Genomic DNA, 57,074 nt, shown 5'->3' with positions numbered 1-57,074 from the left:
AGTTCTGCTAATTTATCATTTAAATCCATTGCTAGTCACTCCTTATTATTATAGCATTAGGCTACATGAGATTGACTAGAATTATAACATGAAATCGAAAGCTTCTAAAACAACCAACATTTATGTTAAAGTATGAAAATGGAATGAAAACGAAATAATGTAATGAAAGAAGGATTATTGTGACTCAACAATTTATCATAATTATTATACTGATTGCATTGGGTTATACATTAAAGAGGGTTAATTATTTTAAGGCGAACGATAGCCAAGTATTCTCTACCTTAGTATTAAATGTCACATTGCCTTCGCTAGTAATAGTTAATTTGAATGGTGCAGAACTTGATTTATCACTTTCAATTTTACCAATAATGATGATTATTTATGGTATTCTTGCCAAGATTATTGTGGTCTGGCTATTTATAAAATATGATAACCAAATTCGTGGCACGACTGGCATGATGATGGCTTCATTGAATATAGGTTTATTTGCTTATCCGCTCGTTGAAGCAATATGGCCACAAACAGGAATGATATATTTTGGTATGGCTGATATAGGTGGGGCTATTATCATGTTTGGTGTAACATACTTTGTCGGTAGCTATTTTAGTAGCGCCGGCGATAGTTTCGACTTTAAATATTTAGGGAAAAACTTGCTCAAATCGGTGCCACTTATGACTTATATCATAATGTTTATTTTAAATATGCTTGATATTCATTTTCCAGACCCAGTAATTGATTTTTTCTCTGTGTTATCTGGGGCTAATATGCCATTATCAATGATTTTACTAGGTCTGATGTTGAACTTCAGTATTGATAAGAGGTTTTTACCGATTGCACTTAAATATTTAGCTATACACTATGGTTTAGGTATACTTGCTGGTTTATTAGTACATTTCTTTTTACCAGTAGAAGATGAGATGATCAAAACAACTTTACAAGTTGCTTGGTTATTACCTGTTGGTGTAGCTATCATACCTTATTCCATACAATTTAAATATAAAACTTTACCATTGGTAGGTATGGTTACGAATTTAACTATTGTAATTAGTATTGTCATTCTGTACATTTATCAAGCTTTATTTGTTTAAACATAATGAATAATTTAATAACAAAATATAGATTAAGGCTGGGACAAATTGATTGTCACAGCCTTAATCTATAAATGAGTATTTATCTCAGATAAACATTTTGACTTATAACAAATCTAGTCATCTTTGTCTGCGCGGGATGATTATATCTTTTTAAATAAATTACTTTCTACTCCACTTTCTTATATGACTTATTAATTGAAAAAGGGAAGAATGCAGGTACAGTTAAGGTTAATTTAACAATCCTTATATATGCATAAACAAAAAATACTCAGGACATTTCACTAACATCTTGAGTACTTTATCGTAATTGTAAAGTTAATGGCCCACAAAAACATATAAGCTTTAGCTTAAATATTCTTGTGGGCCATAATGTCGAGACATAAAGATACGTCTCGGTTAATTTAGATATTGCAGTCGGGGTATGACAGCGATATCGATTGCGAAAAGATATTTCTACCTAAACGGGCTTACTAATGGTTTACCATTAAACAGGGATAAGTCTAATTGATAAATATAAGTTAACCTTTACCGCCCATAAATGCTGGGTAGTTTGTCATACCACCGTCTACATAGATTGTAGTACCGTGAATGTAGTCAGCTAAATCTGAACATAAGAAACGTGCAACATTTGCAACTTGATCAGCTTCACCAATTTCTTTGGCTGGAATCATTTCTAATGTTTCAGCACGTGTTTCTGGATCAGAGAACTTCTCTCTTGTATGTTCTGTTACGATAGCGCCAGGTGAAATATTATTAATGCGGATGCCGTGTTGAGCGTACTCCATAGACATTGTTTCCATCATTAATTTTAAGCCGCCTTTACTAGCTGCGTAGTTTACATAGTTTGGCCAAGGGATTTTATCGTGTACACTTGATGTGTTAAGAATAATACCTTTTTTATCTTCTTTAAGGAATTGATTAACTGCAGCTTTTGAACCGATAAATGCACCAGTTAAGTTGATATCAATAACTTTTTGCCATTCTTCTAAAGGCATCTCATGAGTTGGAATTGGTTTTTCAAAACCAGCATTATTTATAAGAATATCTAATGTTCCAAATGTATCAACTGCAGCTTTAATTAAATTATTTACATCTTCCTCTTTTGATACATCTGCATGTACTTTAATTGCTTGTCCGCCTGCATCTTCAATTAATTTGATAGATTCAGCTACATCGTCTAATGAACTTTCTGAAAGATAGTTAATAACAACTTTAGCCTTTTCTTTACCAAATTGTTCTACCATTGCTTTACCAATGCCGCTACTACCACCTGTGATAACTACTACTTTGCCTTCTAAATCTGTGAACATATTCAAACTCCTCCTTAATTAATAACAATTTAAAGCATGGTCATATCTCTTAATTATAATTATGCTTTAATATTTCCGAGTACAAAGGCTGCAATAACGATAAGTACAATACCAGCCCAAATACCAATCATCTGACGTTTGTCTTTTTTCTCGCCTAATAGGAAGATGCCGCCGAGTGTAGATACAATAACTAATAATTGTGAAAATGAGAAACTAGTTGCTACACCAACTTTTGGTTGTGAGTAGAACATAAATAAGTTACCGATACCCCATACAACACCTGGAATTAAATTCCATAGTGTACTTTTAACTGATGTTTCATGTTTAGCTGATAGTATTAAACCACCAATAGCCATACCTATAGATTGGAAGAATAAAGCATTCATTCCATCTACGCCAAATATTTGTGCTACTACTACGTAGACAACATAACCAACAGTAGATATTAAAAGGATAGGCATCGCTTTACCAAAGTTTTTGGCATTTTCTGATGCTTCATTTTTACCTTTAATAGATGTTAACGCAATACCAATAACAAGTAATACCATAGCGACAAGGCCTAATGTAACTTGCACACCAGTACTCCATTCACCTAAGAAAATGGCACTAAATAACGTTGTACCAACCAACTGTAATCCTGTTGAAATAGGCATTGTTTTTGATACACCTATAAGACTTACAGATTTTAATTGATAACCTTGACCTAATGCCCAGAAAGCACCAGAAATTAAACCGACAATAATGATAGTAAGATCATCAAATTTGGCATTACCTGTAAGTAATAAGATAATACCGATGATTAATGCACCAAAAGTCGTCCCTCTAATCTGATTATAAGGGCCTCCACCTACAAGAACATTAATTAAAACTACACTACCCCAGAATAACGCAGGTAATAAAGCAATTAATAAATCCATACTTTTACTCACTCTCTCTCTATTTGTTTTTCTCCCCTTAAAACAATCACCAACAATTGTTTACAAACATTCATTCTAAACCAAACTATTATTTTAGTAAAAGTATTAGTTTATAATTTGCAATTTTTTTGTAATTAAATTGCAAAAAGAGAGCAATAGTGGACTATTACTCTCTTTTGTATAATTGAAAAGATTTTATTTTAAATAATATAGTTTAGAGATGTGCAGCCACGTATTTGAATTTTTTATATTCGTAATTAATATAAAAACCTAATTCGTTAAAACGTTCTACTAGTGTGTGATTTTTATTTCTAATCTTGAAATATGTTTTATCAATATCATAATTAGAGAATGCAAAATTTAAGGCGTGCGATAATAAGTCAAATGCGATTCCCATAAATCTATAATCTGTATGAGAAGAGAAATACTTAATTTCAGCATTTTTAGTATCTTCATATATTTGTAAGTATAAGTAGCCTTTTAGAAGGCCTTCAGACATGAAAACAAAAAGTTTATGTTGCTCATCCAATGAATTAACAATTTCGTCAGCGGTCATTACATCATGTTTGAACGTGTGCTCATGTAATTTTTTGAAGGAACGATAGTAAGCTGGATGATAGTCTGTTATGTTTTGGATATTATCAACAGTACCAATGTCCTGTGTTGATATTAAATGATAATCTGTAAAACTATAAGATGACTGAATTGATTTCATAAAAGACGAATAATTTTGCTCGTATGCTTCAAAGGAAAAATTAAAGTTGGCTGTGTCAGGTTTACTTTGCGCCATAGCTTCAAATAAAACTTTAAATGATTCAGTTGTTAATTCTCTATTTTTATCGATGAAAGGACCAATAACCTTGTATTTATTATCTTCATATTTAAATGCGAAGATAAGCATGACGATTTCATTTTGTTCATTGACTTGAGCAAATACACCTGGATCGTCTATAGCTTGTTTTATGGCAGATTCAACATTTTCGTGTGCTTGTGGTAATTTATATAGATAAGATGCGGTATGGTAATCAGCGTTATTAATAAACTTTACAATTTGATCATAGTTATTTAACTGAATAATTTTCATAACAATACCTCCATAGAATGATCGCTTAAGTTAATTATAAGAACTTTTTTGAATAAATGGAAGTTTTGATGTGCTACATACATGTTACAATGTATATTATATTGAATTTGAAAGGGCGAAATTATGAAATCATTAATTATAGCTGAGAAACCTTCAGTAGGTAGAGATATTGCAAATACGCTTAATATCAACGAAAAACGTAATGGTTACTTTGAAAATAATAAATATATTGTTACATGGGCATTAGGTCACTTGGTAACTAATGCAACTCCAGAACAATATGATAAGAGTTATAAAGAATGGAAACTTAATGATTTACCGATCATACCTAATAAAATGAAAACAGTTGTTATTAGTAAGACTAGAAAACAATTTTCGACTGTTCAATCATTGATTAATAATAATAATGTGAAAGATATTATTATTGCAACCGATGCTGGGAGAGAAGGAGAGCTTGTAGCACGTTTGATTTTAGATAAATCACACAATAAAAAGCCAATAAAACGTTTGTGGATTAGTTCAGTAACGCAAAAAGCAATTAGAGACGGTTTTAACAAGCTTCAAGATGGTCTGAAATTCAACAATTTATACTATGCTGCGTTAGCAAGAAGCGAAGCAGATTGGATTGTAGGTATAAATGCAACGAGAGCATTAACTACTAAGTATGATGCGCAATTGTCATTAGGACGTGTTCAAACACCAACAATACAATTAGTCCAAATGCGACAGAATGAGATTAAACAGTTTGAACCGAAGACATACTATACAATGTCAGTTGATGCAGGAGGCTTAACTTTTCAATGTACTAAACCACAGTCACATCCAGATAAAACAGTATTTGAAAGTATAGAAGATAAAATTAAAGGCTACTCTGCTCAAATAACATCAATAACCAAATCACATAAAAAAGCTTATCCACAACAACTATATAGTCTAACTGACCTTCAGCAAGATGCATATAAACGTTTCCACTTAGGTCCTAAAGAAACTTTGAACACGTTACAAGCATTGTATGAACGCCATAAATTGGTTACGTACCCGCGTACGGATTCTAATTATCTAACTGATGATATGGTAGATACTTTAAAAGATAGATTGCAAGCAATTATGGCAACTTCATTAAAAGATGTGGCCAAAAGTCAAATGAGGCAATCATTCTCAGCTAATCAAAAGTTTGTGGATAATAGCAAAGTTTCAGATCATCATGCAATTATTCCAACTGAGGTACGGCCAGACATAGATCAATTAAGCCAGAGAGAATCTAAAATATATATGATGATTGCACAAAGGTATTTAGAAAATCTTATGCCTCCACATGAATTCGAAGCTGTTTCAATAGAATTGAATATTAAGGGCTATGTATTTACTTTTAAAGACAAAGTAACTACTAAATTAGGTTTTAAAGAAATATATGAAGACAAAGACAAAGTAAATTACCAAATGGAGCAACTGCAAAAAGGTGCAAAATTAAATATTAGTAAAGTACAAATAAATCAACATGAAACGACCCCGCCACCATATTTTAATGAAGGAACATTGCTTAAAGCGATGGAAAGTCCTCAAAAATTCTTTGATTTAACTGATAAAAAACATAATCAAACATTAAAAGAAACTGGTGGTATTGGTACAGTGGCTACAAGAGCGGATATTATCGATAAACTCTTTAATATGAACGCGATTGAAACTAGAAATGGCAAAATAAGGATTACATCCAAAGGTAAGCAAATATTAGAATTAGCACCTCAGAAACTAACTTCACCATTATTAACCGCAGAATGGGAAGAAAAGTTAACGCTTATAGAACAAGGTAAATATGATGCAAATAAATTTATAGCTGAAATGAAGTCGTTTACGAACGATGTTGTATCTGAAATTAAAGAGAGTGATCAGAATTATAAACATGATAATTTAACAACAACAGAATGTCCAACATGTGGTAAATTTATGATCAAAGTGAAAACAAAAAATGGTCAAATGTTAGTCTGTCAAGACCCCCAATGTAAGACGAAGAAAAATGTACAAAGAAAGACAAATGCACGTTGTCCAAATTGTCACAAGAAAATGACGCTATTCGGTAGAGGTAAAGAGGCAGTATATCGTTGTGTATGTGGTCATACAGAAACGCAAGCTCAAATGGATAAGCGACATAAAAATAAAAAGTCAGATAAAGTAAATAAAAAAGATTTAAAAAAATATATGAATAATGATGAAGGATTAGAAAATAACCCATTCCAAGACGCATTAAAAGGCCTAAAGTTCTAGATTAATCGAACAAATGGTATGAAAAATATAGTAAGGTTCGTGTTTGCTATTGTAAAAAAGTTCGTTTGGTATTAGAATATGTAGGTATTTTAAAAAAAGGAGAACTAACCGTGAAAAAGTATTTCAAGTTTGATAAACACGAAACAAACTATAAGAGAGAGATACTTGGTGGGCTTACAACTTTCTTGTCTATGGCATATATATTAGCTGTTAACCCTCAAGTACTTAGTTTAGCAGGCGTTGATGGCGTGTCTGAGAATATGAAAATGGACCAAGGTGCAATCTTCGTTGCTACAGCTCTGGCTGCGTTTGTTGGTTCATTATTTATGGGTTTAATAGCAAGATATCCTATCGGACTAGCGCCAGGCATGGGCTTAAATGCGTTCTTTGCATTTACAGTTGTACTAACCATGGGCATTCCATGGCAAATTGGTTTAACAGGTGTTCTATTTTCAGGAATAGTCTTTGCATTTCTAACAATGACTGGACTCAGGGAAATAATTATAAATGCCATACCTTATCAGATGAAGATGGCTGTATCAGCAGGGATTGGTCTTTTTATAACCTTCGTAGGTTTGCAGAGTTCTGGGATAATTGTAAATAACGATTCTACATTAGTAACATTAGGACATATTACTGATGGACCAGTTTTATTAACAATATTTGGTATTATAGCTACTGTTGTATTGTATGCTCTAAGAGTACCCGGAGCTATCTTTATTGGTATGGCACTGACTTCTATTGTAGGTATGATTACAGGGCTTATACATACACCAAGTGCTATTGTAGGGCAAGTACCAAGTATAGAGCCGACTTTTGGCGCAGCATTTGAAGCGTTTAAAGATCCAAGTCAATTATTTACAGTGCAATTCTTAATTGTAATACTAACGTTCTTGTTTATTGATTTCTTTGATACTGCAGGTACACTTGTTGCTGTCGCTACACAAGCAGGCATAATGAAAGATAACAAGCTCCCAAGAGCAGGACGGGCACTGTTCTCAGATTCATTAGCGACAATTGTTGGTGCAATATTTGGTACAACAACAACAACTTCTTATATTGAATCAAGCTCAGGTGTTGCAGTTGGAGCTAGAACAGGATTTGCAAGTGTTGTAACCGGGTTCTGTTTCTTATTAGCGATATTCTTTAGTCCATTAATGGAAGTAGTAACAAGTGCTGTTACCACACCAGCATTAGTCGTAGTCGGCGTGTTGATGGCAGCAAACTTTGCAGAAATAGATTGGAAGAAATTTGAAGTAGCAGTTCCTGCCTTTGTAACAATTATAATGATGCCTTTATCATATTCAATTGCTACAGGTATTGCATGTGGGTTTATTTTCTATCCAATTACGATGCTTATTTCAAAACGTCATAAAGAAGTCCATCCAATTATGTATGCATTAATGATATTATTCATCCTTTATTTTGTATTTGTTCACGGATAATAAAAATATATAGAAGCGCACATTGTCTTTGTCGTATGACCTAGAACAATGTGCGCTTTTAATTTTTATACAGCAAAAATAAAGGTAATGTTAGGCTTGATTTGTAATGATAAATGATAGAAAGAACATGTTCCTTCATTATAATGATACCAAAACTATCTATTATTAATACTTGTTGTTTATTGTACTACTTATTTCGTCTATCTTCCGTATAGATGACTTTAGCGTTCTTATTAGGAACATAAAGTGGTGTAGATAATAAGATGAAGACAAAAAATACCATTAAGAAGAATAAGATCCAATGTACTACCATACCAACAACAGGTACAAAGGCAATAATGTTACCTACAATACCCAATAAAGGGATAAACATCATAGGTTTAATTGCGTTTTGCTTATCTACAATTAAAATCACCATCATTATAAAATAGAGCAACATACTTATCAGCAACGGTTGCCAACCAAAACTAAGAATGATACTGCCTCCAAAGAAGGGAATACCGTAAACTAACTCGCTAATTATCAAAATAATGCTTAATACTAAAAGAGTAGTGCGAATTGCACTTTTCATTTCATTTCACCACCTAACTAAAATCTTTATATCTATCTATTATATAGGAAATAATTAAAATAGAATAACAATAAGAAACTGTAAAATTATAGAAATTTAAATATTACAATAGAAATATTAGGAAATAGGTTGAAGTGAAATACTTAATCAAGTACAATAACAAAGTATGTGTTAGACAAAAGTTTTAAAAACTTTTATAGAAAAGCTTGATAAATCACTGTTTATCATGTATCATATCTAATGTTGGACTTTAAGAACACGCGATGAAGCGAAAGGTTACTGACACACCCGGCCGCTTTGCCATGGCGCTGTGTGAGATAGTTTTCGTGGAGAAGTCTATCACTTAAATGTAGACGAATAAGGAGGGAAAATTATGGCAAAACAAAAAATCAGAATCAGATTAAAAGCTTATGACCATCGAGTAATCGATCAATCAGCAGAAAAAATTGTTGAAACAGCAAAACGTTCTGGTGCAGATGTTTCTGGACCAATTCCGTTACCGACTGAAAGATCAGTTTATACTGTAATTCGTGCCGTGCATAAGTACAAAGATTCACGTGAGCAGTTCGAACAACGTACTCATAAACGTTTAATCGATATTGTTAACCCTACACCAAAAACAGTTGATGCTCTTATGGGCCTAAACTTACCATCTGGCGTAGACATCGAAATCAAATTATAATAGAAAAAATTAGGAGGTGGACTTTCGATGACCAAAGGAATCTTAGGAAGAAAAATCGGGATGACACAAGTTTTCGGAGAAAACGGTGATCTAATTCCTGTAACAGTAGTAGAAGCAAGCCAAAACGTTGTATTACAAAAGAAATCTGAAGAGATCGACGGATACAACGCTATTCAAGTAGGCTACGAAGACAAACAAGCTTACAAAAAAGATAGCAAAAGTAATAAATATGCAAATAAACCAGCTGAAGGCCATGCTAAAAAAGCAGGCACAGCACCTAAGCGCTTCATTCGTGAATTCAGAAACGTTAACGTTGATGAATACGAAGTAGGTCAAGAAGTCTCAGTTGATACATTTGAAGCTGGAGACGTAATTGATGTAACAGGCGTATCTAAAGGTAAAGGTTTCCAAGGTGCCATTAAACGTCATAATCAAGCACGTGGTCCAATGTCACATGGTTCTCATTTCCACAGAGCCCCAGGTTCTGTAGGTATGGCATCAGACGCTTCAAGAGTCTTTAAAGGACAAAAAATGCCTGGACGTATGGGCGGTAACACTGTAACAGTTCAAAACTTAGAAGTAGTTCAAATTGACGCTGAAAACAATGTTATTTTAGTAAAAGGTAATGTACCTGGTCCTAAAAAAGGTTTTGTAGAAATTACAACATCAATTAAAGGTAATAAATAATATAATACGAAAGGAGGAATTGCATAATGGCTAATTATGATGTATTAAAAGTAGATGGATCTAAATCAGGTTCAGTTGAACTAAGCGATGCAGTATTTGCAATCGAACCAAACAACAATGTTCTTTTTGAAGCGATTAACTTACAACGTGCTTCATTACGCCAAGGTACACATGCTGTTAAGAATCGTTCAGCAGTACGTGGTGGTGGACGTAAACCATGGAGACAAAAAGGTACAGGACGTGCGCGTCAAGGTACAATCCGTGCTCCACAATGGCGTGGTGGTGGTGTCGTATTCGGACCAACACCAAGAAGTTACTCATACAAAATGCCTAAGAAAATGCGTCGTTTAGCATTACGCTCAGCATTATCTTTCAAAGTACAAGAAAAAGGTTTAACTGTAGTAGATGCATTAAACTTAGATGCTCCAAAAACAAAAGAGTTCAAAACTGTACTTTCTAATTTAGAACAACCTAAAAAAGTATTAGTAGTTACAGAATCAGAAGATGTAAACGTTGCTTTATCAGCACGTAACATTCCTGGTGTACAAGTTACTACAGCTCAAGGTTTAAACGTTCTAGATATCACAAGCGCTGACAGTGTAGTAATTACAGAAGCAGCTGCTAAAAAAGTTGAGGAGGTGCTCGGATAATGGAAGCAAGAGACGTTCTTAAGCGCCCCGTAATCACTGAAAAATCTTCTGCTGCTATGGCTGAAGATAAATACACATTCGACGTTGATACTCGTGCTAATAAAACACAAGTTAAAATCGCTGTTGAAGAAATCTTTGACGTTAAAGTTGATAATGTAAACATCATTAACTACAAACCAAAGAAAAAACGTATGGGCCGTTACCAAGGCTATACAAACAAGAGACGTGTAGCAATCGTTAAATTAAAAGAAGGATCAATCGATCTATTCAACTAAAAAAAGATTACCAATAAGGAGGTAAACGACAATGGCTCTAAAAAAATATAAGCCAATTACTAATGGTCGTCGTAATATGACTAGTTTAGATTTCGCTGAAATTACGAAAACTACACCTGAAAAGTCATTATTACAACCGCTACCGAAAAAAGCGGGACGAAATAACCAAGGTAAATTGACAGTTCGCCATCATGGTGGAGGACATAAACGTCAATACCGTGTTATTGATTTCAAACGTAATAAAGATGGTATCAACGCTAAAGTTGATTCAATCCAATATGATCCAAACCGTTCAGCTAACATTGCATTATTAGTTTATGCTGATGGTGAGAAACGCTATATCATCGCTCCAAAAAACCTAAAAGTAGGTCAAGTACTTGAAAGCGGTGAAGAAGCAGACATTAAATTAGGTAATGCATTACCATTACAATTCATTCCAGTAGGTACTGTAATCCACAACATCGAGTTAAAACCTGGTAAAGGTGGACAAATTGCTCGTTCAGCTGGTGCTAGTGCGCAAGTACTTGGTAAAGAAGGTAAATATGTATTAATCAGATTAAGATCTGGCGAAGTACGTATGATTCTTTCAACTTGCCGTGCTACAATTGGACAAGTTGGTAACATCCAACATGAACTTGTAAACGTTGGTAAAGCAGGACGTTCTAGATGGAAAGGCATTCGCCCAACAGTTCGTGGTTCTGTAATGAACCCTAACGATCACCCACACGGTGGTGGTGAAGGTCGTGCACCTATCGGTAGACCATCTCCAATGTCACCTTGGGGTAAACCTACGCTTGGTAAGAAAACTCGTCGTGGTAAAAAATCATCTGACAAACTTATCGTTCGTGGACGTAAGAAAAAATAAAAATGACTTATTTGCGTGTGTGGCTTAAAAGCCGCACGCACACAATAAGAAGGGAGGCGCCACTATGGCTCGTAGTATTAAAAAAGGACCTTTCGCTGACGATCATCTAAAGAAAAAAGTTGAGGCTCAAAGCGGAAGCGAGAAAAAACAAGTAATCAAAACTTGGTCACGTCGTTCAACTATATTCCCTGAATTTATCGGACATACATTCGCTGTATATGACGGACGTAAACACGTACCTGTATTCGTAACTGAAGATATGGTTGGTCATAAATTAGGAGAATTCGCACCAACTCGTACATTCAAAGGACACGTTGCAGACGACAAAAAAACTAGAAGATAATTTCTAACAGGTAGAGGAGGAAATTCCAATGGAAGCAAAAGCGGTTGCTAAAACAATAAGAATCGCACCTCGTAAAGTTAGATTAGTATTAGATCTAATAAGAGGCAAAAATGCTGGAGAAGCTATTGCGATTTTAAAATTAAAGAACAAAGCTTCATCACCAGTAGTTGAAAAATTATTAATGTCCGCTTTAGCAAATGCTGAACATAACTACGACATGAACACTGATGAATTAGTAGTTAAAGAAGCTTATGCTAATGAAGGACCAACATTAAAACGTTTCCGTCCACGTGCACAAGGCCGTGCAAGTGCGATCAACAAACGTACAAGCCATATTACAATCGTCGTAAGTGACGGTAAAGAAGAAGCTAAAGAAGCTTAATACATTTTTTAAGGAGGGAACACTTTGGGTCAAAAAATTAATCCAATCGGACTTCGTGTTGGTGTAATCCGTGATTGGGAAGCTAAATGGTATGCAGAAAAAGACTTCGCTTCACTATTACACGAAGATTTAAAAATCCGTAAGTATATTGATAACGCATTAACAGAAGCATCAGTTTCTCACGTTGAAATCGAACGTGCTGCGAATCGTATCAACATCGCTATTCATACTGGTAAACCAGGTATGGTAATCGGTAAAGGCGGTTCAGAAATTGAAAAATTACGTAATAAATTAAATTCATTAACAAACAAAAAAGTACACATCAATGTTATCGAAATCAAAAAAGTTGATTTAGATGCTAAACTTGTTGCAGAAAACATTGCACGTCAATTAGAAAACCGTGCTTCATTCCGTCGTGTACAAAAACAAGCAATTACAAGAGCGATGAAACTTGGTGCTAAAGGTATCAAAACACAAGTTTCAGGTCGTCTAGCTGGAGCTGACATCGCTCGTGCTGAACAATATTCAGAAGGAACTGTTCCACTTCATACTCTACGTGCTGACATTGGTTACGCACATGCAGAAGCAGACACAACTTACGGTAAGTTAGGTGTCAAAGTATGGATCTATCGTGGAGAAGTTCTTCCTACTAAGAACACTAGTGAAGGAGGAAAATAATAATGTTACTACCAAAACGTGTAAAATATCGTCGTCAACATCGTCCTAAAACAACTGGTCGTTCAAAAGGCGGTAATTATGTAACATTTGGTGAGTATGGTTTACAAGCAACTACAACTTCTTGGATCACATCTCGTCAAATCGAATCAGCTCGTATTGCAATGACACGTTATATGAAACGTGGCGGGAAAGTTTGGATTAAAATCTTCCCACATACACCTTACACTAAAAAACCTTTAGAAGTACGTATGGGTGCTGGTAAAGGTGCAGTAGAAGGTTGGATTGCAGTAGCAAAACCAGGTAGAATTTTATTTGAAATCGCAGGCGTTAACGAAGAAGTTGCGCGTGAAGCATTACGTTTAGCAAGTCACAAACTTCCAGTTAAAACTAAGTTTGTAAAACGTGAAGAATTGGGTGGTGAAACAAATGAAAGCTAAGGAAATTAGAGACTTAACCACTTCAGAAATCGAAGAGCAAATCAAATCTTCAAAAGAAGAGCTTTTTAACCTACGCTTTCAGTTAGCTACAGGTCAATTAGAGGAAACTGCACGTATTCGCACAGTAAGAAAAACGATTGCACGTCTAAAAACTGTTGCTCGTGAAAGAGAAATTGAACAAGGTAAAACGAATCAATAATTCAATTGAAAGAGGAGGTTACTAAAGTGAGCGAAAGAAATGATCGTAAAGTTTATGTAGGTAGAGTCGTTTCCGATAAAATGGATAAAACGATAACTGTACTTGTTGAAACATACAAAACACACAAGTTATATGGTAAACGAGTAAAATACTCTAAAAAATACAAAACTCATGATGAAAACAACTCAGCTAAATTAGGGGACACAGTTAAGATACAAGAGACTCGTCCTTTATCAGCAACTAAACGTTTCCGTTTGGTAGAAATTGTTGAAGAATCAGTAATTATTTAATTAAATAGTGAAGATAAAGGAGGTTTAACTCATGATCCAACAAGAAACACGATTAAAAGTAGCAGATAACTCTGGTGCACGTGAAGTTCTTACAATTAAAGTATTAGGTGGATCTGGTCGTAAAACAGCTAATATTGGTGACGTTATCGTAGTAAGTGTTAAAAATGCTACACCAGGTGGCGTTGTCAAAAAAGGTGAAGTAGTAAAAGCTGTTGTTGTACGTACTAAATCAGGCGTACGCCGTAATGATGGTTCATATATCAAGTTCGATGAAAATGCATGTGTTATCATTCGTGATGACAAAGGCCCACGTGGTACTCGTATTTTTGGACCTGTTGCTCGTGAATTACGTGAAGGAAACTTCATGAAAATTGTATCATTAGCTCCAGAAGTACTTTAATAAAAACATTTATAAATATATAAATTTAAGGAGGTGCCACACATGCATATCAAAAAAGGTGACAACGTTAAAGTTATCGCAGGTAAAGACAAAGGTAAAGAAGGTAAAGTTGTTTCAACTGAACCTAAAAAAGACCGTGTCGTTGTGGAAGGTGTCAATATTATCAAAAAGCACCAAAAACCAACTCAATTTAACCCTGAAGGTGGAATCTTAGAAACAGAGGCAGCAATCCATGTTTCTAACGTACAATTATTAGATCCTAAAACGAATGAACCAACTCGCGTAGGTTATAAATTCGAAGATGGTAAAAAAGTTCGTGTAGCTAAAAAATCTGGCGAAGAAATCAAATCTAATAATTAATAACTAATTGAAAGGAGGATCCACTGTGAACCGTTTAAAAGAAAAATATAACTCTGAAGTTACTCAAAACTTAGTGAAACAATTTGACTATAGTTCAGTAATGGAAGTTCCAAAAATAGAAAAAATCGTAGTAAATATGGGTGTCGGTGACGCTGTTCAAAATACTAAAGTATTAGATGACGCTGTAGAAGAATTACAGTCAATCACTGGTCAAAAACCATTAATTACAAAAGCTAAAAAATCAGTAGCAACTTTCCGTTTACGTGAAGGTATGCCTATCGGAGCTAAAGTAACACTTCGTGGAGAAAGAATGTATGACTTTTTAGATAAATTAATCGCTGTATCACTTCCACGTGTACGTGACTTCCGTGGTGTATCAAAAAGTGCATTCGACGGTAGAGGTAACTACACTCTAGGTGTTAAAGAACAATTAATTTTCCCTGAAATCGACTATGATCGCGTAAGTAAAATACGAGGAATGGATATCGTTATCGTAACTACTGCTAACACTGACGAGGAAGCTCGTGAATTGTTAACACAATTCGGTATGCCATTTCAAAAATAATCTCTAAAGGAGGCTAATTAAGTGGCTAAAACTTCAATGGTTGCTAAGCAACAAAAAAAACAAAAGTTCCAAGTACGTGAATATACTCGTTGTGAACGCTGTGGTCGTCCACATTCTGTATATCGTAAATTCAAATTATGCCGTATTTGTTTCCGTGAATTAGCTTATAAAGGCCAAATCCCTGGCGTTCGTAAAGCTAGCTGGTAATAGAAAATAGTCTGAAAGGAGGCAACAATCAATGACAATCAACGATCCAATTGCAGATATGCTAACTCGTGTAAGAAACGCAAACATGGTGCGTCACGATAAATTAGAATTACCTGCTTCTAACATTAAAAAAGAAATTGCTGAAATATTAAAGAGTGAAGGTTTCATTAAAAACGTAGAATACGTTGAAGACGATAAACAAGGGGTAATCCGTTTATTCCTTAAATATGGTCAAAATAATGAGCGTGTTATCACTGGATTAAAACGTATCTCAAAACCTGGTTTACGTGTATATGCTAAAGCTAACGAAGTACCTAAAGTACTTAACGGTTTAGGTATTGCATTAGTTTCTACTTCAGAAGGTGTTATCACTGACAAAGAAGCTAGAAAACGTAACATCGGTGGAGAAATCTTAGGTTACATTTGGTAATAATAAATAATAAGGAGGTGCGATAACATGAGTCGTGTTGGTAAAAAAATTATTGACATCCCTAGCGACGTAACAGTAAGTGTTGAAGGTAACACAGTTACTGTTAAAGGTCCTAAAGGTGAATTATCAAGAACAATGAATGAAAGAATGACATATAAACAAGACGAAAGCACTTTAGAAGTTGTAAGACCAACTGATTCTAAAGAAGATAGAACAGTACATGGTACAACTCGTGCTTTAATCAATAATATGATACAAGGTGTTAAAGAAGGATACCAAAAAACACTTGAACTAGTTGGTGTTGGTTACCGTGCTCAAATGCAAGGTAATGACTTAATCTTAAACGTTGGTTACTCTCACCCAGTTGAAATCAAAGCTGATGATGGTATTACTTTCGGTGTAGAAAAAAATACAACAGTTACAGTTGCTGGTATTTCTAAAGAACAAGTTGGAGCTATCGCTTCAAACATTCGTTCAGTAAGACCTCCAGAACCTTATAAAGGTAAAGGAATTCGTTACCAAGGTGAATACGTTCGCCGTAAAGAAGGTAAAACTGGTAAATAATAAATAACTTTCTATAGAAAGGAGAATTAAGATGATCAGCAAAATTGATAAAAACAAAGTGCGTTTAAAAAGACATTCACGTGTACGTAGTAAATTAGCTGGTACAGCTGAAAAACCACGTTTGAATATCTATCGTTCAAACAAACATATCTATGCACAAGTTATAGATGATGTTAATGGTAAAACAATCGCGCAAGCATCAACACAAGAAAAAGATTTAGCTAATGAATCAGGTTCAAAAGTTGACTTATCAGCTAAAGTTGGCGAAACTGTAGCTAAAAGAGCAAGCGAAAAAGGCGTAAAAACAATTGTATTTGACCGTGGAGGATACTTATACCATGGCCGTGTTAAAGCCTTAGCAGATGCAGCTCGTGAAAATGGTTTAGAATTTTAATTTAAAGGAGGGACATTTACATGGCTCGTAGAGAAGAAGCGAAAGAATTTGAAGAACGCGTTGTTACAATTAACCGTGTTGCGAAAGTTGTAAAAGGTGGTCGTCGTTTCCGTTTCACTGCTTTAGTAGTAGTAGGAGATAAAAACGGTCGCGTTGGTTTCGGTACTGGTAAAGCGCAAGAGGTACCAGAAGCAATCAAAAAAGCAGTAGAAGCAGCTAAAAAAGATTTAGTTGTTGTTCCACGTGTTGAAGGTACTACACCTCACACAGTTACTGGACGTTTCAGTTCAGGCAGTGTATTTATGAAACCAGCTGCACCTGGTACTGGTGTTATTGCAGGTGGCCCTGTTCGTGCAGTATTAGAATTAGCGGGTATCACTGATATCTTAAGTAAATCTTTAGGATCAAATACACCAATTAACATGGTTCGTGCAACAATCAACGGATTAAAAAACCTTAAAAATGCTGAAGACGTTGCGAAATTACGTGGCAAATCAGTAGAAGAATTATACAATTAAGGAGGGAAAATAAGTTATGGCTAAATTACAAATTACCCTCACTCGTAGTGTTATAGGTCGTCCAGAAACACAACGTAAAACTGTTGAAGCTTTAGGTTTGAAAAAAACAAACTCTTCAGTAGTCGTTGAAGATAACCCTGCTATTCGTGGGCAAATCAACAAAGTAAGTCACTTAGTGACAGTAGAAGAAAAATAATTTTAAGGAGGTGCCGAAATGAAATTACATGAGTTAAAACCGGCAGAAGGTTCTCGTAAAGTTCGTAACCGCGTTGGTCGTGGTGCAGCTACTGGTAACGGTAAAACTAGTGGTCGTGGACAAAAAGGTCAAAAAGCACGTTCAGGTGGTAGTGTAAGACCAGGCTTCGAAGGTGGTCAATTACCATTATTCCGTCGCTTACCAAAACGAGGTTTTACTAACATTAACCGTAAAGAATATGCTATTGTTAACTTAGACCAACTTAATAAATTTGAAGATGGTACTGAAGTAACTCCTGCTTTATTAGTAGAATCTGGTGTAGTTAAGAGTGAGAAATCTGGTATTAAAGTACTAGGTAACGGTTCACTTGATAAGAAATTAACTGTTAAAGCTAACAAATTCTCTGCATCTGCAGCAGAAGCTATTGATGCAAAAGGCGGAGCACACGAGGTGATCTAATGTTTGAAACGCTTGTGAATTTCTTTAAAACTAAAGAAGTTCGTAACAAGATCTTTTTTACTCTCGCAATGTTAGTTATTTTTAAAATAGGTACTTATATTCCAGCACCTGGTGTAAATCCAGCTGCTTTTGACAGTCAACAAGGTTCTCAAGGTGTCACTGACTTGTTAAATACATTTGGTGGCGGAGCCTTGAAGAACTTTTCTATCTTTGCCATGGGTATAATGCCTTATATAACTGCATCAATTGTAATGCAGTTATTACAAATGGATATTATTCCGAAGTTTTCAGAGTGGGCAAAACAAGGTGAGGCAGGTAGAAAGAAACTTAATAACGTAACTCGTTATTTTGCGATTGTACTTGCTTTTATCCAATCAATTGGAATGGCGTTCCAATTTAATAATTATCTTAAAGGTCAATTGATCATGGATCAATCAATCTTTAGCTATTTATTAATTGCTGTTGTATTAACAGCTGGTACTGCGTTCCTAATTTGGTTAGGTGAACAAATCACTCAATTCGGTGTTGGTAATGGTATATCCATTATTATCTTCGCAGGTATTTTGTCTTCATTACCTTCATCATTAATACAGTTTTATCAACAGGCCTTCGTTGGTCAAGATGATACTTCTATGGCATGGTTGAAAGTAATTGGATTAATTATTGGCATGATATTATTGACGGTTGGCGCAATATTTGTATTACAAGCTATTCGTAAAATTCCAATTCAATATGCGAAGAAACAATCAACACAACGATTAGGTTCACAAGCAACATATTTACCTTTGAAAGTTAACTCTGCAGGGGTTATTCCAGTTATCTTTGCAATGGCGTTCTTCTTGTTACCAAGAACTTTAACATTGTTCTTCCCTGACGCTAGTTGGGCGCAACGGATATCTGACGTGGCAAATCCATCGAATAACATCGGTATGATTGTATATGTGGTGCTTATTATTGCATTCGCATATTTCTATGCATTTGTCCAAGTCAATCCTGAAAAGATGGCTGATAACCTTAAGAAACAAGGAAGCTATGTCCCAGGTATTAGACCTGGCGAACAAACAAAACTATATATTACTAGAGTTCTCTATCGTTTAACATTTGTAGGATCGATATTCTTAGCTGTAATTGCGATTCTTCCAATTATTGCAACTAAAGTTATGAGTTTACCTCAATCTATTCAGGTTGGTGGTACTAGCTTACTGATTGTAATTGGTGTAGCGATTGAAACAATGAAAAGTCTAGAAGCTCAAGTGAGCCAAAAAGACTATAGAGGCTTTGGTGGTAGATAAATTGTAGGAGGGCACTTATGAATATCATTTTAATGGGTTTACCTGGTGCAGGTAAAGGAACTCAAGCGAGTGAAATTGTTAAGAAATTCCCAATTCCACACATATCTACTGGCGACATGTTCAGAAAAGCGATTAAAGATGAAACTGATTTAGGTAAAGAAGCTAAATCATACATGGATCGTGGAGAATTAGTCCCTGATGAAGTTACTGTGGGTATCGTAAAAGATAGAATATCTGAAGACGATGCAAAAAAAGGATTCTTACTTGACGGCTTTCCTCGTACTATTGAACAAGCTGAAGCATTAAGTAATATTATGCAAGAATTAGATAGAAAAATTGATGCTGTTATCAATATAGAGGTACCTGAAGAAGAATTAATGAACCGCCTTACTGGTCGTAGGATCTGTGAAAAATGCGGAACAACTTATCATCTTGTATTCAATCCTCCAAAAGTTGATGGAATTTGTGATCTTGACGGCGGTAAATTGTATCAACGTGAAGATGACAACCCAGAAACAGTTGCAAATCGTTTAAATGTCAATGTTAAACAATCTAAACCTATCTTAGAATTCTATGATAATAAAAATGTTTTAAAAAACATTGATGGTTCTAGAGATATTAACGTAGTCACTAAAGACGTAATTGATATCTTAGAGAATTTAAAATAAAGTCAACTTTGTACGGTCTATGTAATGCTAAAGGTATAATTAAATAAGAGTGACCATGCGTTAACGTAATTCATTTAATTTTGTTAAACTGATTAACAACACTTATAGACTCGTATGGTTAGAGTTGATTTTTTGACGATAACCAACTATTTCAAAAAGGGGGAAGTTAATTAATGGCTAAACAAGATGTAATTGAATTAGAAGGTACTGTATTAGATACTTTACCGAATGCAATGTTTAAAGTAGAATTAGAAAATGGTCATGAGATATTGGCTCATGTGAGTGGTAAGATCAGAATGAATTATATTCGTATTCTACCTGGCGACAAAGTAACAGTTGAAATGTCTCCGTACGATTTAACGCGCGGAAGAATTACGTATCGTTATAAATAATCGTCACTCCATAATATAGGGAGGTATTAAAATGAAAGTAAGACCATCAGTAAAACCAATTTGCGAAAAATGTAAAGTCATTAAACGTAAAGGTAAAGTAATGGTAATTTGTAGCAATCCAAAACATAAACAAAAACAAGGCTAATAAAGAGAGGTGTAATTAATTATGGCACGTATTGCAGGAGTAGATATTCCACGTGAAAAACGTATTGTTATTTCATTAACTTATGTGTATGGTATCGGTACTACTACAGCAAATAAAATTGCTGAAGAAGCTAACGTATCACCTGAAACACGCGTTAAAGATTTAACTGATGATGAATTAGGTCGTATCCGTGAAGTAGTTGACAACTATAAAGTAGAAGGTGACTTACGTCGTGAGCAGAACTTAAACATTAAACGTTTAATGGAAATCTCATCATACCGTGGTATCCGTCACCGTCGTGGATTACCAGTTCGCGGACAAAAAACGAAAAACAATGCTCGTACTCGTAAAGGCCCAGTTAAAACTGTAGCTAACAAGAAAAAATAATAGGTAAAGGAGGCAAAATTTAAATGGCACGTAAACAAGTATCTCGTAAACGTAGAGTGAAAAAGAATATTGAAAATGGTGTGGCTCACATCCGTTCAACATTCAATAATACAATCGTAACTATTACTGATGAATTTGGTAACGCGTTATCATGGTCATCAGCAGGTGCACTAGGCTTTAAAGGATCAAAAAAATCAACACCATTTGCAGCTCAAATGGCTTCTGAAACTGCTTCAAAAACAGCGATGGAACACGGTTTAAAATCTGTTGAAGTTACTGTAAAAGGCCCAGGTCCTGGTCGTGAATCAGCTATCCGTGCGTTACAATCAGCTGGATTAGAAGTAACTGCAATTCGTGACGTTACTCCAGTACCACATAATGGTTGTCGTCCACCAAAACGTCGTCGCGTATAATTTTATTGTTATTGTCGCAGGTCACTGAGAAATACAGTATATATCAAGTCGACGTAATCAAGGAGGATATTGTAAATGATTGAAATCGAAAAACCTAGAATTGAAACAATTGAAATTAGTGATGATGCTAAATTCGGTAAGTTCGTTGTTGAACCACTAGAACGTGGCTACGGTACTACACTAGGAAACTCCTTACGTCGTATCCTACTATCTTCATTACCAGGTGCAGCCGTTAAGTACATTGAAATCGAAGGCGTGTTACACGAATTTTCAGCAATAGATAATGTCGTTGAAGATGTTTCTACAATTATTATGAACATCAAAAAACTTGCATTAAAAATCTATTCTGAAGAAGACAAAACTTTAGAAATTGATGTTAAAGATGAAGGCGATGTAACTGCAAGTGACATTACTCACGATAGTGATGTTGAAATTTTAAATCCTGAGATTAAAATTGCAACAGTATCAAAAGGTGGACATTTAAAAATCCGTCTAGTTGCTAATAAGGGTAGAGGTTACGCATTAGCAGAACAAAACAAAACTAGTGATTTACCAATTGGTGTAATTCCAGTGGACTCACTTTATTCACCAGTAGAACGTGTTAACTATACTGTAGAAAATACGCGTGTGGGTCAAAGCAGTGATTTTGATAAGTTAACTTTGGATGTTTGGACTAATGGTTCAATCACACCACAAGAATCTGTTTCATTGGCTGCAAAAATCCTAACTGAACATCTGAATATCTTCGTTGGATTAACTGATGAAGCGCAAAATGCTGAAATCATGATTGAAAAAGAAGAAGATCAAAAAGAAAAAGTACTTGAAATGTCTATTGAAGAATTAGACTTATCAGTGCGTTCTTACAACTGTTTAAAACGTGCAGGCATTAACTCTGTTCAAGAATTAGCAGATAAATCTGAAGCAGATATGATGAAAGTACGTAATTTAGGTCGTAAATCTTTAGAAGAAGTTAAATACAAACTCGAAGATTTAGGTCTAGGTTTAAGAAAAGAAGATTAATATAAAGGAGGTTAACTCATGGGTTACAGAAAATTAGGTCGTACTTCTGATCAACGTAAAGCGATGTTACGCGATTTAGCTACTTCACTTATCGTTAGCGAACGCATTGAAACTACAGAAGCGCGTGCAAAAGAATTACGTAGTGTGGTTGAAAAATTAATCACTTTAGGTAAAAAAGGAGATTTAGCTTCTCGTCGTCAAGCTGCTAAAACTTTACGCAATGTTGAAATCTTAAATGATGATGAATCAACTCAAACTGCATTACAAAAATTATTTGGTGAAGTTGCTGAACGTTATACAGAACGTCAAGGCGGTTACACTCGTATTCTTAAAGCAGGTCCTCGTCGCGGCGATGGCGCTGAATCAGTAATTATTGAATTAGTTTAATTTAAATATACGTAACTACTATGTATAAAGCAAATGAGTGCAACGATAATGTTTGCCACATACAAATATTGTCTAGCTCAGAGTACCCCATCAAAACTTAATAAAATTTAAAGCGTGAACTCAAAATATGATGGGGTGCGCGCTTTTTTATTTAGTCCCCCTTAATTCTTTAGAATTTAGGGGGACTTATGCAATTGCGGAGCAATAGCGAACTGAAGAACCTTAATTCTTTAGAATTTAGGGGGACTTATGCAATTGCGGAGCAATAGCGAACTGAAGAACCTTAATTCTTTAGAACAAAAAAGGAATACATTCGATAAGCGAATGCATAAGCAGTAACTGGCAAAACGAAGTTTAGAGAATTGCTATAGACTTATGTATATAGCTACTAATAAAATCAAAAATGAGTAATTTTTTAATGGTAGTATATATTCATATTTTCATGTAAAATAGATAAGGTATATAAAAAATGGACTTACTAAATATTGGAGGCAATCGTTATGGATACGCAAGAGCATATTATTACATTTAATCATGTTTCATTTAAATATAATAGTGATGAACCACTTGCGTTGAATGATGTATCATTCAGTATTCCAAAAGGGAAATGGACTTCTATAGTTGGTCACAATGGTTCAGGGAAATCTACGATTGCTAAATTAATGGTAGGTATTGAAAAGCCATTTGAAGGTAATATTTATTTTAGAAATGAAGCTATCAACCAACAGAACCTTGATTATTTAAGACAACATATTGGTATTGTATTTCAAAATCCAGAGAATCAATTTGTAGGTTCAACTGTTGAATTTGATGTAGCCTTTGGTTTAGAAAATCACAGCATCCCTTATGATGATATGAGAGCGATAGTGCCCAAAGCTTTGAATGATGTAGATATGTTAGATAGAGCGAATTATGAACCTCAATCGCTTTCTGGTGGCCAAAAGCAGCGTGTTGCTATAGCAGGTGTACTTGCATTAAATACTGATATAATTATTTTAGACGAAGCGACATCTATGTTAGACCCTGCTGGTAGAAAAGACTTAATTGATTTAATTCATCGTTTGAAAGAAGACAAAGATGTAACTATTATTTCTATTACACATGATTTATCAGAAGCTGCAGAAGCTGATTACCTCGTTGTATTAAATGAAGGAGAGGTATATCAAACGGGACTACCAAACGCTATCTTCAGTGATGGTGATAAACTAACTCAAATTGGTTTAGACTTACCATTCTCAATAAGAATGCATAATCAATTATTAGGTAGTATTGATTTCATAACATATGAAGGGTTGGTAAAAAAATTATGACTGTTAATTTTAACCAAGTAAGTTATGTTTATCAAAAAGGGACACCATTTGAGCATCAAGCCTTAAATGAAATTGTAACGACTTTTGAACAAGGAAAATATTATGCAATCATTGGGCAAACTGGCTCTGGAAAGTCTACATTGATTCAACATTTTAATGGTCTACTTAAACCAACAGAAGGTTTGCTTCAAATTAATGATGTGGTAATTAGTCATAAGACGAAAGATAAATATTTGAAGAATGTTCGCAAGCGTGTGGGTGTTGTATTCCAATTTCCAGAGTCACAGTTGTTCGAAGATTCAGTAGAACGCGAAATATTATTTGGACCAAAAAATTTTAATATGCCATTAGACGAAGTGAAGGAAAGAGCATTTCGTTTGCTCATAGAATTTGGATTTAATAGAGATATACTACAACAGTCGCCATTTCAAATGTCTGGTGGACAAATGAGGAAAATAGCTCTCACATCAATATTAGCAATGGACCCAGACATTGTTATACTTGATGAACCTACAGCGGGTCTTGATCCTAAAAGTAGAAAACAGATAATGGAAATGATAAAGAAACTCCAAGTTGAACAGCAAAAGACGATCATTCTTGTGACGCATGAAATGAATGATGTGGCAAAGTATGTGGATGAAATAAAAATTATGCAACACGGTCAATTGATAGAATCATGTTCACCTCGAAAGCTATTTAGTGATACGAATTATGTTAATAAAATGCATCTTGATGTACCAGACATTGTAAAATTGCAACGTGATTTAGAAGATAAACATCAATATTATTTCAATAAAATTGCTTTGACAGAAGAAGAATTTGTTGAGATGTATAAGGGGTGGCAACAAGATGAAAGATAAATTTATTATAGGACGCTACCTTCCACTAGATACGATCATACATCGATTAGATCCACGTGCGAAATTAATTTTTGTCTTTGTATTTATTATCTTAATTTTCTTTGCACATTCTTTTGCAACGTATTTATGGTTATTTATTTCAATTGTTGCATTTATGAAACTAGCACAAATTAAATTTTGGTTCTTAGCCAAAGGTTTAACGCCCATTTGGATTTTTCTAATATTTACTTTTTTAATGCATTTATTCTTAACAAAAGGTGGTACAAGGTTATTTGAATTAGGCTTTGTCTCAATTGATATAGATGGTATTTTAGAAGGTATTTATATTGTTTTGCGTCTTATGTTTATTATTATGATTTCAACCATTATGACGTTAAGTACAAGTCCAATTGATTTAACTGATGCTTTTGAAAAGCTACTATCGCCATTGAAATTAGTTAAAATACCTGTACACCAATTAAGTATGATGATGTCTATTGCATTAAGGTTTATCCCCACGTTGATGAATGAGTTAGATAAAATTATATTGGCTCAAAAATCAAGAGGTTCTGAAATTAGTTCTGGTAGTATAATCAATAGAGTGAAGGCATTTGTACCTTTGCTGATTCCTTTATTTATATCTGCATTCCAACGCGCTGAAGATTTGGCAATCGCGATGGAAGTGAGAGGATACGATACGAAGAAGCAACGGACAAATTATCGTAAATTACAGTGGCAAACGAAGGACAGTCTAACGCTGTTAATATTATTGCCACTATCCGTAGTATTATTTGTGTTAAAATTCATGGGAGTGTAGTAAATCATGCGTGTTTTAGTTAATATTTCTTATCAAGGAAGTCAATTTCTAGGTTTTCAAATACAACAAAATGGAAGAACCGTACAACAACAATTCGAAAAGATTTTAAAGCGTATGCATAAGCATGATGTGAGAATACACCCAAGTAGTAGAACAGATAGAGGTGTACATGCAATTGAGCAATATTTTCATTTTGACACTGAGTTAAACATTCCCGAGCAACAATGGCAATATGCGATGAATCGAGCATTACCAGGTGATATATATGTCAATCATGTCAGTTTTGTTAGTGACGATTTTCATTGCAGATATGATTGCGTAGGCAAATCTTACCGTTATAAAATTTATCAATCTAAACACAAGGATCCGTTTCTTAATGGCTTAAAAACACATATCACTGAAACGTTAGATATTGAAAGAATGAATACAGCTGCACAATATTTTATTGGCACACATGATTTTACAGGGTTCTGTTCACAAAAAACAGAAGTTGTTAGCAAAGTAAGAACACTTTACGAAAGTCGTATAGAAAAAACAGAAAATGGCTTTGACTATATTGTCACAGGCTCCGGTTTCCTATATAATATGGTGCGTGTGTTAGTAGCCTTTTTAATTGAAGTAGGCAAAGGAAAACGACAACCAGAAGAAATACCTAAATTATTAGAGGATAAAGATCGTAACAAAGTGCCTTTTACTGCTCCGGCAGAAGGGCTATATTTAGAGAAGATTTATCTAACACCAAGAGAATTAACCACTGATTTTGGTAATGATATAAAATTACATCAAAAAAAATCGATATGAAATTGTTAAATGTCGTTGACAAAATGACAAAAAAATTATACGATTACTAACGGTATTGTTTTATATCACCCACGATAAGCCCCGGAATCTTATTGTGTTACAAGATATAGAAGCACGTAGAAACAAACTATTTAAAAAAATAGATGAAATTTAAGATTTAGTAAGTATAAACTATTAATTTAAGAGACATTTATTCTAGGAGGACAATTATATGCGTCAAACATTTATGGCTAATGAATCAAACATTGAGCGCAAATGGTATGTTATTGATGCTGAAGATAAAACACTTGGTCGTTTATCATCAGAAGTAGCAGCTATTTTACGCGGTAAAAATAAAGTAACTTATACACCACACGTTGATACAGGTGATTATGTAATCATCGTTAACGCTTCAAAAATCCACTTCACTGGTAACAAAGAGCGCGATAAAATGTACTATCGTCACTCAAATCACCCAGGTGGTATCAAATCAGTTTCAGCTGGTGAGTTAAAAGCTAACAACCCAGAACGTTTACTTGAAAACTCAATTAAAGGTATGCTTCCAAGCACACGTTTAGGCGAAAAACAAGGTAAAAAATTATTTGTATATGGTGGCGCTGAACATCCACACGCTGCACAACAACCAGAAAACTACGAGTTACGTGGTTAATTAAAAGGAGGAAATTACATTGGCACAAGTTGAATATAAAGGCACAGGCCGTCGTAAAAACTCAGTAGCACGTGTCCGTTTAGTACCAGGTGAAGGTAACATTACTGTTAACGGCCGTGATGTACGTAGTTATTTACCATTCGAATCATTAATTTTAGACATTAACCAAGCATTTGATGTAACAGAAACTAAAGGTAACTATGATGTATTAGTTAACGTTCATGGTGGAGGATTTACTGGACAAGCTCAAGCAATCCGTCACGGAATTTCACGTGCATTATTAGAAGCTGATCCTGAATACAGAGGTTCTTTAAAACGCGCTGGATTACTTACTCGTGATCCTCGTATGAAAGAACGTAAAAAACCAGGTCTTAAAAAAGCTCGTCGTTCACCACAATTCTCAAAACGTTAATATTGTCGAAGCTGTTGCGAATTCAATTCGCTTACAGATTTGCTACACAAGTTCTATAGCAATTTGTGTTCAATCAAGCAAATGTTTTAAACTTCCCAAGAAATTGGGAAGTTTTTTTGTTTTATTTAATAGTATTTATTTGTATCAAAATGAATGACTAATCATGTAAAGTGTCATAATATAAATAATAATAGGACACAATTTTAAATTTGAGGTATTTATATGAAGATTAACAAACGGAAGACGAATATATATCTGACAATTGTTTTGATCGCATTTATTTTATTTGTCATTATTTTGATTGCAGCTTTTAAAACATATTGTCAATATAAAGAAAATAATTATAAGTACGCTAATATACCTACATTTTATTTACATGGCTATGGTGGAACAGAGAATTCTATAAAATACATGATTAATTCAGCAGTACAAAAAGAAATAACTGAAGAAGTAATCAAAGCAAAAGTTTCTAAAGAGGGAATGGTGACATTCGAGGGAGAATTATCACCTGATGCAAAGAATCCAGTCATTGAGATTATATTAGAAGATAATAGAAATAAAGATTTAAATAAAAATGCGCAATGGATTCAACAAGTTATCATTGCTACGATGAGCCAACATCACTTTGACCAATTTAACTTTGTCGCACATTCTATGGGTAATCAATCTTTCAGCTATTATATGTTGAATTATGGTGATAATCAGAACTTACCCAAACTAAATAAACAAGTAAGTTTAGCAGGTAATTTTAATGGTGAAGTTGACATAGATGGCCTTGATTTAGATGTTAAATTAGATGAAGATGGTAAACCAAATAAAATGCTAAAAGCATATAAAGATTTGTTGCCTATGAAAAAGTCATATCCAGAAACTACAAAAGTGCTAAATATTTATGGTGATATAGAGGATGGCACACATTCTGATAATCGAGTTACCAACGTTTCATCTAAATCACTAAGGTATTTAGTTGATGATAAAGTAAGTAGTTATGAAGAATTTAAAGTAACCGGAAAAAAAGCTGATCATAGTGAACTTCATGATAATACTTATGTCACCGATAAAATGAATCAATTTTTATGGGGTAAATAAATTTTAAAGTACCACCTAATACGTTGATTTAGTAACATTTATACAAGATATTAAATGTTTGTATTCTATATTAAGCAAATGACACTTAGACATCTGATTTATAGATGTGTAAGTGTCATTTATTTATGCTTAAAATTCTCAGTTGCGAGTAATTGAATGATCTGTTTCCTATTATGTTCTCCATAAACATGTGGTTGTATCATAATTTCATCAGCATCGAAGTCAGTCATCATTACTTTTAATTTGGAGATGACTTTACTAGGTGAACCTACTATAACCCGACTATTGTGTTGATTCATTTTTTCAATTTCTCTAGAAGAAAATGATTTCTGTTTTGCGTAGTTCACAGAGGGATAGAATTTTGGTTGATCTAAATAACCAATACGGAGTAACCACAAATGAAACGCATTAGCTAAATCTTGGCGCTGGTATTTATTATCTGCCGTAATTACAAAAGACGTCATGATGACATATGGTTGATGTAAAGGATGATGTGATTTGAATTTAGAACGGTAATAAGTTATTACAGATTTGATTTGATCTTTATCTTGTCCCATATTGGCAATAACGAAAGGTAATCCTCTAATAGCAGCAAGTGATGCACTTTTTTTACTTGTACCCAAAATAAACATATTAGGCTTAGTGTTGATAAGTGGCATCGCGTATAAATCTTTATATTGCTGATTTATATCATTGTCACTGTCACTATTAAAATAAGCTAACAGATCGTCAATTTGATTCTCATAATCAACCGGTATTGTTTTATGTTCATTCAAAGCTTTATTTACATTTTTATAACTCTTAGAATGGCCAGTACCTAAGTTGACTCTACCAGGGTGTCTAGCTTCCATAGTTTTAAATACTTCAGCCACTTTATAAGCACTATAATGTGGCAACATAACACCACCGCTTCCAATTTCAATTGAGTTAGTATTTTCTAATAATGACATCATAATCATTTCAGGTGCACTGGATGCTACTGAATAAACTTGATGATGTTCAGCAACCCAATAACGTGAGTAGTTTAACTTTTCAGCTAATTGAGCTAATTCAACAGCATGATTTATTGCTTGAGTAGCGTTACGGCCTTCAAATATTGGCACATAATCTAAAATACTAAGTTTCAATGTACAATCTCCTAACGTAATAAAACGAAAAAATGTTTTATAAATTAGCAATAGCATAACACGTTATTGAAGTATTAAATAAGCGATTTGATTGATTGATTAAAAGTATCCCTTTAGAATAAAGTCAAACAATGAATGGAGGTAATATAATGAATACAGAAAGAATTGTATTGGCAAAAAGACCTGAAGGGATCCCATCCGATGATGTATTTAGATATGAAACTGTTGAGGTAGACGGACCCAAGCCAGATGAAATTCAAATAGAATCGTTATATATTTCAGTAGATCCATACATGCGTGGTCGTATGGATGATAGTGAATCATATGTAGCCCCATTCGAATTAGACGAACCAATGAATGGTCATGTAGTAGGGAGAGTTATTGAATCAAGTGTAGATGGATTTACAAAAGGTGACATTGTTACTGGTACGTTTCCATGGCAAAAAATAGTGAATATAAAGGCCAAGCATGCTATTAAAGTAAGTCAAACTGACATTCCTTTATATCTGTATCTTAGTGTTTTAGGCATGACCGGACAGACAGCTTATCATGGCTTACTAAAAATAGGACAACCGCAAGAAGGTGAGACTGTTGTAGTATCAGCTGCCTCAGGTGCAGTTGGCTCAGTTGTAGGTCAAATAGCAAAATTAAAAGGCGCTCATGTAGTGGGTATTGCAGGTGGTAGTGAAAAAACCAATTATTTAACTGAAGAACTAGGCTTTGATGCAGGAGTAGACTATCAAGCGAATGATTTTGCTGAACAATTGGCGAAAGCAGTACCGAATGGCGTTGATGTCTATTTTGAAAATGTGGGCGGAACGATTGCGGATGAAGTCATGAAACACCTTAATCAATTTGCTAGGATTCCAGTTTGCGGTGCTATTTCTGGTTATAATAATACAGAAGTCGAATATGGTCCTCGAATACAACCAATTATTATTAAATCACAAGCATTGATGCAAGGGTTTATTGTTGCTAATTATGCAGACGATTTTCCAAATGCTAGTAAAGCACTTGCACAGTGGGTTCAAGAAGATAAAATTAAGACTAAGACATCTGTTAAAAAAGGTTTTGATAGTTTACCAAATGCTTTTAGAAACTTATTTACAGGTGATAATTTCGGCAAACAAGTTGTTCAAGTCTCAGATGATGTTTAATCAAGAAAGGAGTGCGTACGATGAAAGCAATAGGTGCAGATCAAAGTTTTAATCTAGAAGATGGCAATTTATTTTATGAGTTTGCTATTGATACTCCCAAACCTGAACAATATGAATTATTAGTACGTGTTGAAACAATTAGCGTTAACCCTGTAGATACAAAGATCAGAAAGACAGCGGTTGAACAAGCACCAAGAATTTTAGGTTTCGATGCTGTAGGTGTGGTAGAAGCAGTGGGCGATGATGTTAGTCATTTTAACGTTGGAGATGAAGTTTTTTATTCAGGCTCTCCTAAATATCAAGGTTCTAACCAATCTTATCAAATTGTCGATGAGCGTTTAGTAGCGAAAAAGCCTAAAAATATATCTAATGTGGATGCAGCAAGCTTACCACTAACTGGTTTAACAGCTTATGAAACCCTGTTTGATGTATTTAAAATATCTTTTAATCCAGAAGAAAATAAAGGGAAGTCTATTTTAATCATAAATGGTGCTGGTGGTGTAGGAAGCATAGCAACACAAATCGCTAAACACTATGGCTTACATGTTATCACTACAGCATCTCGTGAGGAAACACACCAATGGTCTAAAGATATGGGTGCAGATATTGTATTAAATCATAAGAATGATTTAGCTGAAGAGTTTAAGAAATATGAAATAAGTGAAGTGGATTATATTTTCTGTACCTTTGATACGGATATGTATTATGAAAAAATGATTGAATTAGTAAAACCAAGAGGTACGATTGCAACGATTGTTGCTTTCAAAAATAACCAAGATTTAAACTTGCTTAAACCTAAGAGTATTACATTTACGCATGAATTTATGTCATCAAGACCTATTCACGAAACTGAAGATATGCAAATACATCGTGATTATCTCACTGATATTTCTGAAAAAATAGAAACGGGTATATATAAGCCGACCGTTAATGAAGTGATAGATGGCTTAACTGTTGAAAACTTGTACGACGCACATGTTAAGTTAGAAAATCAAAGTATGATAGGTAAGCTAGTAATTAAACTTTGAAATTAAGATTAACAAAAATGATTAATTAAATAAAATGAATATAAAGCTAAGCGTCTTCTATAGTTCATCATAATATGGTGGATAAGAAGATGCTTTTTATTTTAAATAATATATATTAAATTTATAATATGATTTATTTTATGAATTTTACGAATATATGCAATAAGTTAGGGTATGTAAGTTACATAAAAGTATAGGGAGTGTGTAATTTTGACATGCGTTTAAACAGATTAACGGTTGTATTTTGGGTAGCATTATCAATTTGTACACTGTTTGTTGTATACGGTGCAATATTGCCAAAACAACTAGAAACAGTAACACAAAATATTACAAATTTTATTGCATTAAATTTTGGTTGGTACTACTTATTACTGGTACTTGTCATATTAATTGTATGTGTATATCTATTATTCTCTAGATATTCATCAATAACATTAGGTGAAGATGGAGAGGATCCAGAATTCTCATTGAAATCTTGGTTTGCTATGTTATTTAGTGCTGGTATGGGGATAGGACTAGTCTTTTGGACTACAGCAGAGCCAATTAGTCATGCATTTACGTTAACGCCTTTACATAAAGCAGGTACGCAAACTGCAATTAATGATGCCATGCAATTCTCATTCTTTCATTGGGGTGTCCATGCTTGGGCAGTTTACGGCATAGTTGGACTAGTCTTTGCTTATTTTAATTTTCACAAAGGTTATCCAGGATTAGTAAGTGCGACGTTAACACCGATATTAGGCTCTAAAATGATGAGAGGACCAATAGGTGGTTCGATTGATGTTTTAGCAATTATCGCTACTGTTACAGGTGTAGCAGCAACACTTGGATTCGGCGCATTACAGATTAATGAAGGGTTGAATTTTTTATTTGATATACCTTCAAACTTTACAACTCAGGTCATTATTATTGTTTTAGCAACGATTTTATTCACGTGGTCAGCTTGGTCAGGTATTAATAAAGGAATCAAAACATTGAGTAATATCAATATGATACTCGCTTTTCTAGTACTCATCGTATTATTTTGTGTAGGGCCAACTTTAACTATACTAAATACCTTTACCAATTCACTTGGTGATTACATTGCAAATTTCTTTAATATGAGTTTACGTATTCCACAATCAGGTGGAGAAAAATTCCAATGGTTACAACAATGGACGATTTTTTACTGGGCCTGGTGGATTTCATGGGCTCCATTTGTTGGAATATTTATTGCTCGTGTTTCAAGAGGTAGAACGATTAAAGAATTTATTTTGGGTGTTTTATTTGTACCAGCGCTAGTTTGTTTCTTATTCTTTGCAGTATTTGGAGCCTCTGCTACTTATTTACAGCAACATGGTATTGCAGACATTGCGAAAGAGGCAACGGAGACTGCTACATTTGCAACTTTAGAACATTTCCCACTAGGGTTCTTGTTAAGTATAGTGACATTAATTGTGATTATGATTTTCTTTGTAACTTCAGCAGACTCAGCGACATACGTTTTGGGGATGTTGAGTTCTAAAGGTAGTATTAATCCTAAAGGCATTGTAAAAGTTAGCTGGGGTATCATATTAGCTTTATTTGCAATGATTATGATATACACAGGCGGTACGCAATCTATACAAAACTTATTAATTATTGCTGCTTTACCATTTTCGATTGTCATTATATTTATGATATGGTCACTTTTTAAATCATTAGCGATTGAAAAGCCAAGACCGAGTAATAAGTTGTTCGTATCAGACGACAAACTATTACAATATCGTATTGCAAATCATCCAGAACTAGCTGATCAAGTAACAAAGGACAAACAATAAAATGGACTAAAAAATTTGTTTTGTAATAAAAGTTAAAAATAAAATTCAATAAAAATGTTTCTAAGAATTTTTTTAAGGGTATTAGTTCTGTATGACAAGTACATATTAACAAAGCATAGGAGGTGTCATACGAGGTGAAACGACTAAAGAATTTTATCCTAGGCATATTAATTGTAGTAATCGTTGGATTTTTACTCTTTATGTATATTCAAGATTCTAGAATTAGCCAGTATCAAGACTATTTTAATCAGTTTAACTGGTTTGAACCAACGCTAATTGGTTTAGCAGCGCTACTTATTATTATTGGTCTTATATTAGTATTCAGCTTGTTTAAACCTACGTATAGAAAACCCGGACTATATAAAGATTTCGAAGATGGTCATATTTATGTATCGAGAAAAGCAGTTGAAAAATCTGCATACGATACACTTACGCAATATGATCAAATACGTCAACCAAACGTGATTGCAAAACTTTATAACAAGAAAAAGAAATCGCATATTGCTTTAAAAGCAGATTTCTTTGTTCCTGGTGATGTTCAGGTTAATTCTTTAACTGAAGAGATTAGAAATGACATCAAGCAAAATGTCGAGCATTTTACAGAATTACCAGTATCAAAATTAGAGGTTAATGTTAGAGATCAAAAAACCTCAGGCAAACGTGTGTTGTAAGGGAGGGTTATCATGGCTAACAATAATAACCAAAATGGACAAGATTCTACGCAAGAAATTGTTGAATTTTTCAAAACGTTTAAATGGAGAATCATTGGTTTCTTAGCATTTCTAATCATAGCAATATTATTTTTAACTTTAGGTTTCTGGAGTACAATTTTAATTCTAGTATTATGTTTGATTGGAATTGGAGTTGGGTATACTAAAGACCGTAAGCAAGACTTTTTAAATTTTCTTAATCGATGGAGTTAATCGATTAAATTTTATGAATTCTAATGCAATTAAAAATTTTAAACAAATTATATAAGGTAAAGGAGAATGCAATATGGCAGTAGACAACAATAAAGCTAAACAAGCTTATGATAACCAAACAGGAGTTCAAGAAAAAGAACAAGAAAAAAGACAAGAGGAGCAAAACCAAGAGCCTCAATTCACTAATAAATTATCATTCTCAGATGAAGTAATCGAAAAAATTGCAGGTATTGCTGCACGTGAAGTTAGCGGTATCTTAGAAATGAAAGGCGGATTCGTCGACAATATTTCTAGTTCATTTGGTAGCAACAACAATGTTACACAAGGTGTTAGCGTTGAAGTTGGAGAAAAACAAGCTGCCGTTGATTTAAAAGTAGTATTAGAATATGGTGAATCAGCACCAAAAATCTTCCGTAAAGTAACTGACTTAGTTAAAGAACAAGTTAAATATATTACTGGTCTTGACGTAGTTGAAGTTAACATGCGCGTTGAAGATGTTATGACTAAAAAAGAATGGTCTCAAAAAAATGAAAAAAGCCAATCCTCAAACAATGAGGAAAAAGGTTTACAATAATTAAATACCATCCAATTTAATTAAAAGGTCCAAAACATTAAATGTTTCGGACCTTTTTTATTTATGTATGAAAATTATTAATTTATATACATAAGTATTAACTCAAACATTGCATTTTTAAAAGATAGTGATTTTTATACTCATAATCTTCAACTTTAATAACTCTATATAAAGCTTCTTTGATGTCCTTAAACAAGATACTTACATAGTTGTTATTCTAATATATGCTTCATTTATATTATTACTATTTCATGTTTCTGTACAAAGGATTACTCACTTTAATGTAAGTATAATAATCTGCTTCATCTTCTAATCTCATTGTAGTAACACATTTATAATCGATTTGTGGCGCAAATAATACAGATTTTATTTCTGTAATTCTGTCGTTATTAGTCATTGTTGATGCAATATCTTCTAATTTTTCATACATGATATCACTTATGATTGACCAAATCTGTTGCTCTAATTCATTACTTTGACTAGATTGAGCAATGGTTACAATTAATTCACCAAGATGGTTTTGAATACTAGAATAAAATACTTTGTTGAAAACGGTTTGCGACTGATCTGTAAGAATTAATGATTTTTCATGAAAGTCTGATGTATTATAGCCGGCTTGATTTAAATAAGTTTTATCAATACGCAGTCCTTCAAAATCACGAATATATAATGTATGGATTGAACCGTCTTGATTGAAGGTAGCTATAGAGTTTTGTAAATGTGCTTCTAATGCAATACCGTATTTTACATATAAAGGTAGGGCTATATCAATCAGAGCTTTACTATATTCTGCAATCCATTTGCTACATGCTTCTTCATAACTTTCAATATTGAAAGTATTAGCGTATGTTTTGATTAATGTCATGATAGGTGACTCATTATTATTGCTGTAATGTGCAACTAAGCTAGAAGGAATGAGCGGTATTGTATTATATTCCTTGATATTATAAATATTTTCTCTAAAGAGCGTACCTAACTGTTCGCTCTTTATTGTTTGTTGAGATGGTAAGTCTTGTGGATTATAAAAATGAATACCAGCAACTTCGTCAATCGTATCTGCCTGAATATGGTTAAATAATGGATCATGTTGTTTAATATGGTTTAATATGCGCGTGACCTGTGGCCCGTTATATGTTGTTTGTTCAGATAGAGTACGTATCTCACCTGTAATATGCACATTCGTCGATAATTTAATGTGCGGTTCAATATTTGGGCATTGTGGCATTAATGTTCTAAATGACAGACCAGCATAATAATTTAAATCAAAGTCTAATGGTATAAGCTGTTGCTTATTTAACTCATTCTTATAATCATTTTCTAACACAGCATTATATTGCCAAGGGTGAACCGCCATAACATAATAATCATCAATTTGATCATCAGTTAATAATTTTGCTACAGCTTCGTAAAGGCCTTCAAATAATGTAAATACTGTTTCGTTATAAGGCTTCGCTAATGATTGGACTTTCGCAATATCATGGTGAATTAATATAAATTTCATAGCGATGGCATTTCCAAACTCAGAAGAATAATCAATAGCTGTTTCTGGTGTCATACCTTTACGTAGTTTTGCACCGGGATGTAATGGATGACCTTCAACAACTGCTTGTTCAGACATTAAATAGCTATCCTTTGCATTAATGATTAATTCTAAAAGTGATTCATTATTTTGAGATAATGTAATGGATTGATAACTTAACGAAATAGCCATATTCGCAACACTATTATTCATATCGTCCTTAAATTGATTACTAGCTTCGTTATCAAGGTGAGGCGCTTCTATTAAAATAGCGTTTAAAATTTCATTTGGATGTAATATACGCTCTAAATGATTTTCATATTCAAAATAAAAGGGTCCTTCAACATCGATTCTGTCAAAGGCATGTTGTCCTGAAATAGGTGCATATAAAGTTTTTTTAGCTTCCGGAAACGTTATTTTTAAAATGAAAGGTTGCGTGATTGCAACATCCAAGTTCAAGTTTTGTACCTTGATAATCTCACTGTGATGTCGACTCTGAACTAAATTCTCTCTATGTAAAGAAGTGATTAACCTTTGGGAAATTTTATCTCGACTTTCTAATAATACATCTTCGAAAGCGTTTGACCATCGTATATCTGTCGAACGTAAATACGATAAAGCGTATTGTTCGTCATTAGTGAGTTTTTCAATTGAATTGTTGTCGTTTATTTTGTGATTCATAATGCACCTCTAAAAAAATTATTTTACAAATGTATAAGATATTTGTATAATCCATAATATCGATAATGATAATTATTATCAATTAAAAACAGGAGGAATTTTATGGCAAAGTATTTTTTTCCTAGTTCATTCCTACTGTTCTTAGGGAATTGGATTGGACAAATCACGCTAAATTGGTATGTATTTACTCTATATCATAACGCAATTTATCTAGGACTGATTAATTTTTTCCGACTCGTACCTATTTTACTCATAAGTGTATGGGCTGGAAGTTTAGCTGATAGATGTGACAGAGGAAAATTATTAAGATTAACAATAACCTCCTCATTTTTATTAACAACGATACTATGTATTTTAGTATTTCAAAATCCACAATTACCGATAATTGTATTTTTGTTATATTCTCTAGGTCGTGGCATTATGAGCGCAATAGAAACACCAGTACGTCAGGCAGTATTGCCAGATTTGACACAACGTTTAACAACAACACAAACAGTGTCGTATCACTCATTTATTATAAATATATGTCGTTCGATTGGACCTGCGATAGCTGGTTTTATTATGGCGGTTTATAATGCGCAAATTAGTTTCGGTATACAAGCGCTATGTTATTTCATATCGTTAATACTTTGTTTACCGTTATCATTCAGTCATAACGTACTATCAAAGGCAAATCCTGAAGTAAGTTTTAAGTACGTCATCAATTACTTTAAAGATAATCAAGTAGGGGCCAGAATATTTGTGACATCGTTACTTATTATGGCAACTGGTTTTACTTATACAACACTTTTACCAGTGTTAACAGACAAGACATTCCCTAATCAAGTAACAATATTTGGTAGTGCTATGACTTGTTGTGCAATAGGTGGTATTTTAGCAACAATAGTTTTACCTAATATTTTAGAGAAAGTATCTATGGTCAAAATGTATTACATAAGCTCTGTGCTTTTTGGTGTATCACTATTGTGTACGATTAGTAGCAATACCTATTTATTATTTATTTCATTATTCTTTATTGGTCTGTTCAGCCAATGGGCTAGAACTACAAATAGAATATATTTTCAACATAGAGTAGAACCTGAACACAGGGGGAAAATACTTAGTGTCATTATGATGGATAGAGGTATGATTCCTTTAGGAGCCATGTTGATGAGTTTCTTAGCAGAACTTATTGGTATTATTGAAACCTTTATTATTATGGGGATGAGTACATTTGTCATTGCATTGTTATTCAGTGTAATTACTAGAAGGCAAAGAAAAAATGGAGGCAGTATTGTATGATGCATGAAACATGGCAATTGGCAGATAGAAATGTGCAGTATCGTATTTTCAACGCAATTATTAAAGAGCAAATATTTCCACAAGGTATGTTATTTAATGAATTTGATCACTGCGTTGAAATACAATATAAAGGCCAAGTGTTGCAATTAAATAAAGTTAGAAAAAGTGCTATGGAACGTTATGAATTTTATGGTGTGATTTTCTATATCAAGGGTAAGTCACAAGTAACGATTGAGACTTTAGAACAACTATTAGAAATGCTAGAAGTACATTTTAATATGCCTATTAGTCAACGATTAACAGATGAATTGATTTCTAGTAGGGAAGGTTTCGCACTGACTTATGAACATTTTCAACATAGAAAGTCGTTGATACATGCAACGCTAAAATTTTCAAAAATGCCTGAAACAATCAACTTCTTTTCATGGCTACAGCATATGGTAGGATCAAAGCAAATCAATGATTTGAATTATTCTGAAAGCCTTGTTATTGAAGGGCATCCTACACACCCATTATCTAAGACTAAGCTTCCATTAACACCTGATGAAGTAAGAAAATATGCGCCAGAGTTTGAAAAGCTTATTCCATTAAAAGTTATGCTCATTCATAAAGATAATTGCGTAATTACTTCTATGGAAGATGATGCAAACTATATGATTGATGAAGTTATTCCAGAATATCGTTACAAATTAAAAGGATTTTTAGCACCGCATGATTTAGAGTTGAAAGATTATAGTGTTGTACTTGTACATCCTTGGCAATATGAAAATGTTATTGTTCACAAATTTGCAGACTGGATATTAGAAAAACGATTACTACCTACGCCTTTTGAAGTTGAGTCTAAAGCGACTTTATCATTTAGAACTATGCAACTTGTTCACAAGCCATTTCATATTAAGTTACCAGTCAATATACAAGCAACAAGTGCTATAAGAACTGTGTCGAGTGTGACAACGGTAGACGGACCTAAATTGAGCTATGAATTACAAGACATGTTAGCTATCTATCCACAGTTACAAGTTGCTATGGAACCATTTGGGATACATGCTAAAACTGAACCAGATGATGCAAGGCATTTGGCTTGTATCGTACGACATCAACCTTATATTTCAGATAACGGCACAACGCTAGTAACTGCAAGTTTAGTTAATAAAAATCCTGTCGATAACCAAGTAACCGTAGATAGCTATATCAATTGGGTGAATGATGATTTAACGATAGATGCGATTAAGCAATTTCTATTGCACTATAGTAAAACATTAATCGACCCATTAATTGCTTATATTCAAGATTATGGTATTGCTTTGGAAGCGCACATGCAAAATACAATTGTGAATCTAGGGCCGAATTATCAAATGAAGTTTATCGTTAGAGATTTAGGTGGTTCAAGGATAGATCTAACTACATTAAAACATAAAATTCCTAATATTGATGTTACTAACACGAGTTTAATTGCAGAAAATATTGAAGCGGTCATAGCTAAGTTTCAACATGCAGTTATTCAAAATCAAATTGCAGAACTTATTCACCATTTTGCGCAATATGAATTTGTAAAAGAATCCGAATTATTTGAATTAGTAGGTGAGGTAGTTGAGCACGCAATCGATCTTAATAAACCACATGCTAATAAGCTAAAACAAGTATTGTTCGGTGAAACGATAACAGTAAAAGCGCTCTTACGCATGAGAATGGAAAGTAAAGTAAAACAATATGTGACCATTGATTTGAGGAATCCTATATATAAAGAGGTGTAATAGATGGCTGAAATAAAGATAAATTTGTCCAAAATACAATATAATGCACAAGTATTATTGTCTATTTTTCAACAGAATCATATGCAATTTACACCAGTTATTAAATGCGTAGGTGGCGATAAAAAAATTGTTGAAACGTTAAAACAAATCGGTATAACGCATTTTGCTGATGCACGTATTGACAATATTAACAAAAGTAAAGATCAGCATTTATCTTATATGATGATTAGAACGGCTAGTCAACATGAACTGGTAGATGTTGTTAGATATAGCGACATAAGTATACAGACAGAAATAGTGACAATCCGCAGATTAAATGAAATTGCCCAAAAGCACCAGGTAAAACATCACATATTGCTTATGGTTGATTGGAAGGATTCAAGAGAAGGTATACTGACATATGACATTGTAGATTATATTAATGAAATACTTTCAATGCATCATGTAAGTGTGATTGGATTAGCATTTAATTTTATGTGCTTTCAATCAATTATTCCAACTGAAGAAGATGTATCACTTATTAATCAATTCGTAGAATCAGTTGAATTAGAAACGCATATGAGATTTAAAATAATCTCAGGTGGCAATTCCAGTATGATATCACAAATGCTATATCAAGATATGGGGAGGGTTAATGAGTTACGTGTAGGAGAAACGCTTTTTAGAGGTGTTGAAACAACAACTAATCAACCGATAGCCTCTTTGTATCAAGATGCTATCATTTTAGAAGCGGAGATAGTTGAAATTAAACCACGTATTGATATTTCATCAGGTCAGCAATATTTACAAGCAATCGTTGATATCGGCAACTTAGATACATCTATCGAAGATATTAAACCACATCATCACCAAGTTAAAGTAATAGGGGCAACTAGCGATCATGTAATGATTGATTTGTTAAACCAAGACCATTATCAAATTGGTGATAAAATTCAATTTAGTTTAGGTTATAAGGCTTTGGCACAAAGTATGTATATGACAAACTTAGATAAAAATTATATTCATGATAGCGTTATTGAAAAATTATGCCACAACTTTAATATTCAAAAATCTAATCGTATTTAAACTTCATTAAAAGTTTTAAAAGTTTTTGTTGACACCGATAATCATTATCAATAGAATTGAATATGTAATTATACATATTCTAAGGAGTGAAAACGATGAAACATAATTATAAAATTATGGCTATCCTGTTTTTAACTTTAACCGTAGTAATGTTGTCTGCATGTGGCAGCGTCAGCGATAAAGGTTCTGACAAATCCAGTAAAGGTAATGACGACAAAGATGGCATAACAATTAAGCATGATGGAGGTACGACAAAAATTGCTAAAGACCCTAAACGTGTCGTAGCATTGGAATTCTCATTTGTCGATGCACTTGCAGCATTAGATGTTAAGCCAGTTGGCGTTGCTGATGATGGTAAAAAAGATAGAATTCTTAAACCTATTCGCGAAAAAATTGGGGATTATAAATCAGTAGGTGCACGTAAGCAACCTAACTTAGAAGAAATAAGTAACCAAAAACCAGATGTTATTATCGCAGACAGCAATAGACATAAAGGCATCCAAAAAGATTTAGAAAAAATTGCACCAACAATTATGCTTCCTAGCTTTGATAGTGATTATAAAGACAACTTAGAAGCATTTAAAACAATTGCAAAAGCAGTAGGTAAAGAAGATAAAGGTGAAGATAGATTAAAAGAGCATAATGAGTTAATGGATAAATACAGCAAAGAAATTACAATGGATAAATCACAACCTGTATTAGCATCAGTAGTTGCAAAATCAGGCCTATTAGCACATCCTGAAAATACATATGTTGGAGAGCTTTTAAAAGAGTTAGGTTTTAATAATGCGTTAAATAAAACGAAAACTGATAACTTATCTAAATATCTAAAAGGGCCTTACTTACAATTAAATCCAGAAGTACTTTCTGATATTAACCCTGGTCGTATGTTTATTATGGCTGATAAAGGTGAAAATGATCCAAACCTTAAAAAACAAGAAGAGGATCCAGTTTGGCAAGATTTAGATGCGGTTAAAAATAATCGCGTATCTGTAGTGGATAGAAATACATGGGCACGTGCAAGAGGTATTATATCTTCCGAAGAAATTGCAAAACAACTTGCTGAAATTTCTAAAAATGAGCAAAAAGACTCACAACAAAAGTAGGATGAACGGTAATGATTAAATCACATAGCGTTAACCCAGCTAAATCAAATGAAAAGAAAACTCAAAAACGTACTGCACTCACATTTATTGTGAGTGTATGTGCGCTTTTTGTCATTATATACTTCAATCTTAGTGTTGGAGCTTCACATATTACTTTTCAAGATTTTATAGATTACAGTGTAAAACATATTGATACAAAAGAGACTTTTTTGATACATAATGTCCGTATGCCAAGAATGTTTGCTGGCCTTTTAATAGGGGCTGCACTTGGCGTTGCGGGTTTGTTAATGCAAGCGATGACTCGTAACCCTTTGGCATCACCGCAAATATTTGGTGTTAACTCAGGAGCTTCATTTGTAATTGTATTTATTTCAATGGTTATACCAGCTTTAACTGCGTATTCAACGATATTAGCTTTTATTGGTGCATTTATCGGTGGACTGACAGTGTATACACTGTCAGGTTCGACTAAAGGAATGACTCCTATAAAGCTAGCATTAGCTGGTATGGCTATTCATTTATTCTTTTCTAGTATGACCCAAGGAATTATATTACTAAATGAAGATGCAACTTCAACTGTGATGTTTTGGTTAGTAGGTTCTTTATCAAGTATTCAATGGCCGCAATTCATTGGTGTATTTCCTTGGATAGTAATGGCTTTCATTGGAGCAATTTTTATATCCAAGCAATTAACTATTATGGAATTAGGTGAAGATTTAGCAACATCGCTTGGGCAAAATGTCAAAATTGTACGAATTACAGTTGGACTACTTGTCATTGTTTTAGCTGGTGCATCCGTTTCAATAGCAGGACCAATCGGCTTTGTAGGACTAATTGTGCCACATATTGTAAAACATTATATACGAACAGATTACAGGCTAATGGTACCGTTGACGATGATTATCGGTGCAGATTTATTATTGTTATCTGATGTCTTAAGCCGTTTAATAGCATTTCCGTTTGAATCACCTGTAGGAATTGTTACCTCATTTGTAGGAGCGGTATACTTTCTATTTATTACAGTTAGAGGAGTTGATAGACTATGATCGGGAGATTAACTTTTCGTTATGGTATCGTTGTAATATTAATTCTAATCTCAGCAGTTGCATCATTGTCTATCGGAGCAGTTTGGATTAATCCAGTTGAAGCGATTAAAAGTTTATTTGCACAAGATAACTTTATATTAAATGAATACCGTATACCAAGGATGATTCTCGCAATTATTGTGGGGAGTAGTCTTGCGATTTCTGGTTCACTTATTCAAGGCGTAGTAAGAAATGCACTTGCCTCACCAGATGTTATTGGTATAACTAAAGGTGCAAGTTTATCAGCAGTCTCTATCATTATGCTATTCCCTTCTGCACCACTCTTCATTTTACCGTTTGGATCATTTGCTGGTGCCTTATGTGTAAGTTTGATTTTGACATTATTAATTGCAAAATTTAATGTTAAAGGGTCTAAGTTAGCATTGATAGGTTTAGCGATAGGAGCAATTTGTACAGCGGTAGTGCAATATTTATTAATACGTAATCCACAAGATGCCAATACAGCATTAGTGTGGTTAACAGGTAGTTTGTATGGCCATAGTATGTCTAATGTTTTGGTTATTTTACCTTGGTTTATCGTTGCGTTACCGATTATCTTTTATTACTGTCATCAGCTCGATATTTTAACTTTAGGTGATGATATTGCAATTGCATTAGGTACAAAGGTGAAGAAAATTAAAATGATATTGTTACTATTAGCTGTCATTTTAGCAGGTGCATCTATTTCAGTAGTGGGTGGATTAAGCTTTCTAGGACTTATCTCTCCACATATAGCCAGAAGAATTGTTGGACATAAACACATACATATTACTATTATGTCAGGATTGATAGGAGCGTTAATATTATCAATAAGTGATTGTTTAGCGCGAGGAATACATCCACCTATCGATATTCCTGTGGGTGTTGTTGTTGCAATCGTCGGCGTACCTTACTTTTTATTCTTATTGAGAAAAATTTAATAATAAATTGCAAAAGTAAACGCTTTCATTTAAAGTAGAGTTAGTTCTAAATATTAGGGTTAATTCTACTTTTTTATACCAAAAATAACAACAAATAGACACAATTTATAGATTTACATATTTATACATTATACGTTATAATTATTGGTGTTGTTTTTTTAAGTATATATCAAATAATACACCTAAGGGGTGAATGTAGTGACTCAGTATAATAAATCACAGCGCACACGTGGGCAGCTTAAATTCATTATCATGTCATTAATTGGTATCATTTTATTCTTAATACCAATTACAGTGACAGAAGATGGTGAGAAACAAACAACACTCCCTGTTGCATTTTTAGCAGGATTACTAAAAGATTTAATTGGAAATGCTATGCCGTTGGTTATTGTAATAATCATTACGATATCAGGTATTTTATCTATTTTATGTTCAACAGTATTGAAAAATAAATTTAAACCAGAAGGTCTAATGAACAATGCATTCAATGTAAAGTTTGTCTGGTTGATTTTAAGAATATTAGCAGTAGTGTTTGTTTGGATGACATATTTAAAAGTAGGTACTAGCGTTATTTATTCCGAAGACACAGGTGGACTTGTATTTGAAAGTCTATTACCTACATTAGTAACTGTCTTCTTCTTTGCAGCGTTGTTTTTACCATTACTTATGGAATACGGATTATTAGAATTATTAGGACCGGTTTTCAGACCGATAATGAGACCTTTATTTACATTACCCGGACGGTCAACTGTTGATAATCTAGCATCATTCATTGGTGATGGAACAGTAGGGGTTTTAATCACTAGTAGACAATATCAAGAAGGATTTTATTCAAGAAGAGAAGCGACAGTTATTGCTACTACGTTTAGTGTTGTTTCACTAACATTTGCCATTGTTGTCGCCGAAACTGTACATATGCAAAATCATTTCTTCTATTTTTATTTAACTGTAATCATCTCTTGTCTAGTATGTGCGTTTATATTGCCAAGAATTTGGCCGCTTAGATCTATTAAAGATGAATACTCAAAAGAAGTGTCTGAAGAAATGAGAACAGAGAAGTTACCTGACAATAAAACTGCTCTAGGCCATGGTTTTGATATGGCGACTGAAACAGGTATCAACGCACCAGGATTTAAATCATTTTTTAAATCAGGTTTCAAGACTGTGATAGATATGTGGTTTGTAATTTTACCGGTCGTGATGAGTGTAGGTACGCTTGCAACCATTATAGCAACCTATACACCATTATTTGCGATTATTGGGAAACCATTTTTACCATATTTAGAATTGCTGCAAATCCCTGAAGCAGCTCAAGCATCAGAAACAGTATTAATTGGATTTGCCGATATGTTCTTACCATCAATTTTAATTGAAGGTGTCGGTAACGATATTACATTATTTGTTGTCGGCGCATTGAGCATTACACAATTGATTTACTTATCAGAAGTTGGTGGAGTAATCTTAGGTTCTAAAATACCAGTAAGTATCTTTAAACTCTTTATCATATTCTTAATAAGAACAATTATAGCGTTACCTATTATAGCGTTAATGGCTCACTTATATTTCAATTAAAATATAGGATGCAGAAAATTAAATCTAAAAATCTAGTAAACTCTACTTAGTTGAAAGCAAAAAGAAGCGTCATAGACATTTACTTGTCCATGGCGCTTCCTTTTATTTATACGACATAACAATTATAATCAGTTGAATGATAATTATTAATTACTTAGTACTGATATTACATTTGCTTTGACAACTTTATTACCTAAGACAGGTGATTCTTCACTGCTAGATTTTGATCTTCCTTCATGAGCTTCCTTAAAAGCATCGCTTTGAAGCCATGCTTTAAAATCATTTTCAGTTTCCCACCATGTATTGATATACATTTGGTCGTAATCTTCCTCATCATCAATTAACCAAACTTCTACTTTATGAAAGCCGTCTAGTTCTTGTATTTTCCCGCCCTGAGTAAATTTTGGAGCCATTTTTTCAGCAAATCCTTTTTTTACATCAATTCTGTTCGTAACTACATACATGAAACGCACCTTCTTTCTATAATATATGAACAGTATACCATTGATAATTTATTAATATAATTGAGAACTCTTATTAGTTAGTAGTTTAGAGCATATAACTCTGATTTAGACAATAAGATTAAATTACGAGTAAAATATTGGTACCATGAAAATAGAAAAACTGGTACTTTTAAACATCCAATAATTATAGTAAAATTCAGAAAATTGAATATATTAGTTATTCATTCTAGCTAAAAATTTAATAAATGAGTAAACAAAGGGGTATGTTTATGAAGATTTCAATTGCACAAATGGAACCAATGTTAGGTAGAATTGAAATTAATACAGATTATATTTGTCGTACATTGATAGATGAAAGTCAAAAGAATGTAGATTTAGTACTATTTCCTGAATTAGCTGTATCGGGTTATATACAAAATAGTGACTTATTAAAAAAAGTAGCCATGTCAGCTAGTAGTAAATTTTTAACAAGTATTGCGAAAACATGTAAAAACTATGGAATTGATGCAGTGATTTCATTTCCAGAAATTGAGAATGACAAATACTATATAGCAACTACTTATATAGATGCTACGAAGGGGATTTTAGCAAAATATCGTAAAACACATTTATTTGCTGGTGAACAACTTATTTTTGATAAAGGTAACTATTTTCCAGTTATAAATACCAGATTTGGTAAAGTCGGTCTCATGATATGCTATGATTTGGAATTTCCAGAGGTAGCACGATTATTGAAGTTGAAAGGCTCAGAAATAATTTTGATTTCGACGGCCAACATGTCGCCTTATGAGTTTTATCAGGATATATATTTAGCAAGTAGAGCATTGGAAAATGAACTACCAATAGCAATTGCTAATCAATATGGAATAAACGGACCACACCATTTCTTTGGCCATAGCAGTATAGTGAATCATAAAGGTGAAAATTTATTATATTTAAAAGATGGCCAAACAACACAGAATGCAAATGTTACTTTAAAAAATGATTTAGATAAGGATTTGAGCTTAGACTATGTTAATCAACTCCATCCAAATATATATCAAAAACTAAATGATGCATTTAAGGAGAGAAAATAACATGGATCAGACAAAACTAAAAAAATCTCTAACTTTATATCAAGTTGTTATGTTCGGTTTAGCTTATATGGCACCAATGATTGTTTTTGGTACTTATGGCACACTATATGAAGTTACAAATGGTTATGTCCCTTATGCATATTTATTTGCAACTATTGCAATGCTATTCACAGCTTATAGTTATGGTTTAATGGCAAAAGCTTTCCCTTCTGCTGGCTCTGCTTATACTTTTGTTTCTAAAAGTCTCCATCCGTCTATGGGTTTTATGATTGGTTGGATAATATTATTAGATTATTTATTTTTACCATTAGTTATATGGCTTATTGGGGCAGAATATTTGTCTACTGCTTTTCCAATCATACCAAGTTGGGCATGGATAATTATATTTATAATAATGACGACATTAATTAATATTATAGGAATTAATTCAACTACATTTACGAGTTTATTAATTATGATTTTTCAATTATTAGTGATATCTATTTTTATTATTTTATGTATTTGGCATGTAACACATGGAATGGGGGAAGGAGAGGTTTTGAGTAGCCGTATTTTTAACATAATGGATAACCATATTTCACCAATATTGGCAGGAGCAGCCATAGCATGTTATTCATTCTTAGGGTTTGATGCTGTTACTACATTGGCTGAAGAAACCCAAAATCCTACAAAAACTATTCCTAAGGCAATTATGATTATTACTATTGTAGGTGGTTTTCTATTTGTTACCGTTGCATATATACTTTCAATCACACTTCCGAATTTTAATGTTATTAACAATACTGATTCTGCTGCTTTTGAAATAGCTAAAATTGTAGGCGGTAACTTACTATCTTCATTATTTTTAAGCGGTTTAATATTAGCGCAATTAGCTTCAGGATTATCAGCACAAACTAGCGGAGCAAGACTTCTTTATGCTATGGGGCGTGATGGCGTACTCAGCAAAAAAATATTTGGTTATATTGAAAAGAAAAGGCAAACACCAATTTTCAATTTAATGTTTATAGGCATTATAGGTGTGATTGGTATCTTTATGAATATAAGTACTTCAACTTCATTTATAAATTTTGGTGCATTTATTTCATTTGCGTTTGTTAACTTATCAGTTATTGTTTTTTATTTTGTCAAATTGAAGCAAAGACAAGGAATGAAGCGGATTACTTATTTCGCTATACCATTAATAGGAATGATTTTAGATATATGTTTATTTATAAGTCTAGATAAACATGCATTAATATTAGGTACTGTATGGACGAGTATTGGTTTTATATACCTAATTTATCTTACTAGAGGTTTTTCAAAGTTACCACCAACTTTAGCATTATGAAAATGAAAATTGAACTAAATAAAAGGAGAGTTCATTTTAACTAATGTAGCTTTTACTTAGGTTAGTAAGAATGTATAAAATAAAATGTTGCTGAGACATGGAAGTATATGTGTGCATATCAGAACTATAAATATAATATTTATATAATTAAAAAGTTGATTTGTTAAGATATAGATTTATCTAGTCAACGAAGTGAACTTTCAAACGATGTTTTCATTCGAATTTCAGTACTTATGTTTAAGGATACGAAATAAAACTGATTGTTTTATTTTAAAAGTAAGTTATAAAAATTGTCTGTATTAAATATAGACAAATCAAATACAATGATTGTATTTGATTAAACTGCTAACAAAGCCTTAGGCTTTGTTAGCAGTTTTTTTATGAACATTTTATGAGAGCACTGCCTTATTCCATAGGATTAGGTTAACTTGCTTACCGTAGGAATAGGTTCTAAGGCTAAGCATATTAAAGTAAATACAAATGAGAATTAATATATCACAGAAGTTTAAGATTCGATGGTACAATAAAAAACAAAATAAAATATGAAGTTAAACAGTAGAAAAGAGGTTTGGCGACAGGTTATGAAATCAATGAAATATAGTGAACTTGGTAAAGTTTCTATGGGTACCACGTTAATTTGCGTTGATATTTATCTTAAAAAAATAATTTGGCTAGTGAAAGGACTTATAATGGTCTGAAAGGCTAACATTATTTTGAAAAAGTGATAACGTAAATAGCAATAAAACCCCTACACAATTTAATGCGCAGGGGTTGTCTATATTTTAATGTGAAAATTGTTGTTTTGGTTATTGATGTAAGCTAGTTTATAATTAATTATTTAGTTAATTCGTTATAAACTTTTTGATCATTCTGAGTGTATATAATGTATTCATGGTCATCAGTGTCGATGATAACACGGTTTGTTTTTCCAAAAGTAGATCCAATTCTTGAAACTTTATTTCTATCAAGTTTAGGAACTTCATGAATATTTTGGTCCTGTGAAATATTTTTAATTTCATTTGTTGGAATCTTAATATCTGCAACTCTCCATTGAATTCTTACTTCACTGTTATCTTTTTTTACTGTCATTGCCATATATCGAACACATCCTTTAATTAATTTATAGCTATAGCATACAATAAACTGCAAACGTTTTCAAGTGATTGTGTGATACTTTTTTAAAATAGGTTATACTCATGTTTTTAACGAAAGTATGTTCGCATTTAACGCTTAAATGTGCTAAAATGTAATGCGATAAGGAGTAGTGAAAATGACAGGTAAAACCCACGCATCATGCGGCTTATTAGTCGGAGCTTTAACATTAGAATATTTTCATACTGATTTGTTTACATCTGTTACAGTTATAACGCTTGCAGTTATTTCGAGTTTAATACCTGATATTTGTCACGCACAAAGTAAAATTGGTAGACGATTTAAACTTATTAGTTACTTAATTAGAATACTATTTGGACACAGGACATTTACACATTCACTTTTATTTATAGGTATTATTATCTTTTTACTGTATTTGATTCAAACCCCCAACTATTATTTGAGTAGTATTGTTTTTGGTTTGCTTTCGCATGTTATACTAGATATGTTAACCCCAAGAGGTGTTAAATTATTTTATCCTGTTCCAATAAGTGTAAAATTCCCAGTGGTTTTTAAAACAGGCGGTCTAGTGGACTTGTCTTTAGCCAGTGCGTTATCGATTGGAGCAATTTATGTAATTTTTCAACCGTCTATACATAAGTTATTATTGAATTGGTTATAATTATGGTTGTACTGAGTATCATAATAATATAAAGTACATATAGTGAAATTATATATCCGTAATGCAAATAAGATATATTTTTTATTTAAATATTTGGATATTAAGGAGAGAGAGCATGCTAGATAAGAAAGCTTTAGAAAAGTTTAATCAAGACCATCTCATTGAGTTTGAAAAATTGATGAGCACAAATGAGAGAGAGCAACTATCTGAAAAACTAGATGCACTAAATTTAACGGATATTCAAGATTTATACGAGGAATTATATGTAAATAAAAAAGAAATTGATGATGTTACTTCTATCAATGAAGTAAAGTATGATATAAAAAATGAATTTACAGACGAAGAGATCGAGCAGTATGAAAAAGTTGGACTTGAAGCTATTCGTAAAGGTAAATTTGCAGTACTACTTATGGCCGGTGGGCAAGGTACTCGATTAGGATATAAGGGTCCTAAAGGTTCTTTCGAAATTGAAGGCGTAAGTTTGTTTGAGATTCAGGCTAAACAATTATTAGCATTAAAAGAGCAAACTGGCGAATTCGTTGATTGGTATATCATGACTAGTAAAGTGAATGATCAAGAAACACAGTTATTCTTCGAATCAAATAATTACTTTGGTTATGATAAATCACATGTGCATTTCTTTATGCAAGATAATATTGTAGCTTTATCTGAAGAAGGTAAATTAGTATTAGATGTAGATAATAATATTTTAGAAACACCAAATGGTAATGGTGGTGTGTTTAAAGCACTTAAAAAAGCTGGATATTTACAAGAAATGTTAGATAATGGTGTCGAATACATTTTCTTAAATAACATCGATAATGTACTAGTTAAAGTACTTGATCCATTATTTGCTGGATATACATTCCAAAATAGTATGGATATTACTACAAAATCTATACAACCTAAAGATGGCGAAAGCGTTGGCCGTTTAGTTCATACAAAACATAAAGATACAGTACTTGAATATTCAGAACTAAGTCCAGATGTAGCAAATGAATTTAATAATGCTAATATAGGAATTCATTCTTTCAAACTCTTATTTATTAATAATGTTGTTGACAATGAGTTGCCATACCATTTAGCAATCAAAAAATTAAAACAATTAGACGAGGACTTTGGTGTGATTGAGCAGTCAACTTTGAAATTTGAATTGTTTTATTTTGATATATTCCAATATGCAAATAGCTTTATTACTTTACAAGTTCCGAGGGATGAAGAATTTTCTCCTCTCAAAAATAAAGAAGGTAAAGATAGTGTTGAAACAGCTAGAGCAGATTTAAAACGTATGAATATGATATAAAAAAGGTGGTTACACTGTTGTCTCAATCAATAAAAGCTGATGATAATAAAGTAGTTAAAACATTTAAAGACATTGTACCTTTAACATTCGGTGAAGAAATAGGCAATGCAGTATCCCACGGTGTAGCAGCTTTTATAGCGTTATGTGCGCTACCTTATGCTGCCATCTTAAGTTTTTTAAACTTTGGTATAATGGGTGCTTTTAGTGTTTCCGTTTATGTTATAAGTATATTTTTAATGTTTATTTCATCAACGGTTTATCATTCGATGCCAAATAAATCATCACATAAATTCATTTTGCGCATAATTGACCATAGCATGATTTATGTCGCAATCGCTGGTACATATACTCCAATTTGTTTAGCTTTAGTTGGGGGATGGATTGGTTGGTCAGCAATGATTGTACTGTGGGGAATAACGATTTGGGGTATTTTATACAAATCACTAGCTAAAAATGTTAATCATAAATTAAGTTTAATTATGTATCTTGTAATGGGGTGGATTGGCGTATTGTTCTTACCTAAAATTATTTTTGATACATCCCTTACATTTATGCTATTTATACTGTTTGGTGGTATTGCATACACAATAGGTGCTTGGTTTTACGCACAAAAGGATAGACCATATTTTCATATGATTTGGCACTTCTTTATTGTGATTGCTTCAGTATTCCATTTTATAGCAATTATATATTTTATGTAGCTTTATATATGCCGACAATATCATTAGATATTGTCGGCATTTCTGTGTATTTAGTCATTTTAACAAATAATTAATTATGCAATTAAACAAAAATGTAATAGTAGTATTAATTGGCGTGAGGCATAAAAGTTTGTTTAAAATAAAATAAAGCAAAGATATTGAACTTAGAAATAAATAATGATTAAGTAGAAATAAATATATATTTTAAGAAGGTAAGAGAGTTGAGAATAATACATGAATATAAAATCATTAGGCGTTGTAGTTGCACTTATTTTAATAATGTTTATGTCTGCAATTGAAACATCCATAGTTTCTTTAGCTTTACCAACAATTAAAACGGATTTGAGTGTAGAATCATCCATTTCACTCATATTTGCAGTTTATTTTATTGCTATAGTCATTGCCAACCCAATTGTAGGTGAATTGTTAGAACGCACAAAAATTATTTACATAACTTTATTAGGACTTTTATTATTCACAGTAGGAAGTTTGTTATCTGGACTAAGTGACACTTTCACTCTGTTAATTGTGTCTCGTTTTATTCAAGGATTAGGTGCTGGAGTTATGATGGCATTAAGTCAAATCGTGCCAAAGTTAGCCTTTGAAATTCCATTACGTTATAAAATTATGGGTACGGTAGGAAGCGTTTGGGGGATTTCAAGTATTATTGGTCCAGTGTTAGGGGGAGGGATTTTAGAATTCGCAACTTGGCATTGGTTATTTTTTGTAAATATTCCTATTGCAATAATAGCAATGATACTTGTTATATTTACTTTTCATTTTGAAAATGAAAGCACAACAGCTAAAAATAAGTTAGATATAAAAGGCTTAACTTTATTTTATGCTTTTGTATTTTTCATAATCTTTACAGTTATGAATAAGTCAAACCTATATTTAAATATAGGTTCAATGGTTATAGCAATAGTAGTAGCAATCGTACTATTTAAAAATCAGAAGAGAGTAAAAGCGCCATTTGTACCAGTTAACGAATTTAATAAAATGATTGTTTTAATATTTTTTACTGATTTTGCTTATGCAATTATATTGATGGGATACAATTTATATATGCCAATCTATTTACAAGAAGATATTGGATTATCGCCGTTACAAAGTGGATTTGTTATTTTCCCGATTTCATTTGCGTGGCTAATTTTAAATTTCTCACTGGATAAAATAGAAGCGAAAATGTCGAGAAAAGCATTATACATCAGTGCGTTTACATCATTGATAATTTGTGGGATATTAGTATTTATTGGAACAGAATCTCCAATTTTTATCGGATTGAGCTTATTATTAGCTGGTGTTAGTTTCGGGACCGTTTATACTAAAGATAGTGTGATTACCCAAGAGGAAACATCGCCAGCAAATATGAAACGTATGATGTCGCTCTATACATTAACGAAAAGCTTAGGAAATTCTATAGGATCTACAATTATGGGATACGTGTATGCCTTATCGTTTACTTTTATTAGCGTTCACATACACAACGTCATTATTTTAAGTTTGCTAATACTTGTAACGCTCATTTTATTATGGTTATTCGCATTTAAAGAGAAAACAGTATCAACTGAGTAGCAATGTACATACATTTAGCTGATTTTGATATTATGTGAAAGTTACTACTTAAGATATGTTTTTTGTACAAGATGGGTATAATGATAATATAAATAATGAGTGGGAGTATATCATTTACACATATTGTAGATAAATCGAGAAAGGGAGGACAGTAAGCAATGAAATATATTAGATATTTATTTACAACGCTTATTGTACTTTCTGTATTTATAATATCTGGCGCCATCTTCTTAACATTTCTAGGTTTTGGTTTATTTGGATTAAGTAGGATTTTAATATATTTTCATTTGGCGTACTTTGGTTATAATAAAAGTTTTTACGATAATTTAATTTACTATGGTAGTTATATCGTATTAGGCTATTTTAATTTATTTATTATAGAAAACTTAATGGATTACTTTAGGAAAAAAATACCTGAAAATTCGTATTTTCAAGGAACAACATACCATTTGATTACTTTTACGGTAACGACCTTACTATTTTATTTTATAGTGCATATTCATTATGCATATATCAATATTGATTTCTGGGTGATTGTCCTAATCATTGGTATTTTGTTTATATGTAAGGAAATCTTTTATCCAGATAGCAAAAATCTTAATGATAAGCACAAATAGTATTTTTGTGATACACAGAAGGTAAAAACATTTGCCGAGTAAATATGAATAAAATATGTTGGTGGATATAAGCAATATTAAATTAAAGCAGCTAGTTCATTATTCTTATATGTAAGAATAATTTGAGCTAACTGCTTTTTTATTCTTTATATTAAATTTATACTAAGTATAAACAATTTAAAGCATAGTCAAAGTATATTTGTTAGAATATAAGTGATAATGAAATAAGAGGGGGACGCTTTGTGTTAACGATAGAGCAAGTTAAAGAACTTGTTGGAGAATTAAAAGATCCAATAATTGATGTACCATTAAAAGAAACAGATGGAATTATCGAAGTAAGTATTAAAGAAGAAAAAGAACATGTAAGTGTTAAAGTAGCAATGGCTCAATTAGGTGGCCAACCACAACTAGACTTACAAATGGCAATTGTAGAAGTACTTAAAGAAAATGGTGCGAATACAGTTGGCATTCGATTTGAAGAATTACCATCAGATGTTGTAGAACAATACCGTGGCTCAGGGGAAGAACAAAATCAAACAATAGAAGGTTTGCTTTCAAAAGATAATCCGGTTGAATTTATCGCTATTGCCTCAGGTAAAGGTGGCGTTGGTAAATCGACGGTAGCAGTCAACTTAGCAGTATCTTTAGCAAGAGAAGGTAAAAAAGTTGGACTTGTAGACGCTGACATTTATGGTTTTAGTGTTCCTGATATGATGGGGATTGATGAGAAACCAGGTGTTCAAGGAAAAGAAATCATACCAGTTGAACGTCATGGAGTTAAAGTAATATCTATGGCATTCTTTGTTGAAGAAAACGCACCAGTCATATGGAGAGGTCCAATGCTCGGCAAAATGCTCACAAACTTTTTCGTTGAAGTAAGATGGGGAGATTTAGATTATCTTATTCTAGATTTACCTCCTGGTACGGGAGATATCGCATTAGACGTTCATACTATGTTACCTTCAAGTAAAGAAATTATTGTGACTACACCGCATCCAACAGCAGCGTTTGTTGCTGCAAGGGCTGGAGCAATGGCAAAGCATACTGAACATTCTATTTTAGGTGTAATTGAAAATATGTCTTATTTCCAAAGTAAAGAAACTGGGAATAAAGAATATGTATTTGGTACTGGTGGAGGGGAGAAACTTGCAGAAGAACTCCAAACTGATTTATTAGGACATCTTCCACTAGAACAACCATCATGGAACCCTAAAGACTTTGCACCTTCCATATATCAAACTGATGATAGACTTGGAGAAATATACCAATCGATGGCGCAACAAATTATTAAAAAGACTAGTAAATAAGTGGTTTTTAGTAGTGGATAGAATTTAAATTAAATTCTATCCACTTTTCTATTGCTTTTTTTCTGAACGATGGTAGAATAGTTTCTTGTGACAAACATTTGATTTCACAAGCGTGAATTCAAAAAATAATTAGTTTGAAATTGTTGTTGACTTTTCTAGATAGAATTGATATTATATAAAAGTCGTCAAAAACGGCAAACAAATTATTTAAATTAATTATAAAAAGTGTAAAAAATATACTTGCATTATCAAGAATAATAATTTAATATTGTTACAGTAATGTTAATTAATTATTAAAAAATAATATTTACTTGTTGACAAAACATTAAACGAGATGTTAACATTGTAAAGCAACTATTAATTAAATGAAGAAATGAACATTGAAAACTGAATTGCAATATGTCAACGTTAATTCCGAACACAACATTGAATTGTTGGTTCAAAACAAGTGTTAGAG

General features: G+C 33.0%; 69 protein-coding genes (1 of these 69 running past the window's edge). 60 read left to right on the top strand and 9 right to left on the bottom strand.

Features of this window, described 5'->3' with window-relative positions; all coding sequences use genetic code 11:
* Positions 1-29, bottom strand: partial view of an SE1832 family protein gene (locus ACSUE0_RS11250; RefSeq protein WP_017722915.1) — the beginning only. It extends 148 nt beyond the left edge of the window; the window shows 29 of its 177 coding nt (coding positions 1-29); it begins with the start codon at positions 27-29; the stop codon falls past the left edge of the window.
* Between the two features lie 150 nt (positions 30-179).
* Between ACSUE0_RS11250 and ACSUE0_RS11245 the strand changes: the two genes are divergently transcribed.
* Entirely contained in the window at positions 180-1,088 is a 909-nt protein-coding gene (locus ACSUE0_RS11245) for an AEC family transporter (RefSeq protein ID WP_436957401.1), read from the top strand.
* A gap of 521 nt (positions 1,089-1,609) precedes the next feature.
* Here the strand turns inward: ACSUE0_RS11245 and ACSUE0_RS11240 are convergent.
* The 3 genes from ACSUE0_RS11240 to ACSUE0_RS11230 all read right to left on the bottom strand — a co-directional run bounded on the left by ACSUE0_RS11240 (position 1,610) and on the right by ACSUE0_RS11230 (position 4,402).
* Positions 1,610-2,401, bottom strand: a complete 792-nt coding sequence (locus ACSUE0_RS11240) for a glucose 1-dehydrogenase (protein WP_119613143.1) — start codon at positions 2,399-2,401, stop codon at positions 1,610-1,612.
* A gap of 59 nt (positions 2,402-2,460) precedes the next feature.
* The gene (locus ACSUE0_RS11235; protein ID WP_119613144.1) at positions 2,461-3,318 is read right to left on the bottom strand and encodes a RhaT/GlcU family sugar-proton symporter; all 858 of its coding nucleotides are present in this window, start codon (positions 3,316-3,318) and stop codon (positions 2,461-2,463) included.
* Between the two features lie 214 nt (positions 3,319-3,532).
* Complete coding sequence (locus ACSUE0_RS11230; RefSeq protein ID WP_436957399.1) at positions 3,533-4,402, bottom strand: GNAT family N-acetyltransferase; 870 nt, start codon at positions 4,400-4,402, stop codon at positions 3,533-3,535.
* A gap of 123 nt (positions 4,403-4,525) precedes the next feature.
* Here ACSUE0_RS11230 and ACSUE0_RS11225 point away from each other — a divergent pair, with 123 nt between their 5' ends.
* Complete coding sequence (locus tag ACSUE0_RS11225) at positions 4,526-6,664, top strand: DNA topoisomerase III (protein ID WP_436957397.1); 2,139 nt, start codon at positions 4,526-4,528, stop codon at positions 6,662-6,664.
* 110 nt (positions 6,665-6,774) lie between these two features.
* On the top strand, positions 6,775-8,109 hold the full coding sequence (locus ACSUE0_RS11220; RefSeq protein WP_119613147.1) for an NCS2 family permease: 1,335 nt from the start codon (positions 6,775-6,777) through the stop codon (positions 8,107-8,109).
* 187 nt (positions 8,110-8,296) lie between these two features.
* Here the strand turns inward: ACSUE0_RS11220 and ACSUE0_RS11215 are convergent, their stop codons facing one another.
* On the bottom strand, positions 8,297-8,680 hold the full coding sequence (locus ACSUE0_RS11215; RefSeq protein ID WP_436957394.1) for a hypothetical protein: 384 nt from the start codon (positions 8,678-8,680) through the stop codon (positions 8,297-8,299).
* Positions 8,681-9,053: 373 nt separating this feature from the next.
* Here ACSUE0_RS11215 and rpsJ point away from each other — a divergent pair, with 373 nt between their 5' ends.
* From rpsJ to ACSUE0_RS11035, 36 genes are all read left to right on the top strand, one after another.
* Positions 9,054-9,362 carry a 30S ribosomal protein S10 gene (gene rpsJ, locus ACSUE0_RS11210; RefSeq protein WP_002482611.1) on the top strand — a complete coding sequence of 103 codons (309 nt, stop codon included), beginning with the start codon at positions 9,054-9,056 and terminating at the stop codon, positions 9,360-9,362.
* A 27-nt stretch (positions 9,363-9,389) separates the two neighbouring features.
* A complete protein-coding gene (gene rplC / locus ACSUE0_RS11205; RefSeq protein ID WP_017722923.1) occupies positions 9,390-10,049 on the top strand; it encodes a 50S ribosomal protein L3 in 660 nt (219 codons plus the stop codon).
* Positions 10,050-10,075: 26 nt separating this feature from the next.
* Positions 10,076-10,699, top strand: coding sequence for a 50S ribosomal protein L4 (rplD, locus tag ACSUE0_RS11200; protein ID WP_029378518.1), 624 nt, complete (start codon positions 10,076-10,078; stop codon positions 10,697-10,699).
* Positions 10,699-10,974 carry a 50S ribosomal protein L23 gene (rplW, locus tag ACSUE0_RS11195; protein WP_002482614.1) on the top strand — a complete coding sequence of 92 codons (276 nt, stop codon included), beginning with the start codon at positions 10,699-10,701 and terminating at the stop codon, positions 10,972-10,974. The genes rplD and rplW overlap by 1 nt, the downstream gene beginning before the upstream one ends.
* A gap of 31 nt (positions 10,975-11,005) precedes the next feature.
* A complete protein-coding gene (gene rplB / locus ACSUE0_RS11190) occupies positions 11,006-11,839 on the top strand; it encodes a 50S ribosomal protein L2 (protein WP_017722925.1) in 834 nt (277 codons plus the stop codon).
* 64 nt (positions 11,840-11,903) lie between these two features.
* A complete protein-coding gene (gene rpsS, locus ACSUE0_RS11185) occupies positions 11,904-12,182 on the top strand; it encodes a 30S ribosomal protein S19 (RefSeq protein ID WP_017722926.1) in 279 nt (92 codons plus the stop codon).
* Between the two features lie 28 nt (positions 12,183-12,210).
* Entirely contained in the window at positions 12,211-12,564 is a 354-nt protein-coding gene (gene rplV, locus ACSUE0_RS11180) for a 50S ribosomal protein L22 (protein WP_017722927.1), read from the top strand.
* A gap of 24 nt (positions 12,565-12,588) precedes the next feature.
* A complete protein-coding gene (rpsC, locus tag ACSUE0_RS11175) occupies positions 12,589-13,242 on the top strand; it encodes a 30S ribosomal protein S3 (protein ID WP_017722928.1) in 654 nt (217 codons plus the stop codon).
* Between the two features lie 2 nt (positions 13,243-13,244).
* Positions 13,245-13,679, top strand: a complete 435-nt coding sequence (gene rplP, locus ACSUE0_RS11170; RefSeq protein WP_017722929.1) for a 50S ribosomal protein L16 — start codon at positions 13,245-13,247, stop codon at positions 13,677-13,679.
* Positions 13,669-13,878: a 50S ribosomal protein L29 gene (gene rpmC, locus ACSUE0_RS11165; protein ID WP_119613149.1), complete on the top strand. Its 210-nt coding sequence runs from the start codon at positions 13,669-13,671 to the stop codon at positions 13,876-13,878. The genes rplP and rpmC overlap by 11 nt, the downstream gene beginning before the upstream one ends.
* 26 nt (positions 13,879-13,904) lie before the next feature.
* On the top strand, positions 13,905-14,168 hold the full coding sequence (rpsQ, locus tag ACSUE0_RS11160) for a 30S ribosomal protein S17 (protein WP_002482621.1): 264 nt from the start codon (positions 13,905-13,907) through the stop codon (positions 14,166-14,168).
* 31 nt (positions 14,169-14,199) lie between these two features.
* Positions 14,200-14,568, top strand: a complete 369-nt coding sequence (rplN, locus tag ACSUE0_RS11155) for a 50S ribosomal protein L14 (RefSeq protein WP_002482622.1) — start codon at positions 14,200-14,202, stop codon at positions 14,566-14,568.
* A gap of 42 nt (positions 14,569-14,610) precedes the next feature.
* Positions 14,611-14,928, top strand: coding sequence for a 50S ribosomal protein L24 (rplX, locus tag ACSUE0_RS11150; RefSeq protein ID WP_017722930.1), 318 nt, complete (start codon positions 14,611-14,613; stop codon positions 14,926-14,928).
* A gap of 25 nt (positions 14,929-14,953) precedes the next feature.
* The gene (rplE, locus tag ACSUE0_RS11145; RefSeq protein ID WP_119613150.1) at positions 14,954-15,493 is read left to right on the top strand and encodes a 50S ribosomal protein L5; all 540 of its coding nucleotides are present in this window, start codon (positions 14,954-14,956) and stop codon (positions 15,491-15,493) included.
* Between the two features lie 21 nt (positions 15,494-15,514).
* Positions 15,515-15,700: a type Z 30S ribosomal protein S14 gene (locus ACSUE0_RS11140; protein WP_002482625.1), complete on the top strand. Its 186-nt coding sequence runs from the start codon at positions 15,515-15,517 to the stop codon at positions 15,698-15,700.
* A gap of 31 nt (positions 15,701-15,731) precedes the next feature.
* A complete protein-coding gene (rpsH, locus tag ACSUE0_RS11135) occupies positions 15,732-16,130 on the top strand; it encodes a 30S ribosomal protein S8 (protein ID WP_017722932.1) in 399 nt (132 codons plus the stop codon).
* A 27-nt stretch (positions 16,131-16,157) separates the two neighbouring features.
* Positions 16,158-16,694 carry a 50S ribosomal protein L6 gene (rplF, locus tag ACSUE0_RS11130; protein WP_017722933.1) on the top strand — a complete coding sequence of 179 codons (537 nt, stop codon included), beginning with the start codon at positions 16,158-16,160 and terminating at the stop codon, positions 16,692-16,694.
* Positions 16,695-16,725: 31 nt separating this feature from the next.
* Complete coding sequence (gene rplR, locus ACSUE0_RS11125) at positions 16,726-17,088, top strand: 50S ribosomal protein L18 (RefSeq protein ID WP_017722934.1); 363 nt, start codon at positions 16,726-16,728, stop codon at positions 17,086-17,088.
* 20 nt (positions 17,089-17,108) lie between these two features.
* On the top strand, positions 17,109-17,606 hold the full coding sequence (gene rpsE, locus ACSUE0_RS11120; RefSeq protein WP_017722935.1) for a 30S ribosomal protein S5: 498 nt from the start codon (positions 17,109-17,111) through the stop codon (positions 17,604-17,606).
* A 16-nt stretch (positions 17,607-17,622) separates the two neighbouring features.
* Positions 17,623-17,802, top strand: a complete 180-nt coding sequence (gene rpmD, locus ACSUE0_RS11115; protein ID WP_002482630.1) for a 50S ribosomal protein L30 — start codon at positions 17,623-17,625, stop codon at positions 17,800-17,802.
* 18 nt (positions 17,803-17,820) lie between these two features.
* The gene (gene rplO / locus ACSUE0_RS11110) at positions 17,821-18,261 is read left to right on the top strand and encodes a 50S ribosomal protein L15 (protein WP_017722936.1); all 441 of its coding nucleotides are present in this window, start codon (positions 17,821-17,823) and stop codon (positions 18,259-18,261) included.
* Entirely contained in the window at positions 18,261-19,553 is a 1,293-nt protein-coding gene (gene secY, locus ACSUE0_RS11105; protein WP_042362261.1) for a preprotein translocase subunit SecY, read from the top strand. Before rplO ends, secY begins: the two co-directional genes overlap by 1 nt.
* Positions 19,554-19,570: 17 nt before the next feature.
* On the top strand, positions 19,571-20,221 hold the full coding sequence (locus ACSUE0_RS11100; RefSeq protein WP_017722938.1) for an adenylate kinase: 651 nt from the start codon (positions 19,571-19,573) through the stop codon (positions 20,219-20,221).
* A 173-nt stretch (positions 20,222-20,394) separates the two neighbouring features.
* Positions 20,395-20,613: a translation initiation factor IF-1 gene (infA, locus tag ACSUE0_RS11095; RefSeq protein WP_001118443.1), complete on the top strand. Its 219-nt coding sequence runs from the start codon at positions 20,395-20,397 to the stop codon at positions 20,611-20,613.
* A 31-nt stretch (positions 20,614-20,644) separates the two neighbouring features.
* Positions 20,645-20,758 carry a 50S ribosomal protein L36 gene (rpmJ, locus tag ACSUE0_RS11090; protein WP_002471372.1) on the top strand — a complete coding sequence of 38 codons (114 nt, stop codon included), beginning with the start codon at positions 20,645-20,647 and terminating at the stop codon, positions 20,756-20,758.
* 21 nt (positions 20,759-20,779) lie between these two features.
* A complete protein-coding gene (gene rpsM / locus ACSUE0_RS11085; RefSeq protein WP_002482635.1) occupies positions 20,780-21,145 on the top strand; it encodes a 30S ribosomal protein S13 in 366 nt (121 codons plus the stop codon).
* A gap of 23 nt (positions 21,146-21,168) precedes the next feature.
* Positions 21,169-21,558 (top strand): 30S ribosomal protein S11, encoded by a 390-nt coding sequence (gene rpsK / locus ACSUE0_RS11080; protein ID WP_002482636.1) that lies wholly within the window; start codon positions 21,169-21,171, stop codon positions 21,556-21,558.
* Positions 21,559-21,633: 75 nt separating this feature from the next.
* Positions 21,634-22,578 carry a DNA-directed RNA polymerase subunit alpha gene (locus tag ACSUE0_RS11075; protein WP_017722939.1) on the top strand — a complete coding sequence of 315 codons (945 nt, stop codon included), beginning with the start codon at positions 21,634-21,636 and terminating at the stop codon, positions 22,576-22,578.
* Between the two features lie 18 nt (positions 22,579-22,596).
* Positions 22,597-22,965, top strand: coding sequence for a 50S ribosomal protein L17 (gene rplQ, locus ACSUE0_RS11070; RefSeq protein WP_017722940.1), 369 nt, complete (start codon positions 22,597-22,599; stop codon positions 22,963-22,965).
* Positions 22,966-23,465: 500 nt separating this feature from the next.
* Complete coding sequence (locus ACSUE0_RS11065; protein WP_436957391.1) at positions 23,466-24,275, top strand: energy-coupling factor transporter ATPase; 810 nt, start codon at positions 23,466-23,468, stop codon at positions 24,273-24,275.
* Complete coding sequence (locus tag ACSUE0_RS11060) at positions 24,272-25,135, top strand: energy-coupling factor transporter ATPase (protein ID WP_436957389.1); 864 nt, start codon at positions 24,272-24,274, stop codon at positions 25,133-25,135. Before ACSUE0_RS11065 ends, ACSUE0_RS11060 begins: the two co-directional genes overlap by 4 nt.
* Positions 25,125-25,931, top strand: a complete 807-nt coding sequence (locus ACSUE0_RS11055; protein WP_119613153.1) for an energy-coupling factor transporter transmembrane component T family protein — start codon at positions 25,125-25,127, stop codon at positions 25,929-25,931. Before ACSUE0_RS11060 ends, ACSUE0_RS11055 begins: the two co-directional genes overlap by 11 nt.
* Before the next feature lie 6 nt (positions 25,932-25,937).
* On the top strand, positions 25,938-26,732 hold the full coding sequence (gene truA, locus ACSUE0_RS11050; protein ID WP_436957386.1) for a tRNA pseudouridine(38-40) synthase TruA: 795 nt from the start codon (positions 25,938-25,940) through the stop codon (positions 26,730-26,732).
* Positions 26,733-26,943: 211 nt separating this feature from the next.
* Positions 26,944-27,381 carry a 50S ribosomal protein L13 gene (rplM, locus tag ACSUE0_RS11045; RefSeq protein ID WP_029378530.1) on the top strand — a complete coding sequence of 146 codons (438 nt, stop codon included), beginning with the start codon at positions 26,944-26,946 and terminating at the stop codon, positions 27,379-27,381.
* Between the two features lie 19 nt (positions 27,382-27,400).
* Positions 27,401-27,793 (top strand): 30S ribosomal protein S9, encoded by a 393-nt coding sequence (rpsI, locus tag ACSUE0_RS11040; RefSeq protein WP_017722946.1) that lies wholly within the window; start codon positions 27,401-27,403, stop codon positions 27,791-27,793.
* Between the two features lie 222 nt (positions 27,794-28,015).
* The gene (locus ACSUE0_RS11035) at positions 28,016-28,882 is read left to right on the top strand and encodes an alpha/beta hydrolase (protein WP_119613154.1); all 867 of its coding nucleotides are present in this window, start codon (positions 28,016-28,018) and stop codon (positions 28,880-28,882) included.
* A gap of 119 nt (positions 28,883-29,001) precedes the next feature.
* Here the strand turns inward: ACSUE0_RS11035 and ACSUE0_RS11030 are convergent, their stop codons facing one another.
* Entirely contained in the window at positions 29,002-30,009 is a 1,008-nt protein-coding gene (locus ACSUE0_RS11030; RefSeq protein ID WP_119613155.1) for an LLM class flavin-dependent oxidoreductase, read from the bottom strand.
* Between the two features lie 149 nt (positions 30,010-30,158).
* On the opposite strand from ACSUE0_RS11030, the gene ACSUE0_RS11025 reads away from it, so the two are divergent.
* The 6 genes from ACSUE0_RS11025 to ACSUE0_RS11000 all read left to right on the top strand — a co-directional run bounded on the left by ACSUE0_RS11025 (position 30,159) and on the right by ACSUE0_RS11000 (position 35,490).
* Positions 30,159-31,166 (top strand): NADP-dependent oxidoreductase, encoded by a 1,008-nt coding sequence (locus tag ACSUE0_RS11025; RefSeq protein WP_436957383.1) that lies wholly within the window; start codon positions 30,159-30,161, stop codon positions 31,164-31,166.
* Between the two features lie 20 nt (positions 31,167-31,186).
* Positions 31,187-32,194: a zinc-binding alcohol dehydrogenase family protein gene (locus ACSUE0_RS11020; RefSeq protein ID WP_119613157.1), complete on the top strand. Its 1,008-nt coding sequence runs from the start codon at positions 31,187-31,189 to the stop codon at positions 32,192-32,194.
* Positions 32,195-32,409: 215 nt separating this feature from the next.
* The gene (locus ACSUE0_RS11015; RefSeq protein WP_119613158.1) at positions 32,410-33,993 is read left to right on the top strand and encodes a BCCT family transporter; all 1,584 of its coding nucleotides are present in this window, start codon (positions 32,410-32,412) and stop codon (positions 33,991-33,993) included.
* Positions 33,994-34,127: 134 nt separating this feature from the next.
* Positions 34,128-34,664, top strand: a complete 537-nt coding sequence (gene amaP / locus ACSUE0_RS11010) for an alkaline shock response membrane anchor protein AmaP (RefSeq protein ID WP_017722952.1) — start codon at positions 34,128-34,130, stop codon at positions 34,662-34,664.
* A gap of 12 nt (positions 34,665-34,676) precedes the next feature.
* Positions 34,677-34,916, top strand: coding sequence for a DUF2273 domain-containing protein (locus ACSUE0_RS11005; RefSeq protein WP_017722953.1), 240 nt, complete (start codon positions 34,677-34,679; stop codon positions 34,914-34,916).
* 73 nt (positions 34,917-34,989) lie between these two features.
* On the top strand, positions 34,990-35,490 hold the full coding sequence (locus ACSUE0_RS11000) for an Asp23/Gls24 family envelope stress response protein (RefSeq protein WP_119613159.1): 501 nt from the start codon (positions 34,990-34,992) through the stop codon (positions 35,488-35,490).
* 244 nt (positions 35,491-35,734) lie between these two features.
* Here the strand turns inward: ACSUE0_RS11000 and ACSUE0_RS10995 are convergent, their stop codons facing one another.
* The gene (locus tag ACSUE0_RS10995; RefSeq protein ID WP_436957380.1) at positions 35,735-37,690 is read right to left on the bottom strand and encodes an IucA/IucC family protein; all 1,956 of its coding nucleotides are present in this window, start codon (positions 37,688-37,690) and stop codon (positions 35,735-35,737) included.
* Between the two features lie 102 nt (positions 37,691-37,792).
* On the opposite strand from ACSUE0_RS10995, the gene ACSUE0_RS10990 reads away from it, so the two are divergent.
* The 7 genes from ACSUE0_RS10990 (at position 37,793) to ACSUE0_RS10960 (ending at position 46,473) form a co-directional block, all read left to right on the top strand.
* The gene (locus tag ACSUE0_RS10990) at positions 37,793-38,971 is read left to right on the top strand and encodes an MFS transporter (protein ID WP_119613161.1); all 1,179 of its coding nucleotides are present in this window, start codon (positions 37,793-37,795) and stop codon (positions 38,969-38,971) included.
* Positions 38,968-40,725: an IucA/IucC family protein gene (locus ACSUE0_RS10985; RefSeq protein ID WP_119613162.1), complete on the top strand. Its 1,758-nt coding sequence runs from the start codon at positions 38,968-38,970 to the stop codon at positions 40,723-40,725. Before ACSUE0_RS10990 ends, ACSUE0_RS10985 begins: the two co-directional genes overlap by 4 nt.
* 3 nt (positions 40,726-40,728) lie before the next feature.
* Complete coding sequence (locus tag ACSUE0_RS10980; RefSeq protein WP_436957377.1) at positions 40,729-41,790, top strand: alanine/ornithine racemase family PLP-dependent enzyme; 1,062 nt, start codon at positions 40,729-40,731, stop codon at positions 41,788-41,790.
* 95 nt (positions 41,791-41,885) lie between these two features.
* Complete coding sequence (locus ACSUE0_RS10975; RefSeq protein ID WP_119614791.1) at positions 41,886-42,896, top strand: ABC transporter substrate-binding protein; 1,011 nt, start codon at positions 41,886-41,888, stop codon at positions 42,894-42,896.
* An 11-nt stretch (positions 42,897-42,907) separates the two neighbouring features.
* Positions 42,908-43,942, top strand: a complete 1,035-nt coding sequence (locus tag ACSUE0_RS10970) for a FecCD family ABC transporter permease (RefSeq protein WP_436957375.1) — start codon at positions 42,908-42,910, stop codon at positions 43,940-43,942.
* Complete coding sequence (locus ACSUE0_RS10965) at positions 43,939-44,901, top strand: iron chelate uptake ABC transporter family permease subunit (protein ID WP_119614789.1); 963 nt, start codon at positions 43,939-43,941, stop codon at positions 44,899-44,901. Before ACSUE0_RS10970 ends, ACSUE0_RS10965 begins: the two co-directional genes overlap by 4 nt.
* Positions 44,902-45,153: 252 nt before the next feature.
* Entirely contained in the window at positions 45,154-46,473 is a 1,320-nt protein-coding gene (locus ACSUE0_RS10960) for a YjiH family protein (RefSeq protein WP_182475176.1), read from the top strand.
* A 146-nt stretch (positions 46,474-46,619) separates the two neighbouring features.
* Here ACSUE0_RS10960 and ACSUE0_RS10955 read toward each other — a convergent pair whose 3' ends face one another.
* Positions 46,620-46,937: a heme oxygenase gene (locus ACSUE0_RS10955; RefSeq protein ID WP_119614787.1), complete on the bottom strand. Its 318-nt coding sequence runs from the start codon at positions 46,935-46,937 to the stop codon at positions 46,620-46,622.
* Between the two features lie 269 nt (positions 46,938-47,206).
* Between ACSUE0_RS10955 and ACSUE0_RS10950 the strand changes: the two genes are divergently transcribed.
* Complete coding sequence (locus ACSUE0_RS10950) at positions 47,207-48,013, top strand: carbon-nitrogen hydrolase family protein (protein ID WP_182475175.1); 807 nt, start codon at positions 47,207-47,209, stop codon at positions 48,011-48,013.
* A gap of 1 nt (position 48,014) precedes the next feature.
* On the top strand, positions 48,015-49,340 hold the full coding sequence (locus ACSUE0_RS10945) for an APC family permease (RefSeq protein ID WP_436957372.1): 1,326 nt from the start codon (positions 48,015-48,017) through the stop codon (positions 49,338-49,340).
* 834 nt (positions 49,341-50,174) lie between these two features.
* On the opposite strand, the gene ACSUE0_RS10940 is transcribed toward ACSUE0_RS10945, so the two are convergent.
* Positions 50,175-50,435: a SunI/YnzG family protein gene (locus ACSUE0_RS10940; RefSeq protein WP_017722958.1), complete on the bottom strand. Its 261-nt coding sequence runs from the start codon at positions 50,433-50,435 to the stop codon at positions 50,175-50,177.
* 175 nt (positions 50,436-50,610) lie between these two features.
* Between ACSUE0_RS10940 and ACSUE0_RS10935 the strand changes: the two genes are divergently transcribed.
* The 6 genes from ACSUE0_RS10935 to ACSUE0_RS10910 all read left to right on the top strand — a co-directional run bounded on the left by ACSUE0_RS10935 (position 50,611) and on the right by ACSUE0_RS10910 (position 56,617).
* Positions 50,611-51,114, top strand: a complete 504-nt coding sequence (locus tag ACSUE0_RS10935) for a metal-dependent hydrolase (protein ID WP_436957370.1) — start codon at positions 50,611-50,613, stop codon at positions 51,112-51,114.
* A gap of 115 nt (positions 51,115-51,229) precedes the next feature.
* Positions 51,230-52,417 (top strand): UTP--glucose-1-phosphate uridylyltransferase, encoded by a 1,188-nt coding sequence (locus tag ACSUE0_RS10930; protein ID WP_119614783.1) that lies wholly within the window; start codon positions 51,230-51,232, stop codon positions 52,415-52,417.
* A 17-nt stretch (positions 52,418-52,434) separates the two neighbouring features.
* Positions 52,435-53,118 carry a PAQR family membrane homeostasis protein TrhA gene (trhA, locus tag ACSUE0_RS10925; protein WP_119614782.1) on the top strand — a complete coding sequence of 228 codons (684 nt, stop codon included), beginning with the start codon at positions 52,435-52,437 and terminating at the stop codon, positions 53,116-53,118.
* Positions 53,119-53,352: 234 nt separating this feature from the next.
* Positions 53,353-54,693: a multidrug efflux MFS transporter SdrM gene (gene sdrM / locus ACSUE0_RS10920; RefSeq protein WP_436957368.1), complete on the top strand. Its 1,341-nt coding sequence runs from the start codon at positions 53,353-53,355 to the stop codon at positions 54,691-54,693.
* 158 nt (positions 54,694-54,851) lie between these two features.
* Positions 54,852-55,310 (top strand): SepA family multidrug efflux transporter, encoded by a 459-nt coding sequence (locus ACSUE0_RS10915; protein WP_436957366.1) that lies wholly within the window; start codon positions 54,852-54,854, stop codon positions 55,308-55,310.
* Positions 55,311-55,552: 242 nt separating this feature from the next.
* On the top strand, positions 55,553-56,617 hold the full coding sequence (locus ACSUE0_RS10910) for a P-loop NTPase (protein WP_107552168.1): 1,065 nt from the start codon (positions 55,553-55,555) through the stop codon (positions 56,615-56,617).
* Positions 56,618-57,074 lie beyond the last annotated feature (457 nt).

Origin of the sequence: Staphylococcus sp. AS1337 (assembly GCF_051408735.1) — a bacterium.
In the GTDB taxonomy this organism is placed as follows: domain Bacteria; phylum Bacillota; class Bacilli; order Staphylococcales; family Staphylococcaceae; genus Staphylococcus; species Staphylococcus xylosus_B.
The sequence above is the reverse complement of the archived record's forward strand: the minus strand, read 5'-3'. Positions and strand labels throughout refer to the sequence as shown.

What these genes read in the sequence shown, in the direction of transcription:
- rpsM (WP_002482635.1), top strand. Translation starts at nt 20,780, where the DNA reads ATGGCACGTATTGCAGGAGTAGATATTCCACGTGAAAAACGTATTGTT.
- ACSUE0_RS11230 (WP_436957399.1), bottom strand. Translation starts at nt 4,402, where the DNA reads ATGAAAATTATTCAGTTAAATAACTATGATCAAATTGTAAAGTTTATT.
- ACSUE0_RS11240 (WP_119613143.1), bottom strand. Translation starts at nt 2,401, where the DNA reads ATGTTCACAGATTTAGAAGGCAAAGTAGTAGTTATCACAGGTGGTAGT.
- rplC (WP_017722923.1), top strand. Translation starts at nt 9,390, where the DNA reads ATGACCAAAGGAATCTTAGGAAGAAAAATCGGGATGACACAAGTTTTC.
- ACSUE0_RS10950 (WP_182475175.1), top strand. Translation starts at nt 47,207, where the DNA reads ATGAAGATTTCAATTGCACAAATGGAACCAATGTTAGGTAGAATTGAA.
- rpsE (WP_017722935.1), top strand. Translation starts at nt 17,109, where the DNA reads ATGGCTCGTAGAGAAGAAGCGAAAGAATTTGAAGAACGCGTTGTTACA.
- rpmC (WP_119613149.1), top strand. Translation starts at nt 13,669, where the DNA reads ATGAAAGCTAAGGAAATTAGAGACTTAACCACTTCAGAAATCGAAGAG.
- rplP (WP_017722929.1), top strand. Translation starts at nt 13,245, where the DNA reads ATGTTACTACCAAAACGTGTAAAATATCGTCGTCAACATCGTCCTAAA.
- rpmJ (WP_002471372.1), top strand. Translation starts at nt 20,645, where the DNA reads ATGAAAGTAAGACCATCAGTAAAACCAATTTGCGAAAAATGTAAAGTC.
- infA (WP_001118443.1), top strand. Translation starts at nt 20,395, where the DNA reads ATGGCTAAACAAGATGTAATTGAATTAGAAGGTACTGTATTAGATACT.
- ACSUE0_RS10990 (WP_119613161.1), top strand. Translation starts at nt 37,793, where the DNA reads ATGGCAAAGTATTTTTTTCCTAGTTCATTCCTACTGTTCTTAGGGAAT.
- rpmD (WP_002482630.1), top strand. Translation starts at nt 17,623, where the DNA reads ATGGCTAAATTACAAATTACCCTCACTCGTAGTGTTATAGGTCGTCCA.
- ACSUE0_RS10975 (WP_119614791.1), top strand. Translation starts at nt 41,886, where the DNA reads ATGAAACATAATTATAAAATTATGGCTATCCTGTTTTTAACTTTAACC.
- ACSUE0_RS11065 (WP_436957391.1), top strand. Translation starts at nt 23,466, where the DNA reads ATGGATACGCAAGAGCATATTATTACATTTAATCATGTTTCATTTAAA.
- secY (WP_042362261.1), top strand. Translation starts at nt 18,261, where the DNA reads ATGTTTGAAACGCTTGTGAATTTCTTTAAAACTAAAGAAGTTCGTAAC.
- rpsH (WP_017722932.1), top strand. Translation starts at nt 15,732, where the DNA reads ATGACAATCAACGATCCAATTGCAGATATGCTAACTCGTGTAAGAAAC.
- ACSUE0_RS10970 (WP_436957375.1), top strand. Translation starts at nt 42,908, where the DNA reads ATGATTAAATCACATAGCGTTAACCCAGCTAAATCAAATGAAAAGAAA.
- rplM (WP_029378530.1), top strand. Translation starts at nt 26,944, where the DNA reads ATGCGTCAAACATTTATGGCTAATGAATCAAACATTGAGCGCAAATGG.
- ACSUE0_RS10945 (WP_436957372.1), top strand. Translation starts at nt 48,015, where the DNA reads ATGGATCAGACAAAACTAAAAAAATCTCTAACTTTATATCAAGTTGTT.
- ACSUE0_RS11000 (WP_119613159.1), top strand. Translation starts at nt 34,990, where the DNA reads ATGGCAGTAGACAACAATAAAGCTAAACAAGCTTATGATAACCAAACA.
- rpsS (WP_017722926.1), top strand. Translation starts at nt 11,904, where the DNA reads ATGGCTCGTAGTATTAAAAAAGGACCTTTCGCTGACGATCATCTAAAG.
- rplN (WP_002482622.1), top strand. Translation starts at nt 14,200, where the DNA reads ATGATCCAACAAGAAACACGATTAAAAGTAGCAGATAACTCTGGTGCA.
- rplO (WP_017722936.1), top strand. Translation starts at nt 17,821, where the DNA reads ATGAAATTACATGAGTTAAAACCGGCAGAAGGTTCTCGTAAAGTTCGT.
- ACSUE0_RS10915 (WP_436957366.1), top strand. Translation starts at nt 54,852, where the DNA reads ATGAAATATATTAGATATTTATTTACAACGCTTATTGTACTTTCTGTA.
- ACSUE0_RS11060 (WP_436957389.1), top strand. Translation starts at nt 24,272, where the DNA reads ATGACTGTTAATTTTAACCAAGTAAGTTATGTTTATCAAAAAGGGACA.
- rplF (WP_017722933.1), top strand. Translation starts at nt 16,158, where the DNA reads ATGAGTCGTGTTGGTAAAAAAATTATTGACATCCCTAGCGACGTAACA.
- ACSUE0_RS10985 (WP_119613162.1), top strand. Translation starts at nt 38,968, where the DNA reads ATGATGCATGAAACATGGCAATTGGCAGATAGAAATGTGCAGTATCGT.
- ACSUE0_RS11005 (WP_017722953.1), top strand. Translation starts at nt 34,677, where the DNA reads ATGGCTAACAATAATAACCAAAATGGACAAGATTCTACGCAAGAAATT.
- ACSUE0_RS10980 (WP_436957377.1), top strand. Translation starts at nt 40,729, where the DNA reads ATGGCTGAAATAAAGATAAATTTGTCCAAAATACAATATAATGCACAA.
- ACSUE0_RS11235 (WP_119613144.1), bottom strand. Translation starts at nt 3,318, where the DNA reads ATGGATTTATTAATTGCTTTATTACCTGCGTTATTCTGGGGTAGTGTA.
- rplV (WP_017722927.1), top strand. Translation starts at nt 12,211, where the DNA reads ATGGAAGCAAAAGCGGTTGCTAAAACAATAAGAATCGCACCTCGTAAA.
- sdrM (WP_436957368.1), top strand. Translation starts at nt 53,353, where the DNA reads ATGAATATAAAATCATTAGGCGTTGTAGTTGCACTTATTTTAATAATG.
- rpsK (WP_002482636.1), top strand. Translation starts at nt 21,169, where the DNA reads ATGGCACGTAAACAAGTATCTCGTAAACGTAGAGTGAAAAAGAATATT.
- truA (WP_436957386.1), top strand. Translation starts at nt 25,938, where the DNA reads ATGCGTGTTTTAGTTAATATTTCTTATCAAGGAAGTCAATTTCTAGGT.
- ACSUE0_RS10930 (WP_119614783.1), top strand. Translation starts at nt 51,230, where the DNA reads ATGCTAGATAAGAAAGCTTTAGAAAAGTTTAATCAAGACCATCTCATT.
- ACSUE0_RS11075 (WP_017722939.1), top strand. Translation starts at nt 21,634, where the DNA reads ATGATTGAAATCGAAAAACCTAGAATTGAAACAATTGAAATTAGTGAT.
- ACSUE0_RS10995 (WP_436957380.1), bottom strand. Translation starts at nt 37,690, where the DNA reads ATGAATCACAAAATAAACGACAACAATTCAATTGAAAAACTCACTAAT.
- rplQ (WP_017722940.1), top strand. Translation starts at nt 22,597, where the DNA reads ATGGGTTACAGAAAATTAGGTCGTACTTCTGATCAACGTAAAGCGATG.
- ACSUE0_RS11020 (WP_119613157.1), top strand. Translation starts at nt 31,187, where the DNA reads ATGAAAGCAATAGGTGCAGATCAAAGTTTTAATCTAGAAGATGGCAAT.
- ACSUE0_RS10960 (WP_182475176.1), top strand. Translation starts at nt 45,154, where the DNA reads ATGTCATTAATTGGTATCATTTTATTCTTAATACCAATTACAGTGACA.
- ACSUE0_RS11225 (WP_436957397.1), top strand. Translation starts at nt 4,526, where the DNA reads ATGAAATCATTAATTATAGCTGAGAAACCTTCAGTAGGTAGAGATATT.
- ACSUE0_RS11100 (WP_017722938.1), top strand. Translation starts at nt 19,571, where the DNA reads ATGAATATCATTTTAATGGGTTTACCTGGTGCAGGTAAAGGAACTCAA.
- ACSUE0_RS11035 (WP_119613154.1), top strand. Translation starts at nt 28,016, where the DNA reads ATGAAGATTAACAAACGGAAGACGAATATATATCTGACAATTGTTTTG.
- ACSUE0_RS10955 (WP_119614787.1), bottom strand. Translation starts at nt 46,937, where the DNA reads ATGTATGTAGTTACGAACAGAATTGATGTAAAAAAAGGATTTGCTGAA.
- rplR (WP_017722934.1), top strand. Translation starts at nt 16,726, where the DNA reads ATGATCAGCAAAATTGATAAAAACAAAGTGCGTTTAAAAAGACATTCA.
- ACSUE0_RS11055 (WP_119613153.1), top strand. Translation starts at nt 25,125, where the DNA reads ATGAAAGATAAATTTATTATAGGACGCTACCTTCCACTAGATACGATC.
- ACSUE0_RS10940 (WP_017722958.1), bottom strand. Translation starts at nt 50,435, where the DNA reads ATGGCAATGACAGTAAAAAAAGATAACAGTGAAGTAAGAATTCAATGG.
- ACSUE0_RS11025 (WP_436957383.1), top strand. Translation starts at nt 30,159, where the DNA reads ATGAATACAGAAAGAATTGTATTGGCAAAAAGACCTGAAGGGATCCCA.
- rpsJ (WP_002482611.1), top strand. Translation starts at nt 9,054, where the DNA reads ATGGCAAAACAAAAAATCAGAATCAGATTAAAAGCTTATGACCATCGA.
- rplD (WP_029378518.1), top strand. Translation starts at nt 10,076, where the DNA reads ATGGCTAATTATGATGTATTAAAAGTAGATGGATCTAAATCAGGTTCA.
- ACSUE0_RS11015 (WP_119613158.1), top strand. Translation starts at nt 32,410, where the DNA reads ATGCGTTTAAACAGATTAACGGTTGTATTTTGGGTAGCATTATCAATT.
- rplB (WP_017722925.1), top strand. Translation starts at nt 11,006, where the DNA reads ATGGCTCTAAAAAAATATAAGCCAATTACTAATGGTCGTCGTAATATG.
- rplX (WP_017722930.1), top strand. Translation starts at nt 14,611, where the DNA reads ATGCATATCAAAAAAGGTGACAACGTTAAAGTTATCGCAGGTAAAGAC.
- ACSUE0_RS11215 (WP_436957394.1), bottom strand. Translation starts at nt 8,680, where the DNA reads ATGAAAAGTGCAATTCGCACTACTCTTTTAGTATTAAGCATTATTTTG.
- ACSUE0_RS10965 (WP_119614789.1), top strand. Translation starts at nt 43,939, where the DNA reads ATGATCGGGAGATTAACTTTTCGTTATGGTATCGTTGTAATATTAATT.
- rplW (WP_002482614.1), top strand. Translation starts at nt 10,699, where the DNA reads ATGGAAGCAAGAGACGTTCTTAAGCGCCCCGTAATCACTGAAAAATCT.
- ACSUE0_RS10935 (WP_436957370.1), top strand. Translation starts at nt 50,611, where the DNA reads ATGACAGGTAAAACCCACGCATCATGCGGCTTATTAGTCGGAGCTTTA.